This window comes from Variovorax sp. Varisp85, from assembly GCF_047304045.1.
GTDB lineage: Bacteria > Pseudomonadota > Gammaproteobacteria > Burkholderiales > Burkholderiaceae_C > Variovorax.
In genome coordinates this window covers 1-54,929 of record NZ_JBGLYN010000039.1, presented here as the reverse complement: position 1 = coordinate 54,929, position 54,929 = coordinate 1, and the positions used below count along the sequence as shown (strand labels likewise).

Below are 54,929 nucleotides of genomic sequence, written 5' to 3'. Positions count from 1 at the left end.
CCTGGCAGAGCCTGACGCGGCCCGAAGCCGTGCGCGGCCTGCTCGACGCCTACGCGGGCGTGCGCACCGACGCGCTCGACGCCGCATGGCAGGGCTGGCGGCAGGCACTTTCGGCGCTCGAACATGCGCGCTCGGCGCAAGACTCGCTGCAGCGCGAACGCGAACGGCTGCAGTGGCAGATCTCCGAAGTCGCCAAGCTCGCGCCGGGCGCCGACGAATGGGAAGAGCTGTCGACCAACCACTCGCGCATCTCCAACGCGCAAGCGCTGATCGACGCAGCCCAGGGCGCCAGCCAGGCGCTGGAAGACGACGACAGCGGCGCCCTCTCCGCGCTCTCGCGGGCGGCCACGCTGCTGCAGAACTGCGAGCACATCGAGCCCGAGTTCCGCGCGCTGGGCGAGGTGCTCGCCTCCTGCGTGGCGCAGGCTTCCGACGCGGCCCACACGCTGCACGGCTACCTGCGCGACGCCGACACCGACACCGATCCGCAGAGCCTGGCCGAGCTGGATGAACGCATGGGCCTGTGGATGTCGCTTGCGCGCCGCTACAAGCGCACACCCGCCGAACTGCCGGCGCTGCTGGCCGGCTGGCAGGCCGAACTGCAGGCGCTCGATGCGCAAAGCGATCTCGAAGGCCTGGAGCGTGCCGAGCAAGGCGCGCAACAGGCCTACATGAAAGAAGCCAAGGCGCTGGGCAAGGCCCGCAAGCAGGCCGCCCCCCGCCTCGCCCAGGCCGTCACCGACGCCATGCAGGGCCTCGGCATGCAGGGCGGACGCTTCGACGTCGAACTGCAGCCGCTGGCACAGCCCAGCCGCGCCGGCCTCGAAGACGTGGCCTTCCTCGTTGCCGGCCACACCGGCAGCACGCCCCGGGCCATCGGCAAGGTGGCCTCGGGCGGCGAACTGTCGCGCATTGCGCTGGCCATCGCCGTCACGACCAGCCAGCTCGGCGCCGCGCAGACGCTGATCTTCGACGAGGTCGATGCCGGCGTCGGCGGGGCCGTGGCCGAGACGGTCGGGCGGCTCATGAAGCAGCTCGGCCGCGACCGCCAGGTGCTCGCCGTGACCCACCTGCCCCAGGTGGCCGCCTGCGCCGACCATCACCTCGTGGTGGCCAAGCGCCAGACGGCGGCGGCGGGCAAGGACGGCCCGCGCACCGAAAGCGGTGTATCGCGCCTCGACGACGATCACCGCGCCAGGGAAATCGCCCGCATGCTGGGCGGCGAGAAGGTCTCGCAGACCTCGCTCGCGCATGCACGCGAGCTGCTCGGTCACAAGACTCCGGCGACCGCGCCATGAGCCTCGACCTCGTGCTCATCACGGGCATGTCGGGCTCCGGCAAGTCGGTGGCCCTGCACGCGCTGGAAGACGCTGGCTACTACTGCGTCGACAACCTGCCGCCCGAGCTGCTGACCCCGTTCGTCGCGCTGCAGCATGAGCAGCAGGCCACGCGGGTGGCCATCGCCATGGACGTGCGCAGCGGCGTCTCGCTGCCGATCGTTCCGCATCAGCTCGACGCGCTGCAGCGCGACGGCGAGATCTCGCTGCGTTCGCTGTTCCTCGACGCAACCACCGACGCCCTGCTGCGCCGCTATTCGGAAACCCGCCGCCGCCACCCGCTCTCGCGCCAGGAGGGTCGCACAGACGTGCCCGAGCAGCATCGCGTGCTGATGCAGGCGATCGAGCTCGAACGCGAGCTGCTGGCCGACCTGCGCGACGGCGCCGACGTGATCGACACCAGCCTGATCCGGCCTGCGCAGCTGCAGAGCTACATCAAGTCATTGATCTCCGCGCCCCAGAGCGCGCTGACGCTGGTGTTCGAGTCATTCGCCTTCAAGCGCGGCGTACCGCTCGATGCCGATTACGTGTTCGACGTGCGCATGCTGCCCAATCCGCACTACGTGCCCGCGCTGCGCCCGCTCACAGGCCGCGACGAGCCGGTGATCGAATGGCTGCGCGAGCACGACGACGTGGCACGCATGTATGACGACATCGAGCAGTTCCTTGCGCACTGGCTCGATGCGCTGGCGCGCGACCATCGCAGCTACGTGACTGTGGCCATCGGCTGCACGGGCGGGCAGCATCGTTCGGTGTTCCTGGTCGAGCAGCTGGCGCGCTCGTTCGGTGCGCGCTGGGGTGCGCTCAAGCGGCACCGCGAGCTCGACGCGGTCTGACTGCCTAAGCCTCGCTGCCCTCGAGCAGCTTGCGCATCGGCGCCGGCAGGCCCAGCCGGCCCCACTCGTCCGCATCGACCCAGCGCGCACCCTCGCCTTGCGGCTGGCCGCCCTGAAGCTTCAACGGGTGCAGGTGAAGGTCCTTGTGGGTCAGCACATGCACGAAGGCCGGCAGGTCCTGCAGGCCGCGCTGCGCAGTCGTCGGCAGCACGGCCAGAAGGTCTTCGCGGCTGTCGAACACGGGCAGGCAATAAAGCCCCGCCCAGATGCCCTTCGACGGCCGCTTCTCCAGCCACACGCGGCCGTGCGCATCGCGCGCCAGCAGTACCCAGAGCGACTGGGCGCTGCGCTTGAGCTTGCGCGTCTTGACGGGATATCGCTCCGTCGCGCCTTCCCGCAGGGCCGCGCAGGTCTTGTTGACCGGGCAGATCATGCAGCTCGGCTTGCGCGGCAGGCAGACCGTGGCACCCAGGTCCATCACGCCCTGGGTGTAGTGCGCGATGGCTTCTTTCTGGTCGGCCGGAGGAAGCAATTGCGTCGCGAGGTCCCACAGCGCACGCTCCTGCGCCGCCGAAGACATGTCGCCCGCGAAACCGAGCACGCGCGTCAGCACGCGCTTGACGTTGCCGTCGAGGATCGCCACGCGCTCGCCGAAGCAGAACGCCGCAATGGCCGCGGAGGTCGAGCGGCCGATGCCGGGCAAGGTGACGAGCTCGGCGGCGGTGCGCGGAAACTCGCCGCCGAAGCGCGCGACAACATCCTGCGCACAACGGTGCATGTTGCGCGCCCGGCTGTAGTAGCCCAGCCCGCTCCAGAGCCCGAACACCTCGTCCTCGGTGCCGGCGGCCAGCGCCTTCACGTCGGGAAATCGTTCGAGAAAGCGCGCGAAGTAGCCGAGCACCGTCGACACCTGCGTCTGCTGGAGCATCACCTCCGACAGCCAGACGCGGTACGGGTCGCGGGTGTTCTGCCACGGCAGCTGGCTGCGCCCGTGGCTGCGCTGCCAGCTCACGATCTGCGAGGCGAAATCGGGGGGCAATGGCAGGGTTGCAGCCGCCGTGGAGACGGAAACTTCAGGCCGCACGCAGCTCGCCGACAGTGGCCGCGGCCTGCGGCCTTCCGTGCTGCGCGATCATCGATGTGAACTCGCGCAGCTGCACATGAAGCTCGGTGAGGTTGCTCTCCTGAGAGGCAAGCTCGACCAGCCGCTCGTCGAGGTTGCCCGCCGCGCTCTGGATGCGCTCGATCGCCTCGATGCGCTTGCTGAAATTGCGGCGGCGCTCCTTGAGCTGCGCGTCGATCTGCGCGCTCGCACCCTTGCTCCAGCGCTCGACCTCGGTCATGGCCGCTTCGTTGACGAGCCGCAGCCGGCTGGCCAGCGCACGCACCAGCTTGTCGCAGAAGTCGGCCTGCGCGAGCTTCAGCAGGTTGCCCACGCCCAGGTAGTGGATGTGGCTGCGCTCGATCTGGCCCAGCTCCTGTTCGAAGCCCGTGAGATCGGGCTCGGCCGGCGCCTGCAGGGTGAAGCCCTGCTCGGCATTGAGCTGGCGGAAGGTGGCGTGCAGCATCGACTGGATCTCCGCCGTGGTCGCCTGCACTTCGCGCAGGTTGTTGCGCAGCGAGTCGAAGGTCTCGGCGTACACCTTGCGCACGTTGAACTTGACACCGGGGCGCTTGAGCGCGGCCGACAGCCGCACCATGTCGGCCTTCAGCGCGGTACGGCCGAGCACGGCATATACCTCGCGCAGCAGCTTGCCCTGCACCGATCGCAGCGCCAGGATGCGCGTGTTGCTTCCTTCGAACTCGGTGTGCTCCTGGTCGATGCGCGCGCGCATGTGGCGGATCACCGAGACGTTCTTGCCGCGCAGCCCCTGCAGTTCGAGCGCCTGCTCGGACAGGTCGCGCTGGCGCACCTTCAGGATGCGCTCGGCCTCGGCGCGCAGCGCGGTCATGCCCGCGTCGACCGCCAGCCGCAGCATGGTTTCACGCTTGCCGAGCACGCCTTCGGCCAGCAGGGATTCGAGCGCCGGCAGACGGCTGGCCTCCAGCAACTGGCCGTCGTGCTGGATCTTGGCCTGCAGGCCCTTCTGCGCCGACACCGGCAGCACCTGCGCCAGCGGCACTTCGAGCAATCGGGCCGCGCCTTCGCGCTGGCGCTCGATCTGCTGCTCGATGTGGGCGGGCTGGCTCAGCGTATCCCACATCGTGTCGATCTTGTTGAGCACCACGAAGCGCGTGTCGTTGCCTTCGTCCTCGGTGATCAGGTGTTCGCGCCAGATCGAGAGATCGGAGCGCGTCACGCCGGTTTCAGCACCCAGGATGAAGACCACCGCATGGGCCTGCGGAATCAGGCTCACCGTGAGTTCGGGTTCGGCGCCGATCGCATTCAGGCCCGGGGTGTCGAGAATCACCAGCCCTTGCTCCAGCAGCGGATGCGGCATGTTCAGCACCGCATGGCGCCAGCGCGGGATCTCGACGCGGCCCTGCGCGTCCTGCGCCGGGTTGTCGTCGGGGGTGTCGTCGTCCCAGAAACCCAGCGTGCGCGCTTCGTCCTTGGTGACCCAGCGCACCTCGGCCACCTTGCTCATGGCCTGCGCCAGCTGCTCGGCGTCGCCGACGTCGATGGAGATCTCGGTCCACCGCGCGGGTTTCTCGCGCCAGTGGGCCAACGAATGCGGCTCCAGGCGGGTTTCGATGGGCAGCAGGCGCAGCTTGGGCGCGAGCGCGGCGTCGTAGCCCAGCTCGGTCGGGCACATCGTGGTGCGGCCCGCGCTGGCCGGCATGATGCGCCGCCCGTAGCCGGCGAAGAAGATGGCGTTGATCAGCTCCGACTTGCCGCGCGAGAACTCGGCGACGAAGGCGACCATGACCTTGCTGGTGCGGATCTGCGTCTCGAGGCCGCGCAGGCGCTCCGCCACCGCCTGGTCGAGCAGCTCGTTCTCGGTCAGCCAGCGGGACAGCCACTGCAGCCGGTGGGCGAAATTGCTTCGCCAAGCGCCGTGCTGATCGAGTTGTTGGTTGAAAGAGCGGCTCAAGGGAAATATGTAAGAAACAACTTACAAATATAGCATCGGGAGGTGGCAACAACCGTTTCTAGATTGTTTCTCTCGTCGGATTGTGACGCTTACTTCTGGCACTTGGGGCAGTAATAGGTAGAGCGCTGTCCCTGACGCAGCAGGCGGATCGGCGTTGCGCAAACCCGACAGGGTTCGCCCGCGCGGCCATAGACGGTCGCTTCGAGCTGGAAATAGCCATTCTGGCCGTCCACATTGGAGAAATCGCGCAGCGTGCTGCCGCCCTTCTCCACCGCCCGGGCCAGGATCTCACGCACCGCCGCATGGAGCCGGGCCGCCCGGGGGCGGCTGATGCGCGCGGCCGACAGCGTCGGCCGGATGCCCGCCTGGAACAGCGCCTCCGACGCGTAGATGTTGCCCACGCCTACCACCACGTCGCCCGCCAGCAGCACCTGCTTGACGGCGCTCCTGCGCTTCTTGAGGCCGGCATGGAAGGCATCGAGGTCGAAGGCGTCGCCCAGCGGCTCCATGCCCAGCCCGCCGAGGAGCTTGATGGCCCACGGGGCGGCCTCGTCGTCCACGTAGACCACCGCGCCGAAGCGGCGCGGATCGTTGAGCCGCAGCGTGCCCCGGTCGGTGACCAGGTCGAAATGGTCGTGCGGCCCGGGCAGCGGCAGCGCCGCATCGAAACGCAGGCTGCCAGACATGCCCAGGTGCAGCAGCAGGATGCCGCGGTCGAGGTCGATCAGCAGGTATTTGCCGCGCCGCCGCACCTCGCGCACCTGCCGCCCGACCAGCGCCTCGGGCAGCACCATCAGCGCCCAGCGCAGGGGCTTGCCGATGCGCACCGCGTCGATGCGCGCGCCCGCGATGCGGTCGGCAAAGCCGCGGCGGGTGACTTCGACTTCGGGCAGTTCAGGCATGAAAGTAAATCTCCGGCAAACGCCAGCGGTAACGAGGCCCCAGGGGGCGCTCATTCGGGAGCCTCGATTATTATGGTCGGATGAATCTTTCGCCCCGCCGACACCGCCTTGCGGCGGCCGCGTCCCTCGCCTTGCTGGCCTGTGCGGTTCACGCACAATCCTCCGCCCCTGCAACTCCTGGCAGCCCCGTGCTGACCATCGAACACTCGGCTCAGCCGAAGCCCGCAGTCAAGCCCAAGGGCACTGCGGCCAAGGCGGCCAGCGAGCCCGCACCGCAGCCGTCTGCGCTGACGGCCGACCTGTTCTATGAAATCCTGATGGGCGAGATGACCGCCCGCTCCGGCGATCCCGGCTCCGGCTACGCGCTGGTGCTCGATGCCGCTCGCCGGCTGCGCGACGGCAAGCTGTTCCAGCGTGCGGTCGAGATCGCCCTGCAATCGCGCTCGGGCGATGCGGCGCTCGCCGCGGCGCGGGCCTGGCAGGAAGCCCTGCCGACCTCGCGCGACGCGCGCCGCATCGAGCTTCAGATCCTGATCGCGCTGAACCGCATCGGCGAAACCGTCGAGCCGCTGCGCGCCGAAGTGGCTGCAACCTCGCAAGTCGAACGCCCGCTGCTCATGGCCGTGATCGCACGCAACTACGCGCGCGCCTCGGACAAGAAGCTGGCCGCCTCGGTGGTCGAGCAGGCCCTGGTCGACGAACTGAAGAGCCCGACCAGCGGCGGACTGGCCTGGGCTACCGTCGGCCGTCTGCGCCTCAATGCAGGCGATGCCTCCGGCGCCCTGGAGGCTGCGCGCAAGGGCCAGGAGATCGACCCGGCCTCCGATGCGCCTGCGGCGCTGGCGCTCGAGATGATCGACCCCGGCCAGCCGCTCGCCGAGCCGATCGTCACGCGCTACCTGAGCAGCAACCCGAAGGCCGCGCCCGACCTGCGCATCGCCTATGCGCGCGTGCTGGTCGAGAACCGGCGCTTCAACGACTCCGCCGCGCAGCTCCAGGTGCTGACCACGTCGCGACCGGAACTTGCGGAGCCATGGCTGCTGCTCGGCAGCCTCCAGATGCAGGCCAGGCAGGATGCCGCGGCCGAGACCTCGATCAAGCGCTTCATCGAACTGTCGGCCAACCGCGGCGGCAACAAGGACGCCGACGACGCTGCCGACCGCAAGCGAGGGGTGTCGCAGGCGTACTTTGCGCTGTCGCAACTGGCGGAGCGGCGCAAGGACTTCACAGCGGCCGAGCGCTGGCTCGCGCGCGTCGATGGGGCCGACGAGCTGGTGGCCGCGCAGACCCGCCGCGCGGCCCTGCTGGCCCGCCAGGGCAAGCTGCCCCAGGCGCGCGAAATGATCCGTGGCCTGCCCGAGCGCACGCCCGACGACAAGAAGCAAAAATTCCTTGCCGAAGTGCAGCTGCTGCGCGACGCGAAGCAGTACCAGGCGGCCTACGACATGCTCGCCCAGGCCTCGGCGAAATCGCCGGACGACGGCGACCTCGTCTATGACCAGGCCATGGTCGCCGAGAAGCTCAATCGCCTCGACGACATGGAACGCCTGCTGCGCCGGCTTATCGAGCTCAAGCCCGAGAGCCAGAACGCATACAACGCGCTGGGCTACTCGTTCGCCGATCGCAAGATCCGGCTCGACGAGGCGCGCACGCTGATCCAGAAGGCGGTGCAACTGGCGCCCGAAGATCCGTTCATTGCCGACAGCCTGGGCTGGGTCGAGTTCCGGCTCGGCAACACGACCGAGGCGATCCGCATCCTCGAGGCGGCCTACAAGACGCGGCCCGATCCCGAAATCGGTGCTCATTTCGGCGAAGTCCTGTGGAGCACCGGCCAGAAGGACCGCGCGGTCACGGTCTGGAAGGAAGCCCTGCTGAGCGATGCCGAGAACGAGACGCTGCAGGAAACGCTCAAGCGCCTGCGCGTGAAGCCGTAGATGATGCTCGCCCCCAGGCAGGTCGACAGTGGCCGGCGCGTCCTTCTGGCGATGGGGGGCGTGGCCCTGCTTGCGGTGGCGGGCTGCGCCCAGCTTTCGGGCGGCCCTTCAACCCGCCCACCCTCGGACAGCTGGAGCGGCCGCATGTCGCTGCGCATCGACAGCGAGCCGGTGCAGACCTTCGCTGCGCTGTTCGAGCTGCGCGGCTCCGCCGAGACCGGCGACCTGACGCTCACGACACCCATCGGCAGCACGCTGGCGCAACTGCATTGGGCGCCGGGTGAGGCCCTGCTGAAAGACGGCAGCAAGACGCGGCGCTTCGACTCCGTCGATGCATTGATCGAGGCCGCCACCGGCGCCGCCATCCCGGTCGGCGCGCTGTTCGGCTGGCTCGCGGGCCGCAACGATCCCGTTCCCGGCTGGAAGCCCGATCTTGCGCAACTCGGCAACGGGCGGCTGCAGGCCGTGCGCGAATCGCCGAGTCCCAGGGCCGACCTGCGCATCGTGTTCGAGCGGTCATGAAGGCGATCCACGACCTTCCCGCGCCGGCCAAGCTCAACCTCTTCCTCCACATCACCGGCCAGCGCGACGACGGCTACCACCTGCTGCAATCGGTCTTCATGCTGATCGACTGGTGCGACATGCTCCACGTCGAACTGCGGCGCGATGGCCAGCTGAGCCGCGAGGACCTGACGACCGAGCTGCCCGCCGACGACCTGATCCTGCGCGCGGCCCGCGCTCTGCAGGCATTTGCCGAGCCCGGCCAGGGTGCGCACATCGGCGTGGCCAAGCACGTGCCGGCGCAGGCCGGCATGGGCGGCGGATCTTCGGATGCGGCCACCTGCCTGCTCGCGCTGAACCGCCTGTGGGGCCTGAACCTGCCCCTGTCACGGCTGGCCCGCATCGGCCTGAAGCTGGGCGCAGACGTGCCCTTCTTCCTTGGCGGGCACAACGCATGGGTCGAGGGCATCGGCGAGCAGATCCGACCGGTTACACTACCGTCGGCGCGTTTCGCGGTGGTCAAGCCACCCGAGGGACTCGATACCCGATTAATTTTTTCGGCTTCCGATCTTCAACGCGCCACACCTGTTGCTATAATCTCGGGCTTTGCTGCAGATAGCGAATTGTCTGAAGCGATAAACCTGGAAAGCTCGGTTCTGAGCGCTTCGGTTTTCGACTTCGGCCACAACGACCTGCAGCCGGTTGCCCAGCGACTTTGCCCCGCCGTCACCGACGCCATCGAATGGCTCGGCGCCCAGGGGTTGAAGGCCCGGATGACCGGCTCCGGAAGTTCGGTGTTCGCGAAGATGCCGCAAGCGCCGCAGGAAGCGGAACTGCTCGAAGCCCCCGAAGGCTGGCAGGTTCGTCAATGCAGCAACCTGGAAGTTCATCCGCTGTGCGGGTGGGCAACCTGAAGATGATCGGACCGTTCATTCGGTTCGATGCGACATATATCGGTTGATGGTGAAAACCATCGACCCGTGTAGGGGAGTCGCCAAGCTGGTTAAGGCACTGGATTTTGATTCCAGCATGCAAAGGTTCGAATCCTTTCTCCCCTGCCAAATCTTCAACGACTGCGGCCCAACGGCCGCAGTCTTCTTTTGCAGCCCACCCGCTGCAATAATCGGCGGCTCACCGGCCGCCATGCATCACAAACCTTTTGGCGGCTTCCTAAGCCAATTCGCACTGCCGGGACGCGCTCATGCAGGCTAATCACCCTGATTTCATGGTTTTCACCGGCAACGCCAATCCGGGCCTTGCTGCAGAAATCGCGCACAACCTCGGCACCTCGCTGGGCGCCGCACGCGTCGGTCGCTTCTCCGATGGGGAAGTCACTGTCGAGATCAACCAGAACGTTCGTGCGCGCGACGTGTTCGTGGTGCAGTCGACCTGCGCACCGACCAACGAAAACCTGATGGAACTGCTGATCATGGTCGACGCGCTCAAGCGCGCTTCGGCCGAACGCATCAGCGCCGTGATCCCCTACTTCGGCTATGCCCGCCAGGACCGCCGCCCGCGCTCGAGCCGCGTGCCGATCTCGGCCAAGGTGGTGGCCAACCTACTGGAAACCGTCGGCGTCGAGCGCGTGCTCACGATGGACCTGCACGCCGACCAGATCCAGGGCTTCTTCGATATCCCGGTCGACAACATCTACGCCTCGCCCGTGCTGCTCGGCGACCTGCGCGCGAAGAACTACGAAGACCTGATCGTGGTCTCGCCCGACGTCGGCGGCGTGGTTCGCGCCCGTGCGCTGGCCAAGCAGCTGAACTGCGACCTCGCCATCATCGACAAGCGCCGCCCGAAGGCCAACGTCAGCGAAGTCATGAACGTGATCGGCGAGATCGACGGCCGCAACTGCGTGATCATGGACGACATGATCGACACGGCCGGCACGCTGGTCAAAGCTGCCGAGGTGCTGAAGGAGCGCGGCGCCAAGAGTGTCTACGCCTATTGCACGCACCCGATCTTCTCGGGCCCGGCCATCGAGCGCATCACGCAGGGCTCGGCCCTCGACGAAGTGGTCGTGACCAACACCATTCCCCTTTCCGACGCCGCCATGGCTTGCGGAAAGATCCGCCAGCTCTCCGTGGCACCGCTGATCGCCGAAACGATCCAGCGCATTGCCAAGGGCGAGTCGGTGATGAGTTTGTTCTCGGATCAGGACAACCTGTTCTGACCGGGGCATGAAGCGGGCCTCCTTAGCGGGAGGCCTTTTTGAACCGGAGTCGCACTGGTCGCGGTGGACTCTCACAGGAGCTAGTTATGAAATTCGTCGCTTTTGAGCGCGCAAAGCAGGGCACGGGTGCGAGCCGCCGTCTCCGCATCTCGGGCAAGACCCCCGGCATCGTCTACGGTGGCGACACCCAGCCGCAGCTGATCGAGATCGATCACAACGCGCTGTGGCACGCCCTGAAGAAGGAAGCCTTCCATGCGAGCGTGCTCGAAATGGAAATCGGCGGCGCCGTCAGCAAGGTTCTGCTGCGCGACGTGCAATACCACCCGTTCCGCCAGCTGGTGCAACACATCGACTTCCAACGCGTCGATGCCAAGACCCGCATGACCATGAAGGTGCCGGTGCACTTCAAGGGCGAGGAAGAATCCGAAGCCGTCAAGATCGACCTGAACCTGGTCAACCACGTGACGACCGAACTCGAACTGAACTGCCTGCCGAGCGATCTGCCCGAGTTCATCGAAGTCGACCTGTCGGGCCTGAAGAAGAACGGCACGGTCACGCTGAAGGACATCAAGCTGCCCAAGGGCGTGAAGTGGGTCAGCCACGGCAAGGTCAACCCGGTGCTGGCTTCGGCCGTGTCGCCGGCTGCTGAAGAAGCCGACGTTCCCGCTGAAGGCGCAGTCGCTGCCGACGCAGCTGCCGCACCGGCAGGCAAGGGTGGCAAGGCCGCTCCCGCCGCCAAGACCCCGGCTGCCAAGACCGCCAAGAAGTAATCCACTTCTCGCGTCTGTCTTTGCGAAGGCCCGCTCCGTGCGGGCCTTTTGCTTTTGGCGGATCGGATAATCCACGACCATGATCAAGCTGTTTGTCGGCCTCGGCAACCCGGGCCCAGAGTACGAAGCCACGCGGCACAACGCCGGCTTCTGGTGGATCGACGCCGTCGCGCGCGAATGGAAACTCAACCTCGTGCCCGAGCGCAGCTACCACGGCCTTGCCGCACGCGCCAACATCGGCGGCCAGAGCATCTGGCTGCTGGAGCCGCAGACCTTCATGAACCTGTCGGGCAAGTCGGTGGCGGCCCTCGCCCGCTTCTTCAAGATCGCGCCTGAGGAAATCCTCGTGGCACACGACGAGCTCGACGTGGTGCCGGGCCAGGTCAAGCTCAAGTTCGGCGGCAGCCATGCCGGCCACAACGGACTGCGCGACATTCACGCGCAACTGGGCACCGGCGACTACTGGCGGCTGCGGCTGGGCATCGGACACCCTGGCGTGAAGTCGGAGGTCGTCAACTGGGTGCTCAAGAAGCCGCTCAAGGAACAACGTGAAGCGATAGAAGATGCCATCGTCCGCACCCTGCACGCGCTGCCTGCGCTGGTGGCAGGCGAGATGGAAAAGGCGACCCTCGTCATTCACACGAGCAAACCACCCCGGCCCAAACCGCCGCGGCGGGAGCCCGGCGACGGAGGCACGTCTGCCGCCACCTAGCCGGCCATCGGAGTGCAGGAGGGAGAGAAATAAAAAATGAGCCAGAAGAAGAAAAGAAAAAGAACGACAGCCGGTAGCCTCGGGGTTGCTATATTTTTAATAGCAACATGCGCTTTCTCCATGAGCGCGTCCGCCCAAAACGCCGCAAAAACCTGGCGATGCGGCAACACCTATTCCGACCAGCCTTGTGAAGGCGGCACGACGGTGAAGGTGAACGACCACCGCAGCGACCAGGACCGCCAGGCCGCCGACGCCGGCACGCGCAGCGCCCAGACCTACGCCGACCACCTGGAACGCACCCGGCTGTCCCAGGAAAAGGCGGCCAACGACCGCGATCAGCGAGCCGCGCGGGAAGCCAGAAGCGCCGCGCTGGCGGAAAGACGGCTTGCCCTGTCCGAGCAGAGGGAAAGGGATCGCGCACGCAAGGCAGCCAACGATCCGCGCAGGTCCAGCCTGAATTTCAGCGGCGGCCAGAGTTCAAGGGCGGCCGGCGACGCCTCGGAGCGCAAGAAAAAGAAACGGAAACCAGCCGCCTAAGCGCTGCTCGACACAGACGTCACCTTGATCGCCGTGAGACGCTCGTATTTCTGCATCAGCGTCTCGCGGCTTTCCACGTGCTCGGGATTCACGGGAATGCAAGCCACCGGGCAGATCTGCACGCACTGCGGCTCGTCGAAATGGCCGACGCACTCGGTGCACTTGTGCGGATCGATCTCGTAGAACTCCGCGCCCATGTAGATCGCGTCGTTCGGGCACTCGGGCTCGCAGACATCGCAGTTGATGCATTCGTCGGTGATCATGAGGGCCATCCCCCGATTATCGCGGGGCCGGGCGGACAGGCTGCCGATGAATGACAAAGGCCACATCCGCGGCACACTTGTTGCACGAGTCAGTTATGCTGCGCCCCGCCCCATGAGTCTGTTTCTATTCAAGCGCCTCGCCACGCTGATCGGCACGCTGATCGGCGCGTCCGTCATCGTGTTCCTCGTTCTGGAAATTCTCCCGGGCAACGCCGCGCAGATGCTCATGGGGCCGGACGCCTCGCCCGAAGCCGTCGCCGCCCTGGCCACCAAGCTCGGCCTCGACCAGCCCGCGTGGACGCGCTACTGGCACTGGATCGGCGGCTTGCTGACCGGCAACCTCGGCGACAGCTACGCCTACAGCTCGCCCGTGCTCGACCTGATCCTCGAACGCCTCGCGCTCACCGTGCCGCTGGCCATGATGGCGATGGCCCTGACCGTCGTGATCGCGCTGCTGGTGGGCGTGACGGCCGCCGCGCGCCACAACAAGCTCGGCGACGTCGGCCTCATGGGCATGGCCCAGGTCGGCATCGCGATTCCGAACTTCTGGTTCGCCATCCTGCTGATCCTCGTGTTCTCGGTGCAACTGCAGTGGTTCTCCGCCGGGGGCTTCGAGGGCTGGGGCGAAGGCATCTTCGCGGGCATCAAGTCGCTGCTGCTGCCTGCGCTGTCGCTGGCGGTGGTGCAGGCCGCGATCCTGGCGCGCATCACGCGCTCGGCGGTGCTGGAGGTGATGCGGGAAGACTTCGTTCGCACCGCGCGTGCCAAGGGTGTGTCGCAACGAGCCGTGCTGTGGACCCACGTGCTGCGCAACGCCATGATCCCGGTCATCACGGTCATGGGCATGCAGTTCTCCGAGCTGCTGGCCGGCACCATCGTGGTGGAGAACGTGTTCTATCTGCCGGGCCTGGGCCGCCTCATCTTCCAGGCCATCAGCAACCGCGACCTGATCGTGGTGCGCAACTGCGTGATGCTGCTGGCGGCCATGGTGGTGATCGTGAACTTCGTGGTCGACGTGCTGTATGCCGTGATCGATCCGCGCATCAAGGCCAGCGACATATGAGCTCCGTCATCACCGCTCCGAGCGCTGCGGCGCTCAAGGTGCCGGGCTTCTGGCGCCGCGCATTGCACCACCGCAGCTTCGTGCTGGGCGGCGCGCTGACGCTGCTCCTGCTGCTCGCCGCCGGCATCTCGCTGGTCTGGACACCGTGGTCGCCCTACGACATGGACATGGCCAACAAGCTGAAGCCGCCGACGGGCGCGCACTGGCTGGGCACCGACACCTACGGCCGCGACGTAGCCTCGCTGCTGCTGGTCGGCGCACGCGCATCGATCCTTGTCGGCGTGATCGCGGTCGGCATCGGCCTCGTGGTCGGTACGGCGCTGGGCCTGCTGGCCGCCGCCAAGCGCGGCTGGGTCGAGGAAGCCATCATGCGGCTCACCGACTTCTCGCTGGCCTTCCCCGCAATCCTCTCGGCGATCATGATGACAGCCGTGTTCGGCGCCGGCATCGTCAACGCGATCATTGCCATCGGCATCTACAACATCCCGACCTTCGCGCGCATCACGCGCGCCTCGGCCAACGCGATCTGGTCGCGCGAGTACGTCGCCGCCGCGCGCGCCTGCGGCAAGGGCAGCTTCGCGATCACGATGCAGCACGTGCTGCCGAACATCTCGGCCGTGCTGATCGTGCAGATCACGATCCGCTTCGCCATCGCGATCCTTGCAGAGGCCGCCCTCTCCTACCTGGGCCTGGGCACGCAGCCGCCGCAACCCTCGTGGGGCCGCATGCTCAGCGAGGCGCAGACGATGATGTTCCAGTCGCCCCTGCTCGCGGTGTTCCCCGGCATGGCCATCGCGCTCGCGGTGCTCGGCCTGAACCTGCTGGGCGACGGATTGCGCGACTTGCTCGATCCGCGCCTCGCACGCGCAAGATAAGAAGCGCCATGCCCTTGCTCGAAGTCGAAGACCTCCACATCGAACTGCAGACGCAGCGCGGTCCCGCCGAGGCCGTGCGCGGCATCGACTTCACGCTGGAGCGTGGCGAGACGCTGGGCATCGTCGGCGAATCGGGCTGCGGCAAGTCGATCACCGTGATGTCGCTGATGGGCCTGCTGCCCTCGACCGCGAAGGTCACCGGCAGCATACGTTTCGATGGAACCGAGCTCGTCGGCCGAGACGAAAGGGCCATGTGCCGGATCCGCGGCAACCGCATCGGCATGATCTTCCAGGAGCCGATGACGGCGCTGAACCCGGTGCACACGATTGCGCGCCAGGTCGGCGAACCGCTGCGGCTGCATCGCGGGCTCTCGCAAGCCGACGCACGCAAGGAAGTGCTCGCGCTGCTCGACCGCGTGGGCATTCCCGACGCGGCTTCGCGCCTCGACGCCTACCCGCACCAGTTCTCCGGCGGCCAGCGCCAGCGCATCGGCATCGCGATGGCGCTCGCCTGCGGGCCCGACCTGCTGATTGCCGACGAACCCACCACTGCACTCGACGTGACGATCCAGAAGCAGATCCTCGAACTCATCCAGGGCCTCGTGGCCGAGCGCGGCATGGCGTTGATCCTGATCTCGCACGACCTCGGCGTGATCGCGCAGACGGTCTCGAAGATGCTCGTGATGTACGGCGGCAGCGTGGTCGAGAGCGGCCCGACCGAGGCCGTGTTCGCGCGCCGTGGGCATCCCTACACGCAAGGCCTGTTCGCCGCGCGGCCCGCCATCGGCGCGCCGCGTGGCCTGCGTCTGGCCACCATCAGGGGCAGCGTGCCCGAGCTGGTCGACCTGCCGCCGGGCTGCCCCTTCGCGGGCCGCTGCAGCTACACCATCGACGCCTGCAAGACCACGCGGCCGCCGGCCACGATGCTGCCGCCAGATCACGCGGTGCGCTGCATCCGGCTCGAGGAAATCGCCGCGCAAGGGGCCATCGCACCATGAGTGGGACCACCGCTTCACCGCTGCTGCAGGTCACCGACCTCGTGCGCCACTACGCGCTGCCGCGCGAAAAGCTCTTCGGCCCGCCGCCGACCGTGAAGGCGCTCAATGGCGTGAGCTTCGAGGTGCGCGCCGGCAAGAGCGTGGGCATCGTGGGCGAATCGGGCTCGGGCAAGTCGACCATCGCGCGTCTCGTGATGGCGCTGGACACGCCGACTTCGGGCAGCGTGCGCCTCGAAGGCCGCGACCTGCACACGCTGTCGAAGGCCGAGCTGCGCACCGCGCGGCGCGATTTCCAGATGGTGTTCCAGGACCCCTACGGCTCGCTCGACCCACGCCAGACCGTCGCGCGCATCGTCGCCGAGCCCCTCGAGGCGCTGGCCGAAACGAGCCGCGCCGTGCAGCGCGAGCGTGCCAACGAGGCGCTCGCCGCAGTCGGCCTGCGCACCACCGACATGGACAAGTACCCGCACGAGTTCTCGGGCGGCCAGCGCCAGCGCATTGCGATTGCACGGGCGCTGATCACGCGCCCCAAGCTCATCGTGGCCGACGAGCCTGTCAGCGCGCTCGACGTTTCGGTGCAGGCCCAGGTGCTCAACCTCATGCAGGACCTGCAGCAGCAGTTCGGCATCAGCTACCTGCTCATCAGCCACGACCTCGCGGTGGTCAACCACCTGTGCGATGAAGTGTGCGTGGTGTGGAAGGGCAAGATCGTCGAGCAGGGTCCGCCCGCCGAACTCTTCCATCACGCGCAGCATCCCTACACGCGCACGCTGCTCGACGCGGTGCCGCGCACGCCCGCGGGCGGCACGCTGCTGGCCGCCTGACACCGAAGCGTCGTCCGCCGCCTCTAGGATGAGTGGGTCATAAGCATCTGGTTGCGCGGACGCACCGGTCTCGCGGATGATGCCTGCCCCCCTGTTCCGAGGACACCGCTTCATGCTCAAACGACGCACCCTGCTCGCCACCGGCGCCGCAGCCCTGGCCCCGCTCGCAGTGCCGATCGACGCCTTCGCGCAAAAGAAGAAGGACGCGCTGGTGCTCGGTCTCACGCTGGAGCCCACGGGGCTCGACCCCACGGCCAAGGCCGGCGCCGAGATCGCCGAGGTGGTGCTCTACACCGTCTTCGAAACGCTCACCAAGATCAACGCCGACGGCAGCGTCACCCCGCTGCTGGCCGAAAGCTGGGAAATTTCGCCTGACCTGAAAACCTACACCTTCAGGCTCAAGCGCGGCGTGAAGTTCCAGAACGGCGAGCCGTTCGACGCGCAGACCGTCAAGTTCTCGTTCGACCGCGCCGCCGCCGCCAACAGCACCAACAAGGACAAGCGCACCTTCGCCAACATCGCGACGCAGGTAGTCGACGAACACACCGTGGTGCTGATCACGAAGGAGGTCGAGCCCGACCTGCTGTTCCTGCTCGGGCAGGCCTCCGCGATCCAGGTCGAGCCGAAAACGATCGAGACCAACGCCACCAAGCCTGTCGGCACCGGCCCCTACAGGCTAGACACCTGGTCCAAGGGATCGGGCATCGTGCTCGCCAGGTGGGACGGCTGGCGCAATGCCGACACGGTGCAGATCCGCAAGGCCGGCTTCCGCTTCATCTCCGAGCCGGCTGCGCAGACCGCCGCGCTGCTCTCGGGCGACGTCGACCTGTTTCCGCACGCCTCGGTGTCGCGCAGCCTGCCGCAGTTCCAGAACGACAAGCGCTTCCAGGTGGTCTTCAACGCCTCGCGCGGAAAGACCATCCTCGCCATCAACAACAGGCGCAAGCCGCTGGACGACGTGCGCGTGCGCCGCGCGATTTCCGCGGCCATCGACCGCAAGGCGGTGATCGAAGCCGCCGTCGACGGCAGGGGCGTGCCCATCGGCAGCCACTACGTGCCGGGCGCGCCGGGATACGTCGACACCACCGGCATCAACCCCTACAACGTCGAGAAGGCCAAGCAGCTGCTGGCCGAAGCCGGCGTGAAGACGCCGCTCGAACTCGAGCTGGTGCTGCCGCCCCCGCCCTATGCGCGCCAGGGCGGCGAGCTGATCGCCGCGCAACTGGCCAAGGTGGGCATCGTCGCGAAGATCCAGAACGTCGAGTGGGCGCAATGGATCAGCGGCACCTACGGCAACAGGAACTACGACCTCTCGCTGATCCTGCACGTCGAGCCCTTCGACCTCGTGAACTACACCAAGCCCGAGTACTACTGGGGCTACCAGTCGGCGAAGTTCAACGAGATCTTCGACAAGGCGCGCAACGCGGCGCGCCCCGCCGACCGCCTGCGCTACCTCGGCGATGCGCAGCGGCTGCTGGCGGAAGATGCGGCCAATGTCTTCCTGTACCAGCCGCAGTTCATCACCGTCGCCGCGCGCAACCTGCGCGGGCTTTGGAAAGACACGCCGATCTTCGTGAACGACATCGCGGCGCTGTCCTGGGCTTGATCCGGACGGCCTCGCCTACGGGAACGTCCCGAGGAAAAACCGCCTCGCGGACCGCGCGGCGGCGCACCCGCTGCGAGAGAATGACCGGCTGCGCACGTGGCATCTTTCGTGCTGCGTGTCGTGTCTTTCGCGGCGTCGCGCCTCCCTTCGGGGCATGGCACACGCCGGAGCAGTCGTCATTCGAACCTGGCTTGTCTATCCGGAGATCACACGTATGTTGAACCGCCGCACCCTTCTCACCACCGCCGGTGCCACCGTTGCGCTGGCCACCCCGCTCGCCGGCATGGCGCAGGGCCGGAAGGACGCCATCGTGATCGGCATGGCGCTCGAGCCGCCGGGGCTCGACCCGACCACCGGCGCGGCCGCCGCCATCGCCGAGGTCGTGCACTACAACATCCTCGAGACGCTCACCAAGATCAACGCCGACGGCAGCGTCACGCCGCTGCTGGCCGAGAGCTGGGAGGTCTCGCCCGACCTGAAGACCTACACCTTCAAGCTGCGGCGCGGCGTGAAGTACCAGAACGGCGAGCCCTTCAACGCCGCCGCCGTCAAGTTCTCCTTCGACCGCGCCGGCGGCGAGAAGAGCACCAACAAGGACAAGCGCACCTTCGCCAACCTCGCGACGCAGGTGGTGGACGACTACACCGTCGTCGTCATCAACAAGGAGATCGACCCCGACCTGCCCTTCGTGCTGGGCCAGGCCACGGCCGTGATCGTCGAACCCAAGAGCGCCGAGACCAACGCCAGCAAACCGGTCGGCACCGGCCCCTACAAGCTGGACAACTGGGCCAAGGGCTCGTCGCTCACGCTGAGCAAGTGGGAGGGCTTCCGCAGCCCCGCCACCGCGAAGATCAACAAGGTGACGTTCCGCTTCATCTCCGACACGGCCGCGCAAGCCGCCGCCATGCTGTCGGGCGACGTCGACGTGTTCGCGCGCATCGGCACGCGCGTGGTGCCGCAGTTCAAGGCGAACCCGCAGTTCCAGGTCATCCTGGCGGGTTCGCGCGCCAAGACCATCCTGTCGATCAACAACAGGAAGAAGCCGCTCGACGACGTGCGCGTGCGCCGCGCCATCCTTGCGGCCATCGACCGCAAGGCCGTGATCGAAGGCGCGGCCGACGGCTTCGGCGTGCCCATCGGCAGCCACTACGTGCCGGGCGCGGCGGGCTATGTCGACACCACGGGCATCAACCCCTTCGACGTCGAGAAGGCCAAGAAGCTGCTGGCCGAGGCCGGCGTGAAGACGCCGCTCGAACTGACGATGACGCTGCCGCCGCCGCCCTATGCGCGCCAGGGCGGCGAGGTGATCGTGGCCCAGCTCGCCAAGATCGGCATCGTGGTGAAGATTCAGAACGTCGAATGGGCGCAATGGCTCAGCGGCACCTACGGCAACAAGGACTACGACCTGTCGATCATTTCGCACGTCGAGCCCTTCGACCTCAGCAACTATGCCAAGCCGGACTACTACTGGGGCTACCAGTCGAAGGCCTTCAACGCGCTGTTCGACAAGATCAAGTCCACCGGCAATGCGGCCGAGCGCAACAAGCTGCTTGGCGACGCACAGAAGATGCTGGCCACCGACGCGGCCAACGGCTTCCTGTACCAGCCGCAGTTCCCCACTGTCGCGAAGAAGAACGTCAAGGGCATCTGGAAAGAGAACCCGATCTTCGTGAACGACCTGTCGGCACTGTCGTGGGGCTGAGCGACCTGTCCGTCCAGGAGCTTGCCGCTGCCTACCGCAGCCGCGAACTCTCGCCGGTGGAAGTCACGCAGGCCGTGATCGCGCAAGTGGAACGCTGGGAGCCGTACTTGCAGGCCACCTGGCTGTTCCGGCCCGAGGCCGCGCTCGAACAGGCGCGCGCCTCGGAAGCGCGCTGGCAGCGCGGCGATGCGCTCGGACCGCTCGATGGCGTGCCCGCGACCATCAAGGAAAACATCGCCACGCGCGGCGACCCGATGCCAGCCGGCACCGCCGCGGTCGACCTGAAGCCCGCTGCGGCCGACGCGCCGCCAGCCGCGCGCCTCAAGGAAGCCGGTGCGGTGATCGTGAGCAAGACCACCATGCCGGACTACGGCATGCTGTCCTCGGGGCTGTCGAGCTTTCACACACTGGCGCGCAACCCGTGGGACTTGCGCCTGACGCCTGGCGGCTCCAGCGCAGGAGCTGGCGCCGCGGCGGCTGCCGGCTACGGCCCGCTGCACCTGGGCACGGACATCGGCGGGTCGCTGCGCCTGCCCGCGAGCTGGTGCGGCATCTTCACGCTGAAACCGAGCCTGGGGCGCATTCCGATCGACCCACCCTACATGGGCCGCGCCGCTGGGCCGATGACCCGCACGGTGGGCGACGCGGCGCTGATGATGCAGGCGCTGTCCCGGCCCGACGCGCGCGACAGCATGAGCCTGCCGCCGCAGGACATCGCCTGGGCAGGCTTCGACGTGGCACCGGACCATCTGCGCGGCCTGCGCATCGGGCTGCTGCTCGACGCGGGCTGCGGACTGGCGGTCGAGCCCGAGATCCAGGCAGCGGTGGAAAACGCCGCGCGGCTGCTCGAGAAGGCCGGCGCGGTGATCGAGCCGATGCAGCCGTTCATGTCGCAGGCCATGCTCGACGGCATGGACCACTTCTGGCGCATGCGCTCGTTGGTGGACATGAAGGGCCTGCGCGCCGACCAGCGCGCGAAGGTGCTGCCGTACATCCGCGAATGGGCGGAGAGTGCGGCCGAGTTCAGCGGCGAGCATGTGTTCCGCGGCTTCAGCCAGTTCCACGCCACGCGCGTCGCCGCCGTGGCTGCATGCGCGCGCTTCGACTACGTGATTTCGCCCGTGTCGCCGAACATGCCCGCGGCAGCCGAAGCGCCCTCACCCACGAACGATCCCCTGCGTCCGCTGGAGCACATCGGGTTCACGGTGCCGTTCAACATGTCGGAGCAGCCGGCGGCTTCGGTGAACTGCGGTTACTCGGCGAGTGGATTGCCGATCGGGCTGCAGATTGCCGGCCAGCGCTTCGACGACCTCGGGGTGCTGCGCGTGTCGCGCGCCTTCGAGCAGATCCGCGAACCGCAGCGGCCCTGGCCGTTGCCGCCCGGCCGCTGACGGGAAGCGTCAGGTCGCCGCATACCGCCCCGGCTTGTGGTTGATCCAGAGAAAAAGCCCCATCACCACGGCAGCCAGCACCGACCACCCGACCCGCTGCGGCGGAATCACGAACAGGGCGAGCAGCACCACCGTGCAGTCGATGCCGATCTGCACTTTGCCCGCGGGCCAGCCACGCTTTTCCTGCAGGTACAGCGTGAGCACCGTCGCGCCGCCCAGGCTGGCGCGGTGGCGGGCGAGGAACAGGCAGCCGGTGCCCAGCAGCAGGCCGCCGAGCACGGCCGCGAAGGCCGGGTGCAGGGAGTCGATGGACAGGTAGTGCGGCGCCAGGTCGGTCATCACCGAGAGCAATGCGATGGCCGAGAAGGTCTTGACCGTGAACGCGCGGCCCATGTGGCGCCAGGCGAACCAGTAGAACGGCAGGTTGACCAGGAAGAACAGCTTTCCGAAGCTCAGGCCGGTGGCGTAGTGCAGGAGAAACGCGACGCCGGCCGTGCCGCCTGTAAGCAGCCCCGCCTGGCCGAACAGCATCATCGCGATGGCGACGAACAGCGTGCCCGAGAAAATGGCCTGTGCGTCGTCGAAGCGGGTGTGGCGCAGCAGATTTGGCGCAGTTGTGGGAGGTGGCGCATCCATGACAGGGGCTGACGCAAATCCCGCGCCACCCCTGGAGAGATTCTTCACATCAGGTGGGTTGCCAGCATCTCCCTCGCCCGGGTCACGAATGCGGTTTCGCCCTTGCGCCCCGACAGGAGCTGGAAAGCGACACGCGGCAGGGCCGGCAGACCGTGCGGTGCCGCCAGCCGCGTCACGCCGTCGCTGATCGAGGACTCGTTGAGGCAGGCAACGCCCAGCCCCGCGGCCAGCGCGGACTGCAGGCCCGCGACACCCGACGCGACGTGCGCGAGCGCATAGGGCACGCGCCGGCGCCGCAGCAGCGCCACGGTGAACTGATGCAGCGAGCAGGTGTCGGGCAAGGCCAGCAGCCGCACCGGCTCCCCGCGCGCGAGCCGCATGCCCTCAGCGCCGAGCCACACCAGCGATTCGCGCCGCAGCACCGCGCCCCGGGCCTGCGGCGTGGAAGCCCCCGCGATGTTCATCGCAAGGCCCACGTCGAAATCGCCGTGCGCATAGGCCGCCCGCAGCGCATCGCTCTTCAGGATGCTGACGTGCAGCCGCACCTGCGGATAGCTCTCGCCGAGCCGCCCCAGCAGCCGCGTCAGGTCGCCGGGGCGGAAGTAGTCGGTGACCGCGAGGCGTAGCTCGCCCTGCAACGTCTCGCCGTGCAGGTCGCGAAATGCTTCGTCGCTCAGCGCGAGGATGCGCCGCGCATAGCCCAGCAGCCGCACACCCGCCTCGGTGGGGGCCACGCCTGCCTTGCTGCGCGTGAGCAGCGACTGCCCTGCCCGCTCTTCCAACTTGCGGATCTGCTCGCTCACCGACGACTGCGAGAGGAAGACGCGCGGCGCGGCCGCCGTGAGGCTGCCAGCGTCGACGACGGCGGCCAGCGTGCGCAGTTGCTCCAGGTCGAATCCCTGCATGGTCAATCCATCCGTTTATCCGATGTAATTCATCATATCTTCCCGCTTTTCCGATGACCAGAAGGCTCCCACAATCACCCCATCGACAACCCATCCATCCAAGGAGCCAGTCATGCCCCACATCGTCGTCCACCTCTCCGGCCAACCCGACGCCGACCTCACCCGCAAGACCGTCGACGCCCTCGCCGAGCTCACCCAGAGCGTGCTGGGCAAGCAATTGCCAGTGATCGCCATCACCGTGCAGTACATCGCCGCCGACGCCTGGTTCATCGGCGGCCAGTCTTTGGCCTCGCTCGGCAAGTCTGCGTTCCACCTCGACATCAGCGTCACCGACGAGACCAACACCAAGGCCGAGAAGGCGCGCTACCTGCGCGAGGTGCATGCGGCCATGGCGAAGATCCGGCCGGACCTGCACGAGGTGTCGTACATCCACGTGATCGATGCACGCGGCGCGGCCTACGGCTACGGCGGCAAGACGCAGGAGTACCGCCACCAGCAGGCCGGCGTCTGACGACGGATCGTTGAAGCATCGCCGGGGGCATGGCACGATGCCGCCATGCCCCCCGGAAAAACGCTCGCCGACAGCCTCGGCAACCCGCTCACCCTCGACGACCCCGCCAGCCTGCCGCTGGTCGACGACTTCGTCATGGGCTTCATCTCGACAGAGGCTCGCGCCGTCAACCTGATCGCGGTGGCCGGCACCGATGCGAGCCCCATCGTGCAGGCGTACTGCGCGACGCTGTACCTTTTCGCCGAATCGCGTGAGGCCGTCGCCAACGCCCGGCCCTTTCTCGACAAGGCCCGCGCCGGCGCCGCGCGCGCCACCCCGCGCGAGCAGCGATACATCGCGTCCGTCGAAGCCTGGGCCGACGGTGACATCGCCCGCGCCATCGCGCTGCACGCCGAGCAGGCCCGCGAGCATCCGCGCGACCTGGTGTCGGTCAAGCTCGGCCAGTACCACTGCTTCAACACTGGCGACTGCCCAGGCATGCTGCGGCTCGCGCTCGCGGTGCTGCCGCACGCGGCCGACGTGCCCTATGTGCACGGCATGGCGGCCTTCGGCTACGAGCAGTGCCACCTGCTGCGCGAGGCCGAGGCCAGTGCCCGCCATGCCATCGCCATGTGCCGCAAGGAGCCGTGGGCGCACCATGCGCTGGCGCACGTGATGCTCACCGAAGGCCGGCTCGCCGAGGGGCTGGCGTTCATGCAGGGCGTGAGCGACACGTGGAGCGGGCTCAACTCGTTCATGGTCACGCACAACTGGTGGCATGTGGCGCTGTTCCTGATCGACCTGGGCCGCGATGCCGAGGCGCTCGCGGTGTACGACGAGCACGCCTGGGGCGTGGTCAAGGACTACTCGCAGGACCAGATCGGCGCCGTCTCGCTGCTCGCGCGGCTCGAGCTCGCGGGCATCGACGTGGGCGCGCGCTGGAACGACGTGGCGGGCTACCTGCGGCAGCGCCAAGCCGACCACGTGCTGCCCTTTCTCGACCTGCAGTACCTCTACGGCCTCGCGCGCGCCGGCAGGCCCGAGGCCGATGTACTGCTGCGCAACATCGAGGCCTTCGCCCCGGCGGCGCCGGTGTCGACGCGCGCCGCCTGGCAGCGCGTCTGCGTGCCGGCCGCGCACGCGCTGGTGGCGCATGCGCGCGGCGACCTGCCTGCGGCCATCGAAGGGCTGGGCACTGCCCTGCCGCGCATGATCGAGATCGGCGGCAGCCACGCGCAGCGCGACCTGTTCGAGCAGGTGTATCTCGATGCGCTGGTGCGCAGCGGCACGGAGGCTTCACTGTCCGCTGCCCAGGGCATCCTGCAGCAGCAGCTCAATGGCCAGCCCGAGTCGCTGCGCCTGCGCCGGCAGACGGCGGCGGTGTACGAGCGCCTCGGCCTCGGGCAGCTTGCGACGCACGCCTGAGCGCATCTGCGAGCACTGCCCGGCAGCCATGCCTTCAGGTCATGGGGCATGGTGCAAAAGGAATTGGCGATGGCCCGGAGGCGGCTCCTAAACTGGCCGCTCCCTATCGACAAGAAGCCTTCAAGGCACCATCGCCCATGCGCAAGTCTCTCGTCACGCTGGCCGCGCTCTCAGCCCTCGCACCCTTCGCACCCACCCTGCATGCCGCCGACGGAACGCCCGTCGCGCTGGACCTGCTGCTGCGCGGCGGCACCGTCTACACGGGCGACTCCGACACGCCGGTGGTGGGCGATGTCGGCATCGCGGGCGATCGCATCGTGTTCGCGGGCAAGGCGGCGCCGGCGCAGTTCACGGCCAGGCGCGTCATCGATGCCACGGGCATGGTGGTGGCGCCGGGCTTCATCGACGCCCACACGCATGCGGATGCCGACCTGCACTCGAACGATCCGAAGAAGCGGCTGAACATCCCGTTCATCACGCAGGGCGTGACCACCGCGGTGATCGGCAACGATGGCTTCGGCGGCTTCGACATCGCGGCGCAGGCGCAGAAGCTGCGCGCCACGCCGGTAGGCACCAACGTGGCCATGTACGTGGGCTTCGGCCCGGTGCGCATGAGCGAGTTGGGCGAGGCCAACCGGGCACCGACGTCCGAGCAGCTCGAGGCGATGAAGAAGCGTGTGAGCCAGGGCATGTGCGAAGGCGCCCTTGGCCTTTCGACCGGGCTCTTCTACACGCCGCAGAACTTCTCGAAGACCGAGGAGGTCATCGAGCTCGCGAAGGTGGCGGCGCGGCACGGCGGCCTGTACGACAGCCACATCCGCGACGAGTCCATGTACAACATCGGCCTCAAGGGCTCCATCGACGAGGCGATCCGCATCGGCCACGAGGCGAAGCTGCCGGTGCACGTGGCGCACATCAAGGCGCTGGGCGTCGACGTGCAGGGCCAGAGCGGCGACATCATCAAGCGCATCGAGAAGGAACGCGCGGGCGGACTGGACATCACGGCCGACCACTATCCGTGGACCGCGTCGAGCACGCGCTTCTCGGCCGCGCTGCTGCCGCCCTGGGCCAACGAGGGCGGCCGTGCGGCGACGCTGCAGCGCTTCGACGACGCCTCGCAGCAGGAGCGCCTGCGCAAGGACGTGCGCGAGAACCTGCGGCTGCGCGGTGGCCCCGAGGCCATCCTGTTCTCGGCCGGCAGCACGAAGTACGTGGGCAAGACGCTGGCCGACGTGGCCAAGGCATCGAACGCCGATCCAGTGGAAGCCGCCATCGCGGTGCTGCGCGACGGCGACCTGATGATCGCCTCGTTCAACCAGAGCGACGACGACGTACGCGCCTTCATGAAGCGGCCCTGGGTCATGACCTCGTCCGACTCGTCGCTGGGCCATCCGCGCGCCTACGGCACCTTCGCGCGCAAGTACGAGCAGTACGTGGTGAAGGAGCACACGATCTCGCTGGCGCAGTTCATCCGCAGCAGCTCCTCGCTCACGGCCGACACGCTGGGGCTGAAGCAGCGCGGGCACCTGCGCCCGGGCTACTACGCCGACGTGGTGGTGTTCGATCCGACGCGCTATGCGGCGAAAGCCACCTACACGCAGCCAGCGCTGCTGTCGGAGGGCGTCAGCACGGTGCTGGTGAACGGGCAGCTCGCTGTCGACGGCGGCAAACCCACGGGCGTGGGCGCCGGCCAGCCGCTGCTGCGCACGCCGAAGGCCGGCAGCTGCGGCTGAGGGGCCTGCCTCAGTCCTTGTCCTTCAGGTGCCGCGTCTGGTCGTAGGTCGGCTGCGGCGGCAGGTCGGCCAGGTGCCGCGTGTCGGCCCATTCCACGATCTCGATCGCCTCGGGCTCGGCCGGATCGGCGATGCGGATGCGGTTGAAGCCCGCGTTGGGAATGTCGCTGCGGCGCGGCCCGCTCAGGCTCAGGCCCCTGGCGGTGCGCCACACCATGTCGAGCACGCCGCCATGCGTGACGACGATCAGGTGCTGTCCCCTGTGCGCGGCGGCGATGCCGCCCAGCGCCGCGATGATGCGCGCGTGGAACTCGCGCGCCGTCTCGCCCTCGGGCATGGCGTGGTCCTCGCGGAACTCCAGCCATTCTTCCCAGGCGCGCGGATGCAGGTTCTGGATTTCGTCGGAGCGCATGCCTTCGACCACGCCGAAGAACTGCTCGCGCAGCGCCGCCGAGGTCACCACCGGCAGCGACAGCTGCGACGCGGCGGGCGCGGCAGTCTGCTGCGCACGCATCAGGTCGCTGCTGATGACGTGCTGCACCGCGCTCTCGCCGGCCAGGCGCAGGCCGATGCGGCGCGCCTGTTCATGGCCAATGTCGTTGAGCGGGACATCCGCGTGCCCCTGGAAGCGCAGTTCGCGATTCCAGGCGGTTTCGCCATGGCGGATGAGGATCAGGTCGGTGGTGGTGTCGGGCTTGGGCGTTGGCATCGGCGTCCATTTTCCACCGCATTCGCGCAGAATCTCTCTCCATGCCCAATCTCATCCTGCTGCCCGGTCTCGCCTGCGACGAGCGCATCTGGGAAGCCCAGTTGCTCGCACTTCCCCCCGCCTTCGGCGCTCGCGTGAGCGACGCCCAGCGGCACCACGACACCATCGAGGGCATGGCCGCCGCCGTGCTGCGCGACAACGACGGACCGCTGGTGCTGTGCGGCGCCTCGATGGGCGGCATGGTCGCCATGGAAGCGGCCCGCCAGGCGCCCGGGCGCATCGCGGGGCTCGCGCTGCTCGGCACCAGCGCGCGGCCCGAGACGCCCGACATGTCCAGGCTGCGCGCAGGCGCCATCGAATACTTCGAGCGCGGCGAGGTGCGCGACGTGATCGAGCCGAACGTCTACTTCGCCTTCCACCCCGCGCAGGCGGCCGATCAGGTGCTGGTGCAGCGCTATCTCGACATCGTGCTCGGCGCGGGCGCGCAGCAGCTCATCAGCCAGAACCGCGCGGTGATGCGCCGGCCCGATGCCCGGCTGCATCTTGCGTCTGTGCGCGTGCCGGTGCTGCTGGTGTGCGGCGACGATGACCGGCTCGCACCGCCCGAGTGCACGCGCGAGATGGCGGCGCTGCTGCCGCAGGCACAAGTCGCGTGGGTGCCTGACTGCGGCCACATGCTGACGATGGAAAAGCCCAAGTTCGTCAACGCCGCGCTCAACGGCTGGTTGGCGAAGCACTTCCCGGGCACCTGAGCCGCCTCGGCGATTCAGTGCAACTGGCCGCCGGTTTCGGCGATGTCGCGCTTCACCGCGAGCGCGGTGCTCACGGCGATGCGCAGGGCCGCGATCATCGTTTCCAGCGACATGCTCGGCGCCCCCGGAAAGCGCGCCGCCTGCTCGGGCAGGTACGGAATGTGGATGAAGCCGCCGCGCAGCCCCGGCATCGGGTGCATTGCGATGCGGTGCATCAGGCCGTAGAAGATGTGGTTGCAGACGAAGGTGCCGGCGCTGTTCGACACCGAGGCCGGTACGCCGGCCGCGCGCAGTTCGCGCACCATGGCCTTGATCGGCAGCGTCGAGAAGTATGCCGCGGGCGCCCCAGGCACCACGGGCGAGTCGACGGGTTCGCGGCCCTTGTTGTCGGCCACGCGGGCATCGTCGATGTTGATGGCGATGCGCTCCGGCGTCACCTCTGCGCGCCCGCCGGCCTGGCCGACGCACAGCACCAGCTGCGGCTGGAGTTCGTCCATCGCGCTGGCGAGTGCGTCGATGGCCTCGCCGAACACGCAGGGCATCTGGCGCGCATGCACCGTCGCGCGGCCGACCTTCCAGCCGTCGAGCACGCGCACGGCTTCCCACGAGGGGTTGATGGCTTCCCGCTCGAACGGATCGAAACCGGTCAGCAGGACATCGATGGGCTTCGCTGCCACGGCCTGGCGCTCGCGTCCGCGGCCGTCAGGCCAGCGCCCGGACGGCGATGCCTTCCTGCTTCAGCCGTTCGCGGATGCGGCTCGCGAAGGCCAGCGCGTGGGCGCCGTCGCCATGCAGGCAGACGGTCTGCGCATTGACTGGCACGATGCTGCCGTCGATGGCGGTCACCCGGCGGTCGCGCACCAGCGAGAGCGTCTGCGCGATCGACTGCTCCTCGCTCTCGATCAGCGCGCCGGGCTGGCTGCGCGGCACGAGGCTGCCGTCGGGCATGTAGCCGCGGTCGGCGAACACTTCCTCCACGGGCACGAGACCGGCGCGGCGGGCCGCGTCGATCATGTTGCTGCCCGCGAGGCCGAAGAACCTGAGCGATGGATCGAAGCGGCGCACGGCCTCGCACAGCGCCTCGGCGAGCTCGGGCTCCTTCACGGCCTGGTTGTAGAGCTGGCCGTGGGCCTTCACATGCGAGAGCCTGCCGCCCTCGGCCTTCACGATGGCCGCCAGCGCGCCCACCTGGTAGAGCACGTTGGCCACGATCTCCTCGGGCGGCAGGTGCATGGTGCTGCGGCCGAAGTTCTCGCGGTCGGGGAAGCTCGGGTGCGCGCCGATGGCCACGCCGTTGCGCATCGCCCAGCGCACGCACTGCTGCATGGTCTTCGCGTCGCCTGCGTGCCAGCCGCAGGCGATGTTGGCGGAACTCACGAGCGCGAGCAGTGCTTCGTCGTTGCCGGCGCCTTCGCCGAGGTCGGCATTGAGGTCGATTTGCATGGTGGGCTTCCTCTTTTCGCGATTTCCCGCGAAGTCTATGTCGCGCTCGGCCAGCCTGCAGCGGCCAGACCCTGTGCCACCTGCGACAGGTAGCGCTGCTGCGCGGCCCATGCAGCCAGCGCCCTCGGCTGGTCGACCTGCACGAGGCGCAGTTGGCCGTTGAGCGGCGCCTGCGCGAGCTTCCAGAGGTCGGCGCGGATGACCACGCCGATGCGCGGATAGCCGCCTGTGGTCTGCGCATCGCCCATCAGGATGATCGGCTGGCCCGAGGGCGGCACCTGGATCGTGCCGGGAATCACGCCCGACGAGAGCATGTCGCCGCTGTGTTTGCGCTTGAGTTCGGCACCCGCGAGCCGACTGCCCATGCGGTTGCTCTGCGGCGTGATGCGCCAGCGCTCGCCCCACAGCAGCTCGCGCGCGGCCGGCGTGAACAGCTCGAACTCGGGACCGGGCAGCACGCGCAGGACGATGGCACCGTCGTCTTCGTCGGGGCCCCAGTCGGGACCACGCAGGCCGAAGGCACGGCGTTCGCGTTGTGCCGCATCGAGAGAGGAGGCACCCGTCGGGAGCCGGTCGCCCTTGCGCAGCGCACGGCCTTCGAGGCCGCCGAAGCCGGCCTTGAGGTCGGTGCTGCGCGAGCCGAGGACCGGGGGCACGTTGATGCCGCCCGCCACCGCGAGCCAGCTGCGCAGGCCGGTCTTCTTGACGCCGGGCGCGTTGGCACCGGCGAGCCTGAGTGTCTGGCCGGCCGCGACCGGCACGCTCCAGCAGGGCCACAGCGGCACGCCGTCGAGGCTGGCGCCGAAGCCGTCACCGGTGAGGGCGATGCGCGTGGCGGCTTCGAACTGCAGCTCGCAGGCGCCCATCGTGAGTTCGAGGCCCGCCGCACCGTCGGCATTGCCGACGAGCCGGTTGGCCAGCGTGAGCGACAGCATGTCGAGCGCGCCGCCCGGGCAGATGCCCAGCTGGCGATGGCCGTGCCGGCCCAGGTCCTGCACCGAGGCAAGTACGCCGGGCTTGCGTACGGCGATCATGCCTGCACGCTTTCTGCAACGAAGCGCACGCGATCGCCAGGGCGCAGCAAGGTGGGCGGTTCGGCCGCCGGATCGAACAGCTCCAGCGGGGTGCGGCCGATCAGCTGCCAGCCGCCCGGCGACACCAGCGGATAGATGCCGGTCTGCTCGCCGCCGATGCCGACCGAGCGCGCGGGCACGGCGGTGCGCGGCTCGGCCCGGCGCGGCGTGGCCAGTTCGGGCGGCAACCCGCCCATGAAGGCAAAGCCTGGCAGGAAGCCCAGCAGGTAGACGACGTACTCGGCGCCGCTGTGCCGCCGCACCACCTCGGCCGGCGTGAGGCCGGTGTGAGCCGCGACGTCGGCAAGGTCCGGCCCGTGCTCGCCGCCGTAGGCCACCGGGATCTCGACCAGCCGGCCTTCGACGGCACGGCTCGGCAGCCTGGGCCAGGCTTCGAGCACCTGCGCGGTGAGCGTGTCGAGATCGATCACCGTCGGGTCGAATGTGAGCGTGAGGTTGTTCATGCCCGGCAGCGTTTCGCCGACGCCCGGCCATTGCTGCGCCTGCCGGGCCAGCGCCCAGATGCGCTGCTGCTGCACCAGCGTGGCCGGCGCGGGCAGCTCGCACAGCAGCGCTGCATCGCCCAGCAGATGCAGGCGGGGCAAGGGGATGTCGCTCACCTCACGCCGGCCCGCAGTTCAGGCTGGACTTTTCGCGGAACACCGTGGAACCGGCTTTGCCGGGCCACCGGTGTTGCCCCCGGCGAGTGGGGGAGAGCCTATTCACGGCCGAGGCTGCGGACCTTGGCCGCCAGTTGCTGCCCCACATTGGGGGAGACGAACTTGTGGACTTCACCGCCGAGCATGGCGATTTCGCGCACGAAGGTGCTGGAGATGAACTGGTACTTGTCGCTGGGCGTCAGGAACACGGTCTCGACGTCGGGCATCAGCGAGCGGTTCATGCCCGCGAGCTGGAACTCGTAGTCGAAGTCGGTCACGGCACGCAGGCCGCGCACCATGGCCTTGCCGCCGCGCGCCACGACGAAGTCGCGCAGCAGGCCCGAGAAGCTCTCGACGGTGACCTGGTCGCTGTAGGGCTTCACGGCATCGCGGGCCATGTCCATGCGTTCGGAGAGCGTGAACAGCGCCTTCTTGTGGTGGCCCGCGGCGACCGCGACGATCACCTTGGAGAAGAGCTGGGTTGCGCGCCGCACCACGTCCTCGTGACCGAGGGTGATGGGATCGAAAGTGCCGGGGTAAACCGCGATCACGTTGCTGGCCATGGTTGCTTCTTCCTCATGCTGCCGGTGCGGCTTGTCCGGCGGATTATGCAGTCCTATCCGCCGCGCGCCGCAGCAGATGGGCGTGAACGGCGCCGGCCTTGAGGTAACGAAAACCGACAAGGCCGAAGGCGGCAAGTTCTTCGTCGCTCCAGCGGCGCGGCGCTTCGAGGTACACCGAGCCGCCGTCACGCAGCGAGCGCGCGGCGGCGCGCAGCGCCGGCTCGTAGAGCGCCGTGCTGTCGAATGGCGGATCGAGGAACACGGCATCGAGGCTGCCGGCCGGCACCCGTTCGAGCGCGGTCACCCCGCTGCCGCGCTCGATGCGCACGGCCTCGGCGGCCAGCTTGGTCTTCGTGGCCTGCAACTGGGCGGCCAGTGCGGCGTCCTGCTCGCACAGCAGCACGTTCGCGGCGCCGCGCGAGGCGGCCTCGAAGCCAAGCGCCCCGGTGCCCGCGAAGGCGTCGACGCACTGCCAGCCGGGCAGTTCGCCGCCACCGGCGCCGGCCAGGCTTGCGAGCCAGTTGAACAGCGTTTCGCGCACGCGGTCGGGCGTGGGGCGCAGGCCGGGCTTGTCGGCCACGGCGAGGCGGGTGCGCTTCCATTCGCCGCCGATGATGCGCACTTCGCTGGGCCGCGACGGACGCTTGGGTGCAGCAGGTGCGGAAGGACGTTTGGCGGGGGCGGCTTTCTGGGGCATGCGGCGAGCTTAACGCCGCCGTCCGGGCACCTTCTCAGATGCCAGCCAGTGCGCGCCGCGCCAGCATGGCCGCCAGCACGAGCATGGTTCCGCCCACGAGTGCGTCGAGCATCCGCCAGGCGCGCGGACGTGCGAACACCGGCGCGAGAAGCCTTGCGCCGAAGCCCAGCGAGGTGAACCACAATGCACTTGCCGTGGCCGCACCCGCCACGAACCACAGCCTGAGCAGCCCCGCGTACTGCGCCCCCGCGCTGCCCACGAGCAGCACCGTGTCGAGATAGACATGCGGGTTCAACAGCGTGAAGCCGGCCGCCTGCGCCACCACGGCCGCGCGCGACAGCGAAACGCCCCCCGCCGTGGCCTGCAGCGCGGCGGACCGGCGCGAACGCCAGAGCGCCTTCAGTCCGTAGCCGCAAAGAAACGCCGCGCCGAGCCCCGCGAGCACCGTGGCCAGCATCGGCCGCCCCTGCAGTGCCTGCGCCATGCCGGTCACCCCCGCGCCGATCAACACCGCGTCGCTGGCCGCACAGAACAGCACCACCGCGCCCACGTGCTCGCGACGCAAGCCCTGGCGCAGCACATAGGCGTTCTGCGCGCCGATGGCGACGATGAGGACCAGGCTCATGAAGAGCCCATTGGCGAAGGCGGTGGTGGTGTGTACGGCTTGCATGCTTCGAGCTTGCCGCTGGATGCAAGTTAACTCAAACTAAACTTTCTAACGCAAGTTCAGTTTCTCTTCATCACTATGCTCGACTACGCCGCCCTGAACGCCCTTGCCGCCGTCGTGCGCGAAGGCAGCTTCGAACGCGCCGCCCGCGCCCTGAACGTCACGCCCTCGGCGGTGTCGCAGCGCATCAAACAGCTGGAGGAACGCACCGGCGGCGCGCTGCTGGTGCGCGGCCAGCCCTGCGTCGCAACGCAGGCCGGGCTGCAGCTGTGCCGGCATGTCGAACGCGTGGGCATGCTGGAGCACGAGCTGCGCGATGCCCTGCCTGCCCTCGGCATGGCCGGCGACAAGGCGGGCGGCGAGCGCGTCACGGTGCGGGTGGCCGTCAACGCCGACAGCCTTGCGACCTGGTTCATGGCGGCTGCCGCGGCCTTCGCCGCGCAGGAGCCGGCCGCGCTGCTCGACCTCACGGTGGACGACCAGGACCACACGGCCGAACGGCTGCGCAGCGGCGCGGTGCTCGCGGCCGTCACCGCGCTGGCCCAGCCGGTGGCGGGCTGCAACAGCGAGGCGCTCGGCACGATGCACTACGTGGCGGCGGCCAGCCCCGCGTTCGTGCGCGAGTATTTCGCCAAGGGCGTGGGCGCCCGCACGCTGGCGAGCGCGCCGAGCCTGGTGTTCGACCGCAAGGACAGGCTGCAGGCACGCTGGGTGCGCCGCATCTGCCACCGCAACGTGGAGACGCCGCGCCACTGGATTCCCTCGCCCAATGCCTTCGTCGAGGCGGCGTGTGCGGGCATGGGCTGGGGCATGCATCCGGCCAGCATGGTGGCCGATGCCATTCGCGAGGGAAAACTGGTGGAGCTGGTGCCCGGCTCGACGCTGCCGGTGCCGCTCTACTGGCAACAGGCGCGCGCAGTGCCGCGGCTGCTCGAAAGGCTGGGAGCGGCGGTGCGCGCAGCCGCCCGCCGCGGCCCGCACGCCCTGGCGTGACCGGCTACGGCTACGGCTGCGCCTTGGCGGTCTTGGCGTCCTTGCCGCCCACCACCACCGTCACCATGCGCTCGGGCTGCAGCTTGCGCTGGAAGGCCGCCTTGACGTCGGCCGCCGTGACCGCGTTCATGCGCGCGGTCCAGGTGTCGAGATAGTCAAGCGGGAGGTCGTGCCAGGAGATGTTGGCGACGTTGCCGATGAGCTTGCGGTTGCTGTCCAGCAGCAGCGGAAAACCGCCGATCAGGTTGTCCTTCGCAGCCTTGAGTTCGCTGGCGGTCGGGCCCTCGGCCACGAACCTGGCGACCACTTCGCGCGACATCTTCACCGCCTCCTCGGCCTGGTCGGGCCGGGTCTGGAAGCCGACGCGGAAGGCGCCCGCATCGAGCCCCGGCGCGAAGCCGCTGTAGATGCTGTAGGTCAGGCCGCGCTTCTCGCGCACCTCGTTCATCAGGCGCGAGACAAAACCGCCGCCGCCGAGCACGTAGTTGCCCAGCGTGAGGGCGAAGTGGTCCGGGTCCTTGCGCGGATAGCCGGGCTGGCCGACGAAGACGTGGGCCTGGGCCGAGTCGAAGGGAATGCGCTCGTCCTTCGGCGCCGCCAGCGCGGCCACCGGCGCGATGGCCGGCAGCGGTGTGCAGGACTCTGACGCCTGGAGCCGCGACAGCAGCGTGGTCGCCAGCGTTTCGGCTTCGACGCGCGTGACGGCGCCCACGATGCTGAGCTTGGCGCGGCACGGCACGATGAGCTGCTGGTAGCGCTGGCGCATGGCGGCGATGTCGATGCGCGCCAGTGTCTCTTCCGTCACTTCCTGCCCGTAGGGATGTACGCCGTACACCGCGTGCGCGAAGGCGCGGCCCGCAATGGTCGCGGGCTTGGTGTTGGCTTCCTTGATGGCCGCGTTGATGCGTTCGCGTTCGCGCTGCCAAACGTCGTCCGGAAAGGCAGGTTCGCCGATCTCGCGCGACGCCAGCGCGACCGCCTTGTTCAGCAGCGCGGGATCGGACAGCGTGCGCAGCGAGTAGCTGGTGCGGTCGGTGCCCGCGCTCACGTCGAAGCTGGCGCCCAGATCGGCCCAGGCTTCGCCCAGCGCGTTCTGGTCGAGCGCCGGTTCGCCGACCTTGCCGGCGCGCACGCCCTTCTCCACCATGGTCGCGGTGGCGCTGGCCAGGCCGGCCTGCGCCGCGGGGTCGCGGCGGCTGCCGGCGTCGAAATCGACCTGCATGTCGACGATCGGCAGCGCGTTGGTCGACACGAGGTAGATCTTCGCGCCGTTGGCCAGCGTCCATTGCTGGATGGGCAGCGCGGCCCGCGCGCTGGTGATGCCCATGAGGGCCGCGCCTGCGAACAGGGCGCATTGCGCGATCTTCTTGAGAGTTTTCATGGAATCGGGACCTGTCTTTCAGCGCATTTCGCCTGCGGGCGCCGCGAAGCCGCGGCCACGTGGCTTGGCTTCGGGCGGCAGGGGGCGCAGCGTGGCGACCGTGAGCTGGTCGTCGCCGAAATACTTGGCGGCCACCGCCTGCACCTGGGCAGCCGTGACGGATTGCAGCCGGGCGACGATGCGCTCGCTCGCGTCGAGCGGCAGGCCCTGGATCCAGTTGCTGCCGAGTTCGCGCGCCTGGGCCATCACCGAGTCGCGCTTGTAGGTCTCGCTCGCCACCCACTGGGTCTTGACGCGGGCCAGCTCGGCTTCGCCCACGCCGTCCCTGGCGACGCGCGCGACCTGCGCGCGCAGTGCGGCTTCGACCGTCTCGGCGCTCTTGCCGGCGGCCGGCACGCCGTCGAGCATGAAGAGCTGCGGGCCGCGGCCGATGAATCCCGAATAGGCACCCGCCGAATCGGCGACACGGTCGGGGCCTTGGGTCAGGGCGCGGTCGAGCCGGGCGCCGGCGTAGCCGTCGAGCACGGCCGACAGCACCACCAGCGCCCAGGCATCGCTGTTCGCGTCGATGTTGGCGAGCTGCGGTATGCGAAAGGCCAGCGACACATACGCCTGCTCGGCCGGTGCCTTCAGTTCGATGCGGCGGATGCCGCGCTGCGCCGGCTCGGTGCGCGGCTTGCGCACTGGCACGGCGCGAGAGGGAATGCGGCCGTAGTACTTCTCGGCCATGGCGCGCACCTGGGCCACGTCGACATCGCCAGCCACCACGAGCACGGCGTTGGCGGGCACGTACCAGCGCTTGAGGAAGGCGCGTGCGTCCTCGGGCGTCATGGCGTCGAGGTCGCTCATCCAGCCGACCACGGGGCGGTGGTAAGGCGAGGCGGTGAAGACGGCGGCGTTCTGCTGCTCGCCGAGCAGCGCGCGCGGCTGGTCTTCGGTGCGCAGGCGGCGCTCTTCCTTGACGACCTCGATCTCGCGCTTGAACTCGTCGTCGGGCCACTGGTTGTTGGCGAAGCGGTCCGATTCGAGCTTCATCACCTGCTCGAGGCTGCCGACCGGGATCTGCTGGTAGTAGCCGGTGTAGTCGCGGGTGGTGAAGGCGTTTTCCTGGCCACCGAGGGCCGCCACGCGGCGCGAGAACTCGCCGGGCTTGATGTCCTTGGTGCCCTTGAACATCATGTGTTCGAGCGCATGCGCCACGCCCGAGGTGCCGTCGACCTCGTCCATCGAGCCCACGCGGACCCATACCATCTGCACCGCCGTGGGCGAGCGCCGGTCGGGCTGGACGATCAGCGTCATGCCGTTGGCAAGCGTGAGTTGCCGGGGGCCGGGCGCGGCTGCTGCTGCGGCGGCGGGAGTCGAATCAGTCTGGGCCTGCGCAGGCATGGCCCATGGCGCCAGAAGCGCCATCGCCAGCACCGCACCAGACGCAGCACGGCGTGGCGGGAGGTGTTTCATAGAATGGGTCGGATTGTAAAAAGCTCCCGATGTTCAGTTTCTTCAAGAAAAAACCGCCTGCCGAGACCCCCGATACGCCGGCTGCCAACCCGCCGGCCGCGCCGGCGCCCGCCCCGGAGCCCGCACCGGCACGCTCCGTGTTCTCGCCTTCGAGCTGGTTTGGTTCGAAGCCGGCGGCTGAAGAAGCGCCTCCTGCGCCCCCGCCTGCAACGCCACCCGTGCCGTCCCCGGCGCCTGCGCCCATTGCCGCGCCGCCGGTCGCGGCGGCGCCCGTACCGGTCCCCGCACCCGCACCGACTCCTGCGCCAGCGCCAGCGATCGAAGCCGCCGTCGCCACCGAGCGCAAGGGCTGGTTCGACAAGCTCAAGACCGGCCTGCGCAAGACCGGCACTGGCATCCAGGCCGTGTTCGTCAACGCGCAGATCGACGACGCGCTGTACGAAGAGCTCGAATCCGCCCTGCTGATGGCCGACACCGGCGTGAAGGCGACCGAGTACCTGCTCGACGACCTGCGCGGCCGCGTCAAGCGCCAGATGGCCACCGACGCGGCGCAGGTCAAGGTGCTGCTGGCCGAGGCCATCGCCGACCTGCTCCGTCCGCTCGAGAAACCACTGGTCATCGGCCGGTTCACGCCCACCGTCATCATGGTGGCCGGCGTCAACGGCGCGGGCAAGACCACCTCCATCGGCAAGCTCACCAAGCACCTGGCCGACGAAGGCGCCTCGGTGCTGCTGGCCGCGGCCGACACGTTCAGGGCGGCGGCGCGCGAGCAGCTGCTGGTCTGGGCCGACCGCAACACGGTCGAGATCGTCAGCAACGAGGGCGGCGACCCGTCGGCCGTGAGCTTCGATGCGGTGAACGCCGGCAAGGCGCGCGGCAAGGACGTGGTGCTCGTCGACACGGCCGGCCGGCTGCCGACGCAGCTGCACCTGATGGACGAGCTCAAGAAGATCAAGCGCGTCGTCACCAAGGCCGACGCCACGGCGCCGCACGAGGTGCTGCTCGTGATCGACGGCAACACCGGGCAGAACGCGCTCGCACAGGTCAAGGCCTTCGACGAGACACTGGGCCTGACTGGCCTCGTCGTGACCAAGCTCGATGGCACTGCGAAGGGCGGCGTGCTGTGCGCCATTGCGCGCGAACGGCCGATTCCGGTTTATTTCATCGGCGTGGGCGAGAAGCTCGAAGACCTCGAGACCTTCAACGCCCGCGAATTCGCGCAGGCGCTTCTCGGATAGAAAGGAAAAAGCGGCCCCTGCTTGCGCCGGGGCCGCTTTCGCTTTCTATTTTTTCTCTCCCTTGCTCCCTGACCGGCTGCTGGAGGTTCAGAGGCCGAACAGCGACACCGGAACGCACAGCGAGCCGGTTGCGCAGTTGAGCGGCTTGAAATAAAGCGTCTTGATCGCGCCGCTGGGCAGCCCGATGCCGCCGACCAGCCCGCCGCCCTTGGCGCCTTCGGTGTTGGCCTGCTGAATGAAGGCCGTGCTGCCGGGCTGGGGTTCCAGCGTGTAGAAGCTGAAGGTGGCCGACTGCGACAAGTCCTTCGCGTAGATCACGCCCCCGCCGTCGCCGAACAGGTACTCGGTGCGAGAGCGGAAGCCGCGCCCACCGCGCTCGTTGAGCTGGGCGAGGTAGGCGGTGTCGTTGCCGGCGATGTCGCCGATCTCGTAGGCATAGGTGGCGCCGGCGGCCGCATTCCTCTCGTAGATCGACACGGCACTGGGATCGCCCACGAGGAACGCGGGCGCCACGTTGTAGAAGCCCTCCGCGCCCTGCCCGTTGGCCTGGGCCAGGAACCCCGCCTTGTTCGCGGACAGCGGCTCGATCCGGTAGCTGAAGACGCCCGGCGCGCCGTTGTTCTTCCGATAAATGTAGAACTGGTCGCCGTTGATGATGTATGAACCCACCCACTGAAAACCGCGCGCGCCGACTTCATTGGCCTGGGTCAGGAAGGCGGCGTTGTTCGCTGTGATCGGATGGAGCTCGTAGCTGTAGGTGGTGTCGGCGTCGCGCACGTAGCCCTCGACCTGTTCGGCGGTGGTTGGGCTGGTCGTGAAGGCGAAGCCGCTCAGGAAGCGGAAACCGCGTGCGCCCTGCGCATTGAGGTTGGCGGCGAATGCCCCGCGGTCGCCTGCCAGCGGCAGTGCCTCATACATGAAGGTGCGCGTGGCCGGCACGGGAGCCGGCGCTGGCGGCGCGGGAGGCGGTGGTGCCGCAGGCGCAGGCGGTGGCGGGGGTGGCGTGCCGCCGTCACCGGGCGGCAGCGGAAATCCGCCGCCCCCCCCCCCCCCGCCCCCCCCCCCGCATGCGACCAGGGCAAGTGTGCCCGCCACTGCAAGCGCGACCGCCGCTCGTTTGAATTTCATTGAAGAACCTCCGCTGTCGATTGTTCGAATTGCACCGCTGCGGCCGGGATTGGCATGCCGCAAGGGGACTCCATCGAAGGTAGGGCGAGAGGTTGACTCTCGCCAGTGCCGAAAGTCATTGCATTCGCGGGTCAGGTGCGCGAAGCGGCCTCAGTGCATGGCGATGGATTCAGGCGTCAGGGCGCAGCGGCTGCTTCGCCGTGACGAGCTCCGCCATGGCCTGGAGCAGCGATGCTGCGACCACCGGCTTGAACAAGACCGGCACCCTCGATTCGCGCACCCGCTGCAGCCGATCGGGCGAGGTTTCTCCTGTGATCAGCAGCAGCGGCACTCCGGCGCTGCCGCCCTGCCCCTGGCTCAATCGCAGGCCCGCGTCGAGCCCATCTGCACCGTCGGCCAGGCGGTAGTCGCACAGCAGGAGATCGAAGGGACGGCGCTCGCCGATCGCCTGCCGCAGGGCGGCGGCAGCGCCAGCCTCGTCCGCCACGGCATGGGCGTCGATGGCATGGGAACGCAGCAGGCCGGTCATGGCTTCGCGGATTTCGAGTTCGTCGTCCAGCAGCAGCACGCGGCTGGGCAGGACCGGCGCGGGGCTGCTGCGCTTCTCGGTGGTCGCTCCGGTCATGGCGGCCGGTGCCGGCACCCCTGCCACCGCGCGCTCCGCCGCACTCACGGCCGGCACCACCACGCGAAAGTGCGTGCCCCGCCCCAGCCGCGAACGCATCTGCACCGGATGCCGGAGCAGCAGCGACAGCCGCTGCACGATCGACAGCCCAATGCCGAGCCCCCGCGAGCGGTCGCGGCCCGGATTGTTGATCTGATAGAACTCCTCGAAGATCCGGCCGGACTGCTCGGGCGCGATGCCGATGCCGCTGTCGCGCACCTCGATCCACACCGCGTCGCCGCGCTCGCGGGCCGTGACGGTCACGCCGCCCCGTGCGGTGTACTTGAGCGCGTTGTCCATCAGGTTCGACAGCATGCGATGCAGCAGCTGCGGGTCGCTGTGCACCCACAGGCCGCTGGCGCGCACGCGCAGCTGCAGCTGCTTCTGTTCGGCCCGTGCCGCAAAGGTGTGATTGAGCGGCAGGAACAGCGCGTCGAGCTGCACCGGCTGCGGCACGGGCGTGATCACACCGGCGTCGAGGCGCGAGACGTCGAGCATGGTGTCGAGCGAAGCGCCCAGCGCGTTCACCGCGCGCATCAGGCGCTCGGCGTTGCGGCTTTCGGGGCGGCCGCGCAATTCGTTCTCGAGTGCGGCGCCGAACAGCGCGATGGCGTGCAGCGGCTGGCGCAGGTCATGGCTGGCGGCGCCGAGAAAGCGCGTTTTTTCTTCGCTCGCACGCTCGGTCGCGGCGATCTGCTCGCCGAGCCGCGCGGCCAGCGCCTCGTTCTCGAAGCGCAGCATGAGCGATTCGGTCAGGAGCTTGTGCTGGCCGATGCCCGCGCGCAGCGTCAGCAGCAGGTAGGCCGCGCCGGCCGCAGCCAGGAAAAGATGCAGGCCGTCGCCCTGCCACGCCAGCGCTGTGAGCAGGCCCAGCGACATGGGCAGCGTGTAGCCGAACAGCGCGGCCTTCAGCGGCCACAGCGACTGTGCGGCGCGAGAGCAACTGCCGACGACGACGGCCATCAGCAGCGAGGTCATCGGCAGGTTGTCGTACGGGACGATGAGCCAGGGCACCACCGCCGTGACCATGCTGACGAGTGTGACCATGCGCGAAATCTTGCGGGCCCAGTACGCGCTTTCGCGCGCGGGGCGCGAGGGGTTCCATCGTGGCGTGAAGAAGACGTAGACATCGACCATCAGCAGACCGGCCAGCCAGAACAGCAGGTTCGGGTTCTTCAGCTGCGAATAGATGATGGCGCCGAACACCACCACGAAGGCCATGTGGGTCAGCGTAGAAGTGCGGTAGGTGTCGTAGACCGAGGCGACGTGCTCGCGCAGCACGCGCTGGGCGAGAGCGTGGTCGGGGGGCGGGTCGTTCGGCGCGACGGGCTGCACGCTTAATGCAGGGTGCTGATCAACTGGGCGCGGGAACGCATGCCGAACAGCAGCAGGATGGTGGAGACATGGTTCTTCACCGTGCCCTCGCTCAGGTTTGCGAGCTGTGCGATTTCCTTGTTGGCCTTGCCTTCGAGCACCCATTGCAGCACCTGCATCTGCCGCGGCGTGAGCTCCCGCCAGGCGCTGGCGTGCGCGAATTCCGCATAACCGGCGAGCGATTTGGGCATTGGCGGGGGCGGCAGTTCCGCCGCGTCGGGCGAAGCTGGATCGAGCAGGCCACAGGCGCGGATGAAGCTCACCACCTCCTTCAGGTCGGCCGACTTCGGCAGGAAGGCGGCGGCGCCCAGCGCGAGCACGCCCTGCGCCAGCGCGCTGCTGCCGGTGCCCGAGAGCACCACGATGCGCGCGGCCGGAAAGCGCCGGCGGAACTCCGCCAGCCCGCTCAGGCCGTGCGTGTCGGGCAACGCGAGATCGAGCAGCACCAGGCCGATGGAGGCCTGGTGGGTTTCGTACAGCGCGATCGCATCGGCAGCGTTGGCAGCCTCGAAGACTTCGATGCTCGCGCCGGACGAGGCAGCCTGCGCCTGCACCAGCGCGCAGACGCCCAGACGCAGCAGGTCGTGGTCGTCCACGACAAGGATCGCCCCGGGTGCACGGGTGGAGGCGCCGGCCTCCGCGGCCGGTGACAGAGATGCGGATGGAGAGTCGAAGGACGGCACGTGCCGATCTTAGCGACGGGGCCTTTTGGCGACAGTGCACAAAGTCACGGCGTGCACGGCAGCCGTTGTCCTTGGCGCTACATTTTTTATAGCAATTTCATGGCGGGCGCCTTGCCATCGGGCTTTGCCGTGGGCACCATCGAATATCTCGCCGCATCCCACGGCGTCCCGGAGACCCGCCATGACGCACACCGCCGCCGCCCCCCTTGGATCGAGCGACCGCAAGGTCGACCGGCTGCTCGCCCATTACGAGGAGAGCCACCGCCATCCGACCAACGAACTGATCCATTTCGTGGCCATCCCGGCCATCATGCTGAGCATCGTCGGCTTGCTGTTCGCGCTCCATCCCTGGGTGGCCTACGGTTTCGTGGCCGCCAGCCTCGTCTACTACGCCTTGCTGCGCTCGCCGGCCTTCCTGCTGGCCATGCTCGCCCTGACCGCACTGGCCTTGGCGCTGGTGCATGCGATGGGCGGACTTGCATTGCCGATTTCAGCCGCTATCTTTGTGGTGGCCTGGATCTTCCAGTTCGTGGGCCACAAGATCGAGGGCAAGAAACCTTCGTTCTTCGAAGACCTCCAATATCTCTGGGTCGGACCGTTGTTCGTGCTGTCCAAGCTTTTCCTAAAGCTGGGGGTACGCTGGTAGCCCTGGTCTATCACGACGATAGAAATTCAAGGGAACCCTTGGTTTAGCACTCCCTCTAATCGAGTGCTAATATGGCCCACACAAAGGAGTTTCCCTGATGACAACGCTGTCTGGAGTCTCTGCCAACCAGCTGGCCGTCGCCAACCCATGGTCGATGGTTCCCCCGCTGGGCAACCTGGACGCCTACATTTCGGCCGCCAACCGCCTGCCGCTGCTCACGCTTGAAGAAGAGCAGGGCTTCGCACGCAAGCTGCGCGACCACAACGACCTCGAATCCGCCGGCGCGCTGGTGCTGTCGCATCTGCGCCTCGTGGTGTCCATTTCCCGCCAGTACCTGGGCTACGGGCTGCCGCACGGCGACCTGATCCAGGAAGGCAACGTCGGCCTCATGAAGGCCGTGAAGCGCTTCGACCCCGACCAGGGCGTCCGGCTCGTGAGCTACGCCATGCACTGGATCAAGGCCGAGATCCACGAGTACATCCTGAAGAACTGGCGCATGGTCAAGGTCGCGACGACCAAGGCCCAGCGCAAGCTGTTCTTCAACCTGCGCTCGATGAAGCAAGGCTTCAAGGCCGACTCGGCCGCGGCCGACAACGGCACGCACCGCGAGACGCTGAGCCCCGACGAGGTGTCGCAGATGGCGACCCGGCTGAACGTCAAGCCCGAGGAAGTGCTCGAGATGGAAACCCGCCTGTCGGGCGGCGACGTCATGCTCGATCCGGGCCCCTCCGACGACGGCGACGAAGCCTTCGGCCCGATCGCCTATTTGGCCGACGCCACGCAGGAACCCACCGCACTGCTCGAATCGCAGCAGCGCGACCGCCTGTCGAGCGACGGCATCGCCACCGCACTCGAAGCGCTGGACGACCGCAGCCGCCGCATCGTGGAAGAGCGCTGGCTCAAGGTCAACGACGACGGCTCGGGCGGCATGACGCTGCACGACCTGGCCGCGGTGTACGGCGTGAGTGCCGAGCGCATCCGCCAGATCGAGGTCGCGGCCATGAAGAAGATGAAGAAGGCGCTCGCGGACTACGCGTAAGCCTTGTCCCTTCAGAAGAAAGCCCGGCATTCCCGGGCTTTCTTCATTTGGAGAGCGTTCGCAGCGCCCGCTTCGCGATGTAGCGGGTTTCGGCCGTGTCCGACTCTGCCACCCACCGCGCGCAGAGCTTGTCGACCCACTCGCCCTGGCTCTTGCTTGCGTCGTTGAGCCAGTTGGCGACCGAGTTCTGCACGTAGCGGCTGGAGTCGGCGCGCAGCGGCTCGATCAGCGGCAAGGCCCGCCACGGCTCGGTCTTGAGCGCATCGATCTGCGCGCACCACACGCCGCGCGGCCGCGTGAGTTCGCTCGCAAAGCGGCGGATGTTGGGGTCGGCATCGGAGACCCACGGCTGCAGCAGCGCAAGCGCTTCGTCGAGCGACGCGATGACCTCGTCGCGCACCGCCATCCAGGCGATCTCGCGCACGCCGAAATGCGGATCGGCGGCGAAGCGGCGCACCGCCTCCAGCTGCGCCGCCAGCGGCAGGCCCGACAACGCGACCCATTGCGCGGCCCAGCAGCGGGCCACGTCGCTCGCGTGCGTGGCCAGCCGGTGCGCGACAGCGTCACGCTCGCCGTGCAGTGCCGCCATGTCGTAGAGCGCACGCGCGATGTGCCCGTGCCGCTGCATGGGCTTGAAAGCGCTCAGCATCGCGAGTGTGTCGACCAGCCGCTCGCCCTGCGCGTCGAGCCCGATGTGCCCCGCCACGCTGCGCGCCAGCCGGGGCAGCTCCAGCGCCATGAATTCGTTGAGGTTGACGGTTTCGAGCAGCCCGTCGTTGAGTGCGCTGAGCACCTCGGGCGGGATCAGCGCGATGCGGAAGGCGCCCTTGCGCCCTTTCAGGTGCTCGACCGAGTCCACGGCGGCCAACAAGCGGTCTTCCTCAGGAAGCCAGCAGCGTCTTCAGGTCCGACACCATCGACGGCACGCCCGCGCCATAACGCGCATAGAGCCGCAGCCGCCCCTGCGTGTCGTAGACATAGCTGGCGGCCGAGTGGTCCATCGAATAGCTGGTGGGCGTCTTGCCGTCGACCTTCTTGTAGTAGACCTTGTAGTCCTTCGCGACAGCGGCCAGCTCGTCGGGCGTGGGGATCAGCGCGACGAAGCTCGGGTCGAACGCGCCCATGTAGGCCTTGAGCACCTCTGCCGTGTCGCGCGCCGGATCGACCGTGACGAACAGCACCTGCAGCCTGTCGCCGTCCTTGCCGAGCTGCTGCTTGACCTGCGCCATCTCGGTCATGGTGGTGGGGCAGACGTCGGGGCATTGCGCATAGCCGAAGAACAGCACGACCACCTTGCCCTTGAAGTCGGCCATGGTGCGGACCTTGCCGTCGGCGTCCTTCAGCGAGAAGTCCTTGGCGTAGTCCGCGCCTGTGATGTCGACGGCGTTGAAGTTCTGCCGGGCCTCGCCGCAGCCCGCAAGGCCCAGGCCCAGGGCAGCGGCCACGCCCACCCAGCCGGCGCCCGTGGCCATCAGTCGAAGAGCGTTGCGCTTGTTCATGAAGACTTGGTCAGTGAAGGTAGTGATCGACGAGCAGCGCCAGGAACAGCACGCTCAGGTGGATCAGCGAGAAGCGGAAGGTCTTGCGCGCCAGCGCGTCGGAATAGTTGCGCCACAACGCGAACGCATAACCGGTGAAGCCGGCGCTCACCGCGACGGCCACCGCCAGGTAGAGCCAGCCGCTCATGCCGTAGATGAAGGGCATCATGCAGGCCGCGAACAGAATGAAGGTGTACAGCAGCACCTGCAGCCGCGTGAACTCGTTGCCATGCGTGACCGGCAGCATCGGCAGGCCGGCCTTGCGGTAGTCCTCCACGCGGTAGAGCGCCAGCGCCCAGAAGTGTGGCGGCGTCCACAGGAAGATGATGAGGAAAAGAATCCAGGCCCCGGGGTCCAGGGAGCCCGTCATCGCGGCCCAGCCCAGCACCGGCGGCATCGCGCCCGACGCGCCGCCGATCACGATGTTCTGTGGCGTCAGCGGCTTGAGGATCACGGTGTAGATCACCGCGTAGCCGACGAAGGTGGCGAAGGTGAGCCACATGGTGAGCGGATTGACCGTGAACCACAGCAGCGCCGAACCCGCCGCGCACAGCAGCGCCGAGAAAACCAGCGCCTGCCTGTTGCTGAGTTCGCCGCGCGCCGTGGGACGCCACGCGGTGCGCTTCATCTTGGCGTCGATGCCCTTCTCGACGAGGCAATTGAACGCGGCAGCGGCACCGGCCACCAGCCAGATGCCGATGCAGGCCAGCACCGCGCGCTGCACGTCGGCCCACGAAGGCAGACCGGGGACGGCCAGCACCATGCCGATCAGCGCGCAGAACACGATTAGCTGCACCACGCGCGGCTTGGTCAGCGCGTAGAACTGGCGCAGCACGTTCGCGGTGCTGGTTTGCTGAACGGGGATCGGGGTGCTCACGCGGCGGCCTTCCTCTGGCTATTGTTGTTGGCGGACGCATTGTCACCGGCACGCACGATCAGCGCCGCGGGATCGCGCCGGCTCTCGCACAGCGCCCAGGTGAGCACCACGGCGAGCGCAGCGGCGCCGCCGGTGTGCAGCACCGCCGCGGCCAGCGGCCAGCCCAGCAGCACGTTGCCAAGACCCGTGGCGAGCTGAAGCAGCGCCAGCCCCGCGAGCCAGCGCGCCTGCGGACGCAACGCCGCGATGCGGCGCAGGTGCCATGCGAGCACGCCGAGCGCGACGAACACCGCATAGGCCATCAACCGATGCGCATAGTGGATGGCGGTGAGCGCGGAAAAATCGAGCGGCTGGCCCTCGCCGGTCACACCGAGGTGGCGCCAGATCTCGAAGCCCTGCGCGAAGTTCATGGCCGGCCACCAGCTGTCCTGGCAGATGGGGAACTGCGTGCAGGCCAGCACCGCATAGTTGGTGCTGACCCAGCCGCCGAGCGCGATCTGAAGCCCCAGCAGCACGGTGGTCGCAATGAGCCCGTTGCGCAGTGCAGGCGCTACGGCGGTGGGCAGCCGCTGCGCAGCCGTCTGCCGGTAGTGCACGGCCTGGATGCAGAGCAGCGCCAGCAACACCACGGCACCGAGCAGATGCAGCGTGACGATGGCGGGGAAGAGCTTCCAAGTCACCGTGAGTGCGCCGAAGGCGCCCTGCAGGCAGACCCAAACCAGGGTAAATGCCGGCCACCACGCGCTGAGCGTGGCGTGGTGCTCGCCGTCTTTCGACGGCGGCGGCGCGCGGCGCTGGCGGCGGCGCGCGATCCAGGTGGCACCCGCGAGCGTGAGGATCAGCACGCCGACACCCGTTGCCAGATAGCGGTGGACCATCTCCACCCATGCCTTGCTGTGCGTGACGGGGCCGGTCGGCTGCGCGGCCTGCGCCATCGCGATCTCATGGCGCGCGCCGGCCGGGCTGGCGTTGCCGTAGCAGCCGGGCCAATCGGGGCAGCCCAGGCCGGAGTCGGTGAGCCGCGTGAAGGCGCCGAACAGCGTGAGATCGAAGGTGAGGAACAGCGTGAGCACGGTCAGCGCATGCAGCCGCCGCGCCGGGCCTGCACCCGCGTTGCGCCGCCAGACCCACACCAGCGGGCCAAGCGCGATCAGGACGCCCGCGGCCATGAGCCAGGCGATGGGCGTCAGATCGTAGAGCGAGGTGGTCGTGTCCATGGGCAAGTCGGAGGCGGTCAGCGGCCCGGTTCGTCCCACGACGCCGAGGCGCGCAGCAGGCGGTCGAGGTCGCGCTTGGCGCGGCTGGCACCGGCCGCGTCCATGCGGGCGGGGAAACGCATCATCCAGTTGCCCATCGGATCGACCACGTAGAGGTGTTCGGCCAGCGAGTGGCCCGGCATGGGAGCAAGCCACTTGGCCAGCTGGTCGGCCGGCACGCGCAGCACCGTCGCGCCATGCAGGCCGTTGTTCAGGCGCTCGGGCACGGGCGCGGCGTCGCTCACGAGCCAGACACGGTCCATGCGGTCTTTCTCGCGGCCCAGGCTCTCGCGCAGCTGGCGCTGCAGGTAGAGCTGCTGCTCGCAAAGCGCATCGCAGGCTGCATCGGCCACGGCCACCAGCAGCCACTGGCCCTTGAGCGTGGCGATGTCCACCGGCGCACCATTGCGGTCGGTGGCCGTCAGCTTCGGCAGCTCGCGCTGCGGCTCGACCAGTTCGCCGTAGACGCTGCGGCCTTCGGGCCGGATCACGTAGTAGGTGAAGTACGAGGCAATGACGGGCGCCGCGCACATCAGCATCACGGCGATCATCTTCCAGCGCCCCATGACCGTGCGCCGGCCTTCCGCGCCGTCGAGCGCCTGGTTGGGCGACGGCATCGAATGCACCGTCAGGCCCAGCGGCTCGTCAGAAGCGGCCATCGCGCGCGCGGCGCCTCGAGCGGCGGAGGGGTGTGATGAATTGGAACCAGACATAGAGGATGACGACGAGGGCCGACAGGCCGAACCACTGGAATGCGTAACCGTAGTGCCTCTCCAGGCCCAGCGCCGGGGCCGGCCAGTCGCGCTGCAGGCCCTCGGAGGCCGGTCCGCTCTGTTGCAGCGACACGTCGGTGCGCAGCGGCAGCTTGGTTTCGGCGCGGAAGGCTTCCAGGTCGAGATTTTGCCGGATGGGCGAATACCCCTCGGCGGCCGATGCCGGAGCGGCCGGTGCGGAGGCCGCCGGGGCAGGCGCCGAAGCAGCCGCGGCCGGTGCGGATGCGGGGGTGCCCAATTCCAGCAGATGGCTCGGCGGCGGCTCGACCAGGCCCGTGACCTCGACGATGCCGGCGGGCGTCTCGACCGCGCCCAGCCGCGTGCGGTCGACGAAATTTCGCTGGATCCAGCCGCGTTGCACCATCACCGTCTGTTCGGTGCCTTCCAGGGCGAAGGGCGTCAGCACGTAGAAGCCTGGCGTGCCGTGCATCTGGCGGTTGTCGAGAAATACGGTCTGCGGCGTCAGCCACAGGCCGCGCAGGCGCACCGGGCGATGCATCGCGTAGGAGGGCTTCTCCATCGCCAGGAACTCGGCCTGAGTCAGCGCCGGCTTCAGCTTCTGGGCCTCGATGTCGGCCTGCAGCGCTTCTTTCTGCGCGGCGCGCGACAACTGCCAGCGGCCCAGTGAAACGGTGGCTGCCACCGTCAGCACGGCAGCGATGGTGATGAGCCAGAAACGGCCCGGCCGGCGCCGGTCTTCGGAATACAGGGGTTCAGGAGTCACTGGAGGGAACGGGGCGTGCGGCCGATAATGTGGGTCATGAAATATTTCGTCGCCCTGGTGTTCCTGGGCATCTTCGCGAGCCTCGCGTTTGCCCTGTTCTTCATGCTGAAGGACGGGCGCAATGGGCGCGCCAAGAGCGGCGGCATGGCGCGCGCGCTCACCGTTCGGATCGGCCTTTCGGTGTTTTTGTTCCTCTGCCTGCTGCTGGCCTGGAAACTCGGCTACATCAAGCCCACCGGGCTCCCAGTCGGCAAGTAGATGGTGCTCGTTCCACGAGAACCATGAAAAAGGCGCCTTGCGGCGCCTTTTTTCTGGAATGCCGGGACGAGGTTCTTCGCTCAAAGCCAATAGACCAGCATGTAGAGGCCGAGCCAGACCACGTCCACGAAGTGCCAGTACCAGGCCGCGCCCTCGAAGCCGAAGTGACGTTCCGGCGTGAAGTGGCCCTTGCGCAGGCGCAGCGTGATGAACAGCAGCATCAGCATGCCGATGAACACGTGCAGGCCGTGGAAGCCGGTCAGCATGAAGAAGGTCGAACCGTAGGTGCCCGAGCTGAGCTTGAGGTTCAGCTCGGTGTACAGGTGGTGGTACTCGTAGCCCTGCACACTCAGGAAGATCAGGCCGAGCAGCACGGTAAGCCACATGAAGCGGATCGTCTGTGCGCGGTGGCCGGCACGCAATGCGTGGTGGGCAATGGTGAGCGTCACGCCCGAACTCAGCAGCAGCGCGGTGTTGATCGTCGGCAGCCAGAACGGGCCGACGGTCTGGAAGGGCTCGACGATGCCGGCCGGCGAGCCGGTGGCGCCGGCGGCGGCACTGGGCCACACGGCCTTGAAGTCGGGCCAGAGGATCGCGTTGTCCAGGCCGCCGAGCGACGGCAGCGCGTGGGTGCGGGCCCACCAAAGCGCCGTGAAGAACGCGCCGAAGAACATCACTTCCGAGAAGATGAACCAGCTCATGCTCCAGCGGAACGAGAGGTCGACCTTGTGGCCGTACTGGCCGCTCTCGCTTTCGCCGATGGCGGCGCGGAACCACACGAACAGCGTGCCGAGCCAGACCACCATGCCGGCCAGCAGGGACCATGCGCCCCACTCGTGGCCGTTGATCCATTGCGCGGCGCCCAGGATCACGAAGAACAGGCCGATCGCGGCCGAAACCGGATACGCCGATGGTCCGGGCACGAAGTAGTAGGGCGTGGTGCCGTGGGTGGTTGAACTCATATCAGCTCCTGGCTTTCTTTCTTCTCTCGATTCAATGGATTCTGCTTGTCGCGGGTTTCGCCGTCAGGCTGCTGCGACCACGTGGCGCACCAGCAGCACCAGCCCGACCACGAAGACGATCACGGCGACGAACGCCACCGCGATGATGTGCAGCGGATTCAGCTTGCCCAGGTCTTCCTGGTAGGCGCTGTTCTTGCGAACACCGAAGAACGACCAGCCCACCGCCTTCACCGTGTCCCACAGCGAAGCCTTCGGCCGGTTCGACGAGGGATCGGTCACGAGCGCGGCTCATCGGAAGTCCTGGAAACGGCGGCCACCGGTGCCGCAGGCGTCTTGCCGCCCACCTCGAAGAAGGTATACGACAGCGTGATGGTCTTCACGTCCTTGGAAATCTTGGGATCGATCACGAACGCAACCGGCCACTGCTTCTTCTCGCCCGGATCGAGCGTGTACTGGTTGAAGCAGAAGCACTCGAGCTTGTTGAAGTAGGGTGCAGCCTGCTGCGGCGCGTAGCTCGGGATGGCCTGTGCGGCCATGCGGCGGTTCTGCACGTTCTGGAATTCGTACATCACCGTGTTGAGCTGGCCGGGGTGCACCTGGATGGTCCGCTCCGCGGGCTTGAAGTCCCAGAGGCCGCCGCGCACGTTGGAGTCGAACTCGACCGTGATGGTGCGGGTCATGTCGACCTGCGTGTTGTCGGGCACGCGCACGTTCTTGCCGCCGCTGGCACCGCCCGGCACCTCGAGCTCGGAGAGCGCGAGGATGTTGATGCCGGTCATTTCGCAGATCGCGCGGTACATCGGCACCAGCGCATAGCCGAAGGCGAACATGCCGCAAGCCACGACGGCCAGCTTGCCGACCATGCGCACGTTGGCGCGGCGAATGCGTTGGCCGAGGCTCATGGTGCGTGCTGCTCCCGTTCGGTTGGCGGTCAGCGGCCGCTGAAGAAGACCATGCGGACGATGAAGCCGATGAAGAAGATCACCGCGATGGAGGCCAGCGTGAGCCCCATGCGTCGGTTGTTCTTTCTTTGTTCAGGCGTCGTCATCGTCGTGCGGCCTGTCAGCCGATCACCTTGGTGGCGGTCGCGTCGAGCTTGGGCGGGGTCTCGAAGGTGTGGAACGGCGCCGGCGACGGCACTTCCCACTCGAGGCCTTCAGCGGCTTCCCATGGCTTCTGCGAAGCCTTCTCACCCTTGCCGCGCATGGTGGGCAGCACGATGAAAAGGAAGAAATACAGCTGAGCGAAACCGAAGAAGAAGGCACCGACCGACGCCAGGGCGTTGAAGTCTGCGAACTGCATCGGGTAGTCGGCGTAGCGTCGCGGCATGCCGGCAAGGCCCAGGAAGTGCATCGGGAAGAAGGTCACATTGAACGAGATCAGCGACCACCAGAAGTGCACCTTGCCGCGCGTTTCGTTGTACATCACGCCGGTCCACTTGGGCACCCAGTAGTAGAAGCCCGAGAACATGGCGAACAGCGAGCCGGCCACCAGCACGTAGTGGAAGTGGGCCACCACGTAGTAGGTGTCCTGCAGCTGCGTGTCGATCGGTGCGACCGCGAGGATCAGGCCGGTGAAGCCGCCCATCGTGAACACGAAGATGAAGCCGACGGCGAACAGCATGGGCGTCTCGAAGGTCATCGAGCCCTGCCACATCGTCGCGATCCAGTTGAAGATCTTCACGGCCGTGGGCACCGCGATCAGCATGGTCGCGTACATGAAGAACAGCTGTCCGGTGAGCGGCATGCCGGTCGTGAACATGTGGTGCGCCCACACGATGAACGACAGGATGGCGATCGACGAGGTGGCGTACACCATCGAGGCGTAGCCGAACAAGCGCTTGCGGGCGAAGGCCGGCACCACCTGGCTGATGATGCCGAAGGCCGGCAAGATCATGATGTAGACCTCGGGGTGGCCGAAGAACCAGAAGATGTGCTGGTACATCACCGGGTCGCCGCCGCCGGCGGGGTTGAAGAAGCTGGTGCCGAAGTGGCGGTCGGTCAGCGTCATCGTGATGGCGCCTGCGAGCACGGGCATCACCGCGATCAGCAGGTAGGCGGTGATGAGCCAGGTCCAGCAGAACATCGGCATCTTCATCAGCGTCATGCCGGGGGCGCGCATGTTGAGGATGGTCACGATGATGTTGATCGAGCCCATGATCGACGAGGCGCCCATGATGTGCATCGCGAAGATGCCGGCGTCCATCGAGGGGCCCATCTGCAGCGTGAGCGGTGCGTAGAGCGTCCAGCCGGCAGCGGGTGCGCCGCCGGGCATGAAGAACGAACCGACCAGCATCAGCGCCGCGGGAATCAGCAGCCAGAAGCTGAAGTTGTTCATGCGTGCGAACGCCATGTCGGAGGCGCCCACCTGCAGCGGGATCATCCAGTTCGCGAAGCCCACGAAGGCCGGCATGATGGCGCCGAACACCATGATCAGGCCGTGCATGGTGGTGAACTGGTTGAACAGCTCGGGGTTCACCAATTGCAGGCCGGGCTGGAACAGCTCGGCGCGGATCAGCAGCGCGAGCACGCCCCCCACCATCAGCATGGTGAAGCTGAACAGCAGGTAGAGCGTGCCGATGTCCTTGTGGTTGGTCGCGAAGACCCAGCGGCGCCAGCCGGTGGGCGCGTGGTGGTCGTGATGCTCGTCGTGTGCGTGGTCGCCGTGGGCGGCGTGACCGTGGGGGTCGAGGACTGCACTCATTTCGTTGTTCCTTGCAATTTCTTCGTCGCGGGACGCTGTCGCATCACTTGCCGCGCAGGGCCAGCACTTCGGCCGGCTGCACCAGCTGGCCGGTCTTGTTCGACCAGCTGTTCTTGGTGTACGTGGCCACGGCCGCGAGGTCGGTATCGCTCAGCTGCTTCCAGGACGGCATCGCGCCGTTGTTCTGGCCGTTGAGCAGCACATGCAGTTGCACCGAGTGGTCGGCATCGAGCACCTTCGGGTCGCCGTCGAGCGCCTTGATCGGGCCCGCGCCCTTGCCGTTGGCCTGGTGGCAGGCGGCGCAGTTGGCGGCATAGACCTTCTCGCCACGAACGAGCATGTCGGGCAGCGTCCAGACCTTGGTCGGGTCGTCGAGCTTGGCGGCGGCTTCCTTGCGCTTGGCGGCCACCCAGGTCGTGTAGTCGGCCGACGAGACCACCTTCACGTGGATCGGCATGTAGGCGTGTTCCTTGCCGCACAGTTCCTGGCACTGGCCGTAGTAGTCGCCCACGGTCTCGGCACGGAACCAGGTGTCGCGCACGAAGCCGGGAATCGCGTCCTGCTTCAAGCCCAGCTGCGGCACGGCGAAGGCGTGGATCACGTCGTTCGCGGTGGTGATGATGCGGACCTTCTTGTTGACCGGCACCACCAGCGGGTTGTCGACCTTCAGCAGGTAGTCGTCGGGCATCGCGCCCTTGGCGCCGGCGTCGGACATCGCGCGCTGCGAGCTGTCGAGCGTGGAGATGAAGGCCAGGCCCTCGCCTTCGCCATTCAGGTAGTCGTAGCCCCACTTCCATTGATAGCCGGTGGTCTTGATCGTGAGGTCGGCGTTGGTGGTGTCCTTCTGGGCCACCAGCACCTTGGTGGCGGGCAGCGCCATGACGATCACGATGAGGAAGGGCACGATGGTCCAGATGACCTCGACCACCACCGATTCATGGAAGTTGGCCGCCTTGTGGCCGACCGACTTGCGGTGCTTCCAGATCGAATAGAACATGACCGCGAACACGGCGACGAAGATGACCGTGCACAGGATCATCATGATCGTGTGGAGCAGATGCTGCTCCTGCGCGATCTTGGTCACGCCGACCGGAAGATTCAACTGGCGAACCGAAGGGCCGCCGGGCAGATCGTTGACTGCGTGCGCCGCGCTGCTGAAAGCCGCGCCGGCCGCCAGCAACAGATTCGCCGGCCTGTACTTATTGCGCCAAATGCTCTTCATCGTGTTCACGTTTCTTCAATTTATCGACAACCCAACCGTGCAGCACTGCGCGAGCCCCCTCAGGCGCCACGCAACGCCATGCGAATCTCGCGGGCCAAAGCCGCACGCAACTCCGGGCGTACATAGCGCCCCACCCTGACCGATCGACCCTGCCCCGAGACCTCGATCAGCGAGCGATCGCCGGTCTGCGGTTCGATCCGCACCTGGTGCGGAAGAAATTCCGTGCGTTCGTAGTGCCCGCCGTTCTCGAGCTCCACGACGAGCCGCCCCTCCTGCAGCGCGATCTTCTCGCCGTCGGTCGCATGCCGTGCGTAGACCATGAACGCAAACCCGACAGCGGCCAGCTCGAGCCAGGCAAAGGGCAGCACCAGCGGCGCACCGTGCAGCCAGAACAGGGTGCCGGTGCCGAGCGATACCACGCACAGCGAGGCGTAGAGCCAGCCCAGCTGGCTCGGCGTCACCGAGCAGTTCCGCCTCAGGAACCAGTGGATGCTCTGGCCTGAAACGGTGGCAAATCGAAACACGGAATTCGACACGGGCGAGTTCAGCAAATCGGTGCGTCGATGGTCGCCCAATCCCTCGTACACCTTCGTACAAACAGGATCCGACACCCGTCGATCGCGGGACAATACCCGCGGGTTCCACGCAACGGCGGATTGTAGCGGGTAGATATCTGCGCCCGCGTTGCGTAGAGGACGCCTACGGGTCACTACTAACTAGGTGTGAAGCTCCAATAGGTTGTATCCGGTGTTCATCCGGATTGGGTTTGAGAGACTGGAAGTCGCCAAACACCCAATC

The 54,929-nt window shown here is 67.8% G+C and carries 57 protein-coding genes and 1 tRNA gene (1 of these 58 running past the window's edge); 26 read left to right on the top strand and 32 right to left on the bottom strand.

Annotated elements, in window-relative coordinates:
- Together recN and rapZ are read left to right on the top strand one after the other, a co-directional pair.
- A protein-coding gene (gene recN / locus ACCC97_RS16850; protein ID WP_413333976.1) for a DNA repair protein RecN crosses the window boundary here: on the top strand, positions 1–1,298 show its 3' portion. Its footprint begins 391 nt before the window's first position; only the last 1,298 of its 1,689 coding nucleotides appear in the window; its start codon lies beyond the left edge, outside the window; the stop codon is at positions 1,296–1,298.
- Positions 1,295–2,173, top strand: coding sequence for an RNase adapter RapZ (gene rapZ / locus ACCC97_RS16845; RefSeq protein WP_007834365.1), 879 nt, complete (start codon positions 1,295–1,297; stop codon positions 2,171–2,173). Before recN ends, rapZ begins: the two co-directional genes overlap by 4 nt.
- A 4-nt stretch (positions 2,174–2,177) precedes the next feature.
- On the opposite strand, the gene mutY is transcribed toward rapZ, so the two are convergent.
- The 3 genes from mutY to mutM all read right to left on the bottom strand — a co-directional run bounded on the left by mutY (position 2,178) and on the right by mutM (position 6,110).
- Positions 2,178–3,212, bottom strand: a complete 1,035-nt coding sequence (mutY, locus tag ACCC97_RS16840; protein ID WP_413333974.1) for an A/G-specific adenine glycosylase — start codon at positions 3,210–3,212, stop codon at positions 2,178–2,180.
- Between the two features lie 34 nt (positions 3,213–3,246).
- Positions 3,247–5,208: a dynamin family protein gene (locus ACCC97_RS16835; protein WP_007834369.1), complete on the bottom strand. Its 1,962-nt coding sequence runs from the start codon at positions 5,206–5,208 to the stop codon at positions 3,247–3,249.
- A gap of 89 nt (positions 5,209–5,297) precedes the next feature.
- Positions 5,298–6,110, bottom strand: coding sequence for a bifunctional DNA-formamidopyrimidine glycosylase/DNA-(apurinic or apyrimidinic site) lyase (gene mutM / locus ACCC97_RS16830; protein ID WP_413314416.1), 813 nt, complete (start codon positions 6,108–6,110; stop codon positions 5,298–5,300).
- Positions 6,111–6,190: 80 nt separating this feature from the next.
- Here mutM and ACCC97_RS16825 point away from each other — a divergent pair, with 80 nt between their 5' ends.
- The 8 genes from ACCC97_RS16825 (at position 6,191) to ACCC97_RS16790 (ending at position 12,740) form a co-directional block, all read left to right on the top strand.
- Positions 6,191–8,044: a tetratricopeptide repeat protein gene (locus tag ACCC97_RS16825; protein ID WP_413333971.1), complete on the top strand. Its 1,854-nt coding sequence runs from the start codon at positions 6,191–6,193 to the stop codon at positions 8,042–8,044.
- Complete coding sequence (locus ACCC97_RS16820) at positions 8,045–8,566, top strand: lipoprotein insertase outer membrane protein LolB (RefSeq protein ID WP_042673531.1); 522 nt, start codon at positions 8,045–8,047, stop codon at positions 8,564–8,566.
- Positions 8,563–9,459 carry a 4-(cytidine 5'-diphospho)-2-C-methyl-D-erythritol kinase gene (gene ispE / locus ACCC97_RS16815; RefSeq protein WP_413333969.1) on the top strand — a complete coding sequence of 299 codons (897 nt, stop codon included), beginning with the start codon at positions 8,563–8,565 and terminating at the stop codon, positions 9,457–9,459. Before ACCC97_RS16820 ends, ispE begins: the two co-directional genes overlap by 4 nt.
- A gap of 70 nt (positions 9,460–9,529) precedes the next feature.
- A tRNA-Gln gene (locus ACCC97_RS16810) sits at positions 9,530–9,606 on the top strand.
- Between the two features lie 140 nt (positions 9,607–9,746).
- Positions 9,747–10,721, top strand: a complete 975-nt coding sequence (locus tag ACCC97_RS16805; protein ID WP_007834379.1) for a ribose-phosphate pyrophosphokinase — start codon at positions 9,747–9,749, stop codon at positions 10,719–10,721.
- Positions 10,722–10,807: 86 nt separating this feature from the next.
- Positions 10,808–11,491, top strand: coding sequence for a 50S ribosomal protein L25/general stress protein Ctc (locus ACCC97_RS16800; RefSeq protein WP_007834380.1), 684 nt, complete (start codon positions 10,808–10,810; stop codon positions 11,489–11,491).
- Between the two features lie 79 nt (positions 11,492–11,570).
- A complete protein-coding gene (pth, locus tag ACCC97_RS16795; protein WP_413333966.1) occupies positions 11,571–12,203 on the top strand; it encodes an aminoacyl-tRNA hydrolase in 633 nt (210 codons plus the stop codon).
- 36 nt (positions 12,204–12,239) lie between these two features.
- The gene (locus ACCC97_RS16790; protein WP_413333965.1) at positions 12,240–12,740 is read left to right on the top strand and encodes a hypothetical protein; all 501 of its coding nucleotides are present in this window, start codon (positions 12,240–12,242) and stop codon (positions 12,738–12,740) included.
- Here the strand turns inward: ACCC97_RS16790 and ACCC97_RS16785 are convergent.
- Entirely contained in the window at positions 12,737–13,012 is a 276-nt protein-coding gene (locus tag ACCC97_RS16785; RefSeq protein WP_056595128.1) for a YfhL family 4Fe-4S dicluster ferredoxin, read from the bottom strand. The two genes, ACCC97_RS16790 and ACCC97_RS16785, sit on opposite strands and share 4 nt — an antisense overlap.
- A gap of 103 nt (positions 13,013–13,115) precedes the next feature.
- Here ACCC97_RS16785 and ACCC97_RS16780 point away from each other — a divergent pair, with 103 nt between their 5' ends.
- The 7 genes from ACCC97_RS16780 (at position 13,116) to ACCC97_RS16750 (ending at position 21,462) form a co-directional block, all read left to right on the top strand.
- A complete protein-coding gene (locus ACCC97_RS16780; RefSeq protein WP_413333963.1) occupies positions 13,116–14,066 on the top strand; it encodes an ABC transporter permease in 951 nt (316 codons plus the stop codon).
- Positions 14,063–14,941 (top strand): ABC transporter permease, encoded by an 879-nt coding sequence (locus ACCC97_RS16775; protein ID WP_042674462.1) that lies wholly within the window; start codon positions 14,063–14,065, stop codon positions 14,939–14,941. The genes ACCC97_RS16780 and ACCC97_RS16775 overlap by 4 nt, the downstream gene beginning before the upstream one ends.
- Positions 14,942–14,949: 8 nt before the next feature.
- The gene (locus tag ACCC97_RS16770) at positions 14,950–15,939 is read left to right on the top strand and encodes an ABC transporter ATP-binding protein (RefSeq protein ID WP_413333961.1); all 990 of its coding nucleotides are present in this window, start codon (positions 14,950–14,952) and stop codon (positions 15,937–15,939) included.
- Positions 15,936–16,763, top strand: a complete 828-nt coding sequence (locus ACCC97_RS16765) for an ATP-binding cassette domain-containing protein (protein ID WP_413333959.1) — start codon at positions 15,936–15,938, stop codon at positions 16,761–16,763. The genes ACCC97_RS16770 and ACCC97_RS16765 overlap by 4 nt, the downstream gene beginning before the upstream one ends.
- Before the next feature lie 112 nt (positions 16,764–16,875).
- Complete coding sequence (locus tag ACCC97_RS16760; protein ID WP_413333957.1) at positions 16,876–18,369, top strand: ABC transporter substrate-binding protein; 1,494 nt, start codon at positions 16,876–16,878, stop codon at positions 18,367–18,369.
- Positions 18,370–18,583: 214 nt separating this feature from the next.
- Positions 18,584–20,071 (top strand): ABC transporter substrate-binding protein, encoded by a 1,488-nt coding sequence (locus ACCC97_RS16755; RefSeq protein WP_007836287.1) that lies wholly within the window; start codon positions 18,584–18,586, stop codon positions 20,069–20,071.
- Positions 20,062–21,462, top strand: a complete 1,401-nt coding sequence (locus ACCC97_RS16750; RefSeq protein WP_413333955.1) for an amidase — start codon at positions 20,062–20,064, stop codon at positions 21,460–21,462. Before ACCC97_RS16755 ends, ACCC97_RS16750 begins: the two co-directional genes overlap by 10 nt.
- A gap of 9 nt (positions 21,463–21,471) precedes the next feature.
- Here the strand turns inward: ACCC97_RS16750 and ACCC97_RS16745 are convergent, their stop codons facing one another.
- Both ACCC97_RS16745 and ACCC97_RS16740 read right to left on the bottom strand, forming a co-directional pair.
- The gene (locus ACCC97_RS16745; RefSeq protein WP_413333953.1) at positions 21,472–22,098 is read right to left on the bottom strand and encodes a YitT family protein; all 627 of its coding nucleotides are present in this window, start codon (positions 22,096–22,098) and stop codon (positions 21,472–21,474) included.
- 44 nt (positions 22,099–22,142) lie between these two features.
- Positions 22,143–23,003: a LysR family transcriptional regulator gene (locus ACCC97_RS16740; protein WP_007836293.1), complete on the bottom strand. Its 861-nt coding sequence runs from the start codon at positions 23,001–23,003 to the stop codon at positions 22,143–22,145.
- Positions 23,004–23,115: 112 nt separating this feature from the next.
- Between ACCC97_RS16740 and ACCC97_RS16735 the strand changes: the two genes are divergently transcribed.
- From ACCC97_RS16735 to ACCC97_RS16725, 3 genes are all read left to right on the top strand, one after another.
- Positions 23,116–23,514: a tautomerase family protein gene (locus ACCC97_RS16735; protein WP_413333950.1), complete on the top strand. Its 399-nt coding sequence runs from the start codon at positions 23,116–23,118 to the stop codon at positions 23,512–23,514.
- A 45-nt stretch (positions 23,515–23,559) separates the two neighbouring features.
- Positions 23,560–24,918 carry a tetratricopeptide repeat protein gene (locus tag ACCC97_RS16730; RefSeq protein ID WP_413333948.1) on the top strand — a complete coding sequence of 453 codons (1,359 nt, stop codon included), beginning with the start codon at positions 23,560–23,562 and terminating at the stop codon, positions 24,916–24,918.
- A 137-nt stretch (positions 24,919–25,055) separates the two neighbouring features.
- A complete protein-coding gene (locus ACCC97_RS16725) occupies positions 25,056–26,651 on the top strand; it encodes an N-acyl-D-amino-acid deacylase family protein (RefSeq protein ID WP_413333946.1) in 1,596 nt (531 codons plus the stop codon).
- A 10-nt stretch (positions 26,652–26,661) separates the two neighbouring features.
- Here ACCC97_RS16725 and ACCC97_RS16720 read toward each other — a convergent pair whose 3' ends face one another.
- Entirely contained in the window at positions 26,662–27,360 is a 699-nt protein-coding gene (locus ACCC97_RS16720; RefSeq protein ID WP_413333944.1) for a histidine phosphatase family protein, read from the bottom strand.
- 41 nt (positions 27,361–27,401) lie between these two features.
- Between ACCC97_RS16720 and ACCC97_RS16715 the strand changes: the two genes are divergently transcribed.
- The gene (locus ACCC97_RS16715) at positions 27,402–28,112 is read left to right on the top strand and encodes an alpha/beta fold hydrolase (RefSeq protein ID WP_007836302.1); all 711 of its coding nucleotides are present in this window, start codon (positions 27,402–27,404) and stop codon (positions 28,110–28,112) included.
- Positions 28,113–28,126: 14 nt separating this feature from the next.
- Here the strand turns inward: ACCC97_RS16715 and pcp are convergent, their stop codons facing one another.
- From pcp to ACCC97_RS16680, 7 genes are all read right to left on the bottom strand, one after another.
- A complete protein-coding gene (gene pcp / locus ACCC97_RS16710) occupies positions 28,127–28,789 on the bottom strand; it encodes a pyroglutamyl-peptidase I (protein WP_007836304.1) in 663 nt (220 codons plus the stop codon).
- Positions 28,790–28,814: 25 nt separating this feature from the next.
- Complete coding sequence (pxpA, locus tag ACCC97_RS16705; RefSeq protein WP_413333942.1) at positions 28,815–29,555, bottom strand: 5-oxoprolinase subunit PxpA; 741 nt, start codon at positions 29,553–29,555, stop codon at positions 28,815–28,817.
- Positions 29,556–29,590: 35 nt separating this feature from the next.
- Positions 29,591–30,589 carry a biotin-dependent carboxyltransferase family protein gene (locus ACCC97_RS16700; RefSeq protein ID WP_413333940.1) on the bottom strand — a complete coding sequence of 333 codons (999 nt, stop codon included), beginning with the start codon at positions 30,587–30,589 and terminating at the stop codon, positions 29,591–29,593.
- A complete protein-coding gene (pxpB, locus tag ACCC97_RS16695) occupies positions 30,586–31,233 on the bottom strand; it encodes a 5-oxoprolinase subunit PxpB (protein ID WP_413333984.1) in 648 nt (215 codons plus the stop codon). Before pxpB ends, ACCC97_RS16700 begins: the two co-directional genes overlap by 4 nt.
- Before the next feature lie 113 nt (positions 31,234–31,346).
- Positions 31,347–31,850, bottom strand: coding sequence for a pantetheine-phosphate adenylyltransferase (gene coaD, locus ACCC97_RS16690; RefSeq protein ID WP_007836315.1), 504 nt, complete (start codon positions 31,848–31,850; stop codon positions 31,347–31,349).
- 43 nt (positions 31,851–31,893) lie between these two features.
- Positions 31,894–32,547: an RsmD family RNA methyltransferase gene (locus ACCC97_RS16685; protein WP_413333938.1), complete on the bottom strand. Its 654-nt coding sequence runs from the start codon at positions 32,545–32,547 to the stop codon at positions 31,894–31,896.
- Positions 32,548–32,581: 34 nt separating this feature from the next.
- On the bottom strand, positions 32,582–33,217 hold the full coding sequence (locus tag ACCC97_RS16680; protein WP_007836318.1) for a LysE/ArgO family amino acid transporter: 636 nt from the start codon (positions 33,215–33,217) through the stop codon (positions 32,582–32,584).
- Between the two features lie 75 nt (positions 33,218–33,292).
- Between ACCC97_RS16680 and ACCC97_RS16675 the strand changes: the two genes are divergently transcribed.
- Positions 33,293–34,207, top strand: a complete 915-nt coding sequence (locus tag ACCC97_RS16675) for a LysR family transcriptional regulator ArgP (RefSeq protein ID WP_413333935.1) — start codon at positions 33,293–33,295, stop codon at positions 34,205–34,207.
- A 10-nt stretch (positions 34,208–34,217) separates the two neighbouring features.
- Here ACCC97_RS16675 and ACCC97_RS16670 read toward each other — a convergent pair whose 3' ends face one another.
- A complete protein-coding gene (locus tag ACCC97_RS16670; protein WP_413333933.1) occupies positions 34,218–35,588 on the bottom strand; it encodes a M16 family metallopeptidase in 1,371 nt (456 codons plus the stop codon).
- Between the two features lie 18 nt (positions 35,589–35,606).
- Positions 35,607–37,046, bottom strand: a complete 1,440-nt coding sequence (locus ACCC97_RS16665) for a M16 family metallopeptidase (RefSeq protein WP_413333930.1) — start codon at positions 37,044–37,046, stop codon at positions 35,607–35,609.
- A 29-nt stretch (positions 37,047–37,075) separates the two neighbouring features.
- On the opposite strand from ACCC97_RS16665, the gene ftsY reads away from it, so the two are divergent.
- Positions 37,076–38,284, top strand: coding sequence for a signal recognition particle-docking protein FtsY (gene ftsY / locus ACCC97_RS16660; protein WP_413333928.1), 1,209 nt, complete (start codon positions 37,076–37,078; stop codon positions 38,282–38,284).
- An 87-nt stretch (positions 38,285–38,371) separates the two neighbouring features.
- On the opposite strand, the gene ACCC97_RS16655 is transcribed toward ftsY, so the two are convergent.
- The 3 genes from ACCC97_RS16655 to ACCC97_RS16645 form a co-directional block, all read right to left on the bottom strand.
- On the bottom strand, positions 38,372–39,223 hold the full coding sequence (locus ACCC97_RS16655; protein WP_413333926.1) for a hypothetical protein: 852 nt from the start codon (positions 39,221–39,223) through the stop codon (positions 38,372–38,374).
- A 358-nt stretch (positions 39,224–39,581) separates the two neighbouring features.
- Positions 39,582–41,411, bottom strand: a complete 1,830-nt coding sequence (locus ACCC97_RS16650) for an ATP-binding protein (RefSeq protein WP_413333924.1) — start codon at positions 41,409–41,411, stop codon at positions 39,582–39,584.
- A gap of 2 nt (positions 41,412–41,413) precedes the next feature.
- Positions 41,414–42,133, bottom strand: coding sequence for a response regulator transcription factor (locus ACCC97_RS16645; protein WP_007836328.1), 720 nt, complete (start codon positions 42,131–42,133; stop codon positions 41,414–41,416).
- A 181-nt stretch (positions 42,134–42,314) separates the two neighbouring features.
- Between ACCC97_RS16645 and ACCC97_RS16640 the strand changes: the two genes are divergently transcribed.
- On the top strand, positions 42,315–42,779 hold the full coding sequence (locus ACCC97_RS16640; protein WP_007836331.1) for a DUF962 domain-containing protein: 465 nt from the start codon (positions 42,315–42,317) through the stop codon (positions 42,777–42,779).
- 97 nt (positions 42,780–42,876) lie between these two features.
- Entirely contained in the window at positions 42,877–43,818 is a 942-nt protein-coding gene (gene rpoH / locus ACCC97_RS16635; RefSeq protein WP_007836332.1) for an RNA polymerase sigma factor RpoH, read from the top strand.
- 43 nt (positions 43,819–43,861) lie between these two features.
- On the opposite strand, the gene ACCC97_RS16630 is transcribed toward rpoH, so the two are convergent.
- Genes ACCC97_RS16630 through ACCC97_RS16605 form a run of 6 tightly spaced genes read right to left on the bottom strand, consistent with a single transcriptional unit; the run spans position 43,862 to position 48,986 of the window.
- Entirely contained in the window at positions 43,862–44,689 is an 828-nt protein-coding gene (locus tag ACCC97_RS16630; protein ID WP_237726142.1) for a DNA alkylation repair protein, read from the bottom strand.
- A gap of 10 nt (positions 44,690–44,699) precedes the next feature.
- Positions 44,700–45,317 carry an SCO family protein gene (locus tag ACCC97_RS16625; protein ID WP_007836335.1) on the bottom strand — a complete coding sequence of 206 codons (618 nt, stop codon included), beginning with the start codon at positions 45,315–45,317 and terminating at the stop codon, positions 44,700–44,702.
- Between the two features lie 10 nt (positions 45,318–45,327).
- The gene (gene cyoE / locus ACCC97_RS16620) at positions 45,328–46,233 is read right to left on the bottom strand and encodes a heme o synthase (protein ID WP_007836343.1); all 906 of its coding nucleotides are present in this window, start codon (positions 46,231–46,233) and stop codon (positions 45,328–45,330) included.
- Positions 46,230–47,450: a COX15/CtaA family protein gene (locus ACCC97_RS16615; RefSeq protein WP_007836346.1), complete on the bottom strand. Its 1,221-nt coding sequence runs from the start codon at positions 47,448–47,450 to the stop codon at positions 46,230–46,232. The genes cyoE and ACCC97_RS16615 overlap by 4 nt, the downstream gene beginning before the upstream one ends.
- 17 nt (positions 47,451–47,467) lie before the next feature.
- Positions 47,468–48,148 carry a hypothetical protein gene (locus ACCC97_RS16610; protein ID WP_007836347.1) on the bottom strand — a complete coding sequence of 227 codons (681 nt, stop codon included), beginning with the start codon at positions 48,146–48,148 and terminating at the stop codon, positions 47,468–47,470.
- Positions 48,135–48,986, bottom strand: coding sequence for an SURF1 family protein (locus tag ACCC97_RS16605; protein WP_007836350.1), 852 nt, complete (start codon positions 48,984–48,986; stop codon positions 48,135–48,137). The genes ACCC97_RS16610 and ACCC97_RS16605 overlap by 14 nt, the downstream gene beginning before the upstream one ends.
- 27 nt (positions 48,987–49,013) lie before the next feature.
- Here ACCC97_RS16605 and ACCC97_RS16600 point away from each other — a divergent pair, with 27 nt between their 5' ends.
- Positions 49,014–49,244, top strand: coding sequence for a twin transmembrane helix small protein (locus ACCC97_RS16600; protein WP_413333982.1), 231 nt, complete (start codon positions 49,014–49,016; stop codon positions 49,242–49,244).
- Positions 49,245–49,324: 80 nt separating this feature from the next.
- On the opposite strand, the gene ACCC97_RS16595 is transcribed toward ACCC97_RS16600, so the two are convergent.
- The 7 genes from ACCC97_RS16595 to ACCC97_RS16565 form a co-directional block, all read right to left on the bottom strand.
- Complete coding sequence (locus ACCC97_RS16595) at positions 49,325–50,206, bottom strand: cytochrome c oxidase subunit 3 (RefSeq protein ID WP_007836354.1); 882 nt, start codon at positions 50,204–50,206, stop codon at positions 49,325–49,327.
- Positions 50,207–50,269: 63 nt separating this feature from the next.
- On the bottom strand, positions 50,270–50,485 hold the full coding sequence (locus tag ACCC97_RS16590; RefSeq protein ID WP_007836356.1) for a DUF2970 domain-containing protein: 216 nt from the start codon (positions 50,483–50,485) through the stop codon (positions 50,270–50,272).
- Positions 50,482–51,108, bottom strand: a complete 627-nt coding sequence (locus ACCC97_RS16585) for a cytochrome c oxidase assembly protein (protein ID WP_007836358.1) — start codon at positions 51,106–51,108, stop codon at positions 50,482–50,484. Before ACCC97_RS16585 ends, ACCC97_RS16590 begins: the two co-directional genes overlap by 4 nt.
- A 29-nt stretch (positions 51,109–51,137) precedes the next feature.
- On the bottom strand, positions 51,138–51,254 hold the full coding sequence (locus ACCC97_RS16580; RefSeq protein WP_007836360.1) for a cytochrome oxidase small assembly protein: 117 nt from the start codon (positions 51,252–51,254) through the stop codon (positions 51,138–51,140).
- Positions 51,255–51,268: 14 nt separating this feature from the next.
- Positions 51,269–52,909, bottom strand: coding sequence for a cytochrome c oxidase subunit I (ctaD, locus tag ACCC97_RS16575; protein WP_007836362.1), 1,641 nt, complete (start codon positions 52,907–52,909; stop codon positions 51,269–51,271).
- 43 nt (positions 52,910–52,952) lie between these two features.
- A complete protein-coding gene (coxB, locus tag ACCC97_RS16570) occupies positions 52,953–54,131 on the bottom strand; it encodes a cytochrome c oxidase subunit II (protein WP_007836364.1) in 1,179 nt (392 codons plus the stop codon).
- 59 nt (positions 54,132–54,190) lie between these two features.
- Complete coding sequence (locus ACCC97_RS16565) at positions 54,191–54,667, bottom strand: DUF2244 domain-containing protein (RefSeq protein ID WP_042673895.1); 477 nt, start codon at positions 54,665–54,667, stop codon at positions 54,191–54,193.
- Positions 54,668–54,929 lie beyond the last annotated feature (262 nt).

Excerpts from the sequence above, each read along its gene's own strand:
- ACCC97_RS16600 (WP_413333982.1), top strand. The coding sequence starts at position 49,014 with ATGTGGGTCATGAAATATTTCGTCGCCCTGGTGTTCCTGGGCATCTTC.
- ACCC97_RS16755 (WP_007836287.1), top strand. The coding sequence starts at position 18,584 with ATGTTGAACCGCCGCACCCTTCTCACCACCGCCGGTGCCACCGTTGCG.
- ACCC97_RS16730 (WP_413333948.1), top strand. The coding sequence starts at position 23,560 with ATGCCCCCCGGAAAAACGCTCGCCGACAGCCTCGGCAACCCGCTCACC.
- ACCC97_RS16675 (WP_413333935.1), top strand. The coding sequence starts at position 33,293 with ATGCTCGACTACGCCGCCCTGAACGCCCTTGCCGCCGTCGTGCGCGAA.
- ACCC97_RS16820 (WP_042673531.1), top strand. The coding sequence starts at position 8,045 with ATGATGCTCGCCCCCAGGCAGGTCGACAGTGGCCGGCGCGTCCTTCTG.
- ACCC97_RS16740 (WP_007836293.1), bottom strand. The coding sequence starts at position 23,003 with ATGCAGGGATTCGACCTGGAGCAACTGCGCACGCTGGCCGCCGTCGTC.
- ACCC97_RS16700 (WP_413333940.1), bottom strand. The coding sequence starts at position 30,589 with ATGATCGCCGTACGCAAGCCCGGCGTACTTGCCTCGGTGCAGGACCTG.
- ACCC97_RS16825 (WP_413333971.1), top strand. The coding sequence starts at position 6,191 with ATGAATCTTTCGCCCCGCCGACACCGCCTTGCGGCGGCCGCGTCCCTC.
- ACCC97_RS16800 (WP_007834380.1), top strand. The coding sequence starts at position 10,808 with ATGAAATTCGTCGCTTTTGAGCGCGCAAAGCAGGGCACGGGTGCGAGC.
- ACCC97_RS16770 (WP_413333961.1), top strand. The coding sequence starts at position 14,950 with ATGCCCTTGCTCGAAGTCGAAGACCTCCACATCGAACTGCAGACGCAG.
- ACCC97_RS16580 (WP_007836360.1), bottom strand. The coding sequence starts at position 51,254 with ATGACGACGCCTGAACAAAGAAAGAACAACCGACGCATGGGGCTCACG.
- ACCC97_RS16585 (WP_007836358.1), bottom strand. The coding sequence starts at position 51,108 with ATGAGCCTCGGCCAACGCATTCGCCGCGCCAACGTGCGCATGGTCGGC.
- ACCC97_RS16805 (WP_007834379.1), top strand. The coding sequence starts at position 9,747 with ATGCAGGCTAATCACCCTGATTTCATGGTTTTCACCGGCAACGCCAAT.
- ACCC97_RS16735 (WP_413333950.1), top strand. The coding sequence starts at position 23,116 with ATGCCCCACATCGTCGTCCACCTCTCCGGCCAACCCGACGCCGACCTC.
- coaD (WP_007836315.1), bottom strand. The coding sequence starts at position 31,850 with ATGGCCAGCAACGTGATCGCGGTTTACCCCGGCACTTTCGATCCCATC.
- ACCC97_RS16640 (WP_007836331.1), top strand. The coding sequence starts at position 42,315 with ATGACGCACACCGCCGCCGCCCCCCTTGGATCGAGCGACCGCAAGGTC.
- rpoH (WP_007836332.1), top strand. The coding sequence starts at position 42,877 with ATGACAACGCTGTCTGGAGTCTCTGCCAACCAGCTGGCCGTCGCCAAC.
- ACCC97_RS16790 (WP_413333965.1), top strand. The coding sequence starts at position 12,240 with ATGAGCCAGAAGAAGAAAAGAAAAAGAACGACAGCCGGTAGCCTCGGG.
- pth (WP_413333966.1), top strand. The coding sequence starts at position 11,571 with ATGATCAAGCTGTTTGTCGGCCTCGGCAACCCGGGCCCAGAGTACGAA.
- ACCC97_RS16615 (WP_007836346.1), bottom strand. The coding sequence starts at position 47,450 with ATGGACACGACCACCTCGCTCTACGATCTGACGCCCATCGCCTGGCTC.
- ACCC97_RS16665 (WP_413333930.1), bottom strand. The coding sequence starts at position 37,046 with ATGAAACACCTCCCGCCACGCCGTGCTGCGTCTGGTGCGGTGCTGGCG.
- ACCC97_RS16725 (WP_413333946.1), top strand. The coding sequence starts at position 25,056 with ATGCGCAAGTCTCTCGTCACGCTGGCCGCGCTCTCAGCCCTCGCACCC.
- ACCC97_RS16610 (WP_007836347.1), bottom strand. The coding sequence starts at position 48,148 with ATGGCCGCTTCTGACGAGCCGCTGGGCCTGACGGTGCATTCGATGCCG.
- ACCC97_RS16680 (WP_007836318.1), bottom strand. The coding sequence starts at position 33,217 with ATGCAAGCCGTACACACCACCACCGCCTTCGCCAATGGGCTCTTCATG.
- ACCC97_RS16785 (WP_056595128.1), bottom strand. The coding sequence starts at position 13,012 with ATGGCCCTCATGATCACCGACGAATGCATCAACTGCGATGTCTGCGAG.
- ACCC97_RS16775 (WP_042674462.1), top strand. The coding sequence starts at position 14,063 with ATGAGCTCCGTCATCACCGCTCCGAGCGCTGCGGCGCTCAAGGTGCCG.
- mutM (WP_413314416.1), bottom strand. The coding sequence starts at position 6,110 with ATGCCTGAACTGCCCGAAGTCGAAGTCACCCGCCGCGGCTTTGCCGAC.
- rapZ (WP_007834365.1), top strand. The coding sequence starts at position 1,295 with ATGAGCCTCGACCTCGTGCTCATCACGGGCATGTCGGGCTCCGGCAAG.
- ACCC97_RS16720 (WP_413333944.1), bottom strand. The coding sequence starts at position 27,360 with ATGCCAACGCCCAAGCCCGACACCACCACCGACCTGATCCTCATCCGC.
- ACCC97_RS16670 (WP_413333933.1), bottom strand. The coding sequence starts at position 35,588 with ATGAAAACTCTCAAGAAGATCGCGCAATGCGCCCTGTTCGCAGGCGCG.
- ispE (WP_413333969.1), top strand. The coding sequence starts at position 8,563 with ATGAAGGCGATCCACGACCTTCCCGCGCCGGCCAAGCTCAACCTCTTC.
- ACCC97_RS16625 (WP_007836335.1), bottom strand. The coding sequence starts at position 45,317 with ATGAACAAGCGCAACGCTCTTCGACTGATGGCCACGGGCGCCGGCTGG.
- pxpA (WP_413333942.1), bottom strand. The coding sequence starts at position 29,555 with ATGCAAATCGACCTCAATGCCGACCTCGGCGAAGGCGCCGGCAACGAC.
- ACCC97_RS16760 (WP_413333957.1), top strand. The coding sequence starts at position 16,876 with ATGCTCAAACGACGCACCCTGCTCGCCACCGGCGCCGCAGCCCTGGCC.
- ACCC97_RS16745 (WP_413333953.1), bottom strand. The coding sequence starts at position 22,098 with ATGGATGCGCCACCTCCCACAACTGCGCCAAATCTGCTGCGCCACACC.
- ctaD (WP_007836362.1), bottom strand. The coding sequence starts at position 52,909 with ATGAGTGCAGTCCTCGACCCCCACGGTCACGCCGCCCACGGCGACCAC.
- coxB (WP_007836364.1), bottom strand. The coding sequence starts at position 54,131 with ATGAAGAGCATTTGGCGCAATAAGTACAGGCCGGCGAATCTGTTGCTG.
- ACCC97_RS16765 (WP_413333959.1), top strand. The coding sequence starts at position 15,936 with ATGAGTGGGACCACCGCTTCACCGCTGCTGCAGGTCACCGACCTCGTG.
- ACCC97_RS16715 (WP_007836302.1), top strand. The coding sequence starts at position 27,402 with ATGCCCAATCTCATCCTGCTGCCCGGTCTCGCCTGCGACGAGCGCATC.
- ACCC97_RS16595 (WP_007836354.1), bottom strand. The coding sequence starts at position 50,206 with ATGAGTTCAACCACCCACGGCACCACGCCCTACTACTTCGTGCCCGGA.
- ACCC97_RS16780 (WP_413333963.1), top strand. The coding sequence starts at position 13,116 with ATGAGTCTGTTTCTATTCAAGCGCCTCGCCACGCTGATCGGCACGCTG.
- ftsY (WP_413333928.1), top strand. The coding sequence starts at position 37,076 with ATGTTCAGTTTCTTCAAGAAAAAACCGCCTGCCGAGACCCCCGATACG.
- ACCC97_RS16685 (WP_413333938.1), bottom strand. The coding sequence starts at position 32,547 with ATGCCCCAGAAAGCCGCCCCCGCCAAACGTCCTTCCGCACCTGCTGCA.